Source organism: Vibrio sp. R12-SW3-ISO1 (assembly GCF_059834005.1).
In genome coordinates, this window is sequence record NZ_JCBDGK010000040.1 from 1 (window position 1) to 57,671 (window position 57,671).

At 47.4% G+C, this 57,671-nt stretch carries 53 protein-coding genes, 1 tRNA gene and 1 pseudogene (1 of these 55 running past the window's edge); 27 read left to right on the plus strand and 28 right to left on the minus strand.

Annotation, left to right across the window (positions count from 1 at the left end):
• Window positions 1-159 precede the first annotated feature (159 nt).
• Together AC6R0R_RS10780 and AC6R0R_RS10785 are read right to left on the minus strand one after the other, a co-directional pair.
• Window positions 160-233 (minus strand) — tRNA-Cys (locus AC6R0R_RS10780).
• A gap of 184 nt (window positions 234-417) precedes the next feature.
• Window positions 418-765, minus strand: a complete 348-nt coding sequence (locus AC6R0R_RS10785; protein ID WP_500626662.1) for a HopJ type III effector protein — start codon at window positions 763-765, stop codon at window positions 418-420.
• A 336-nt stretch (window positions 766-1,101) separates the two neighbouring features.
• On the opposite strand from AC6R0R_RS10785, the gene AC6R0R_RS10790 reads away from it, so the two are divergent.
• Together AC6R0R_RS10790 and AC6R0R_RS10795 are read left to right on the plus strand one after the other, a co-directional pair.
• Window positions 1,102-2,082, plus strand: a complete 981-nt coding sequence (locus tag AC6R0R_RS10790) for a response regulator (RefSeq protein ID WP_500626663.1) — start codon at window positions 1,102-1,104, stop codon at window positions 2,080-2,082.
• An 11-nt stretch (window positions 2,083-2,093) separates the two neighbouring features.
• On the plus strand, window positions 2,094-3,044 hold the full coding sequence (locus AC6R0R_RS10795; protein ID WP_500626807.1) for a sensor domain-containing diguanylate cyclase: 951 nt from the start codon (window positions 2,094-2,096) through the stop codon (window positions 3,042-3,044).
• Window positions 3,045-3,073: 29 nt separating this feature from the next.
• On the opposite strand, the gene AC6R0R_RS10800 is transcribed toward AC6R0R_RS10795, so the two are convergent.
• The 4 genes from AC6R0R_RS10800 to AC6R0R_RS10815 form a co-directional block, all read right to left on the minus strand.
• Entirely contained in the window at window positions 3,074-4,186 is a 1,113-nt protein-coding gene (locus AC6R0R_RS10800) for a GGDEF domain-containing protein (protein WP_500626664.1), read from the minus strand.
• Between the two features lie 131 nt (window positions 4,187-4,317).
• Window positions 4,318-6,372: an EAL domain-containing protein gene (locus AC6R0R_RS10805; protein ID WP_500626665.1), complete on the minus strand. Its 2,055-nt coding sequence runs from the start codon at window positions 6,370-6,372 to the stop codon at window positions 4,318-4,320.
• Between the two features lie 303 nt (window positions 6,373-6,675).
• A complete protein-coding gene (viaA, locus tag AC6R0R_RS10810) occupies window positions 6,676-8,121 on the minus strand; it encodes an ATPase RavA stimulator ViaA (RefSeq protein ID WP_500626666.1) in 1,446 nt (481 codons plus the stop codon).
• An 11-nt stretch (window positions 8,122-8,132) separates the two neighbouring features.
• The gene (locus AC6R0R_RS10815; RefSeq protein WP_500626667.1) at window positions 8,133-9,794 is read right to left on the minus strand and encodes an ATPase RavA domain-containing protein; all 1,662 of its coding nucleotides are present in this window, start codon (window positions 9,792-9,794) and stop codon (window positions 8,133-8,135) included.
• Between the two features lie 272 nt (window positions 9,795-10,066).
• Here AC6R0R_RS10815 and AC6R0R_RS10820 point away from each other — a divergent pair, with 272 nt between their 5' ends.
• From AC6R0R_RS10820 to AC6R0R_RS10870, 11 genes are all read left to right on the plus strand, one after another.
• The gene (locus AC6R0R_RS10820) at window positions 10,067-10,591 is read left to right on the plus strand and encodes an NUDIX hydrolase (protein WP_500626668.1); all 525 of its coding nucleotides are present in this window, start codon (window positions 10,067-10,069) and stop codon (window positions 10,589-10,591) included.
• 32 nt (window positions 10,592-10,623) lie between these two features.
• On the plus strand, window positions 10,624-11,628 hold the full coding sequence (gene ltaE, locus AC6R0R_RS10825; RefSeq protein WP_500626669.1) for a low-specificity L-threonine aldolase: 1,005 nt from the start codon (window positions 10,624-10,626) through the stop codon (window positions 11,626-11,628).
• Between the two features lie 71 nt (window positions 11,629-11,699).
• Complete coding sequence (locus AC6R0R_RS10830) at window positions 11,700-12,035, plus strand: c-type cytochrome (RefSeq protein WP_500626670.1); 336 nt, start codon at window positions 11,700-11,702, stop codon at window positions 12,033-12,035.
• A gap of 235 nt (window positions 12,036-12,270) precedes the next feature.
• The gene (gene proV / locus AC6R0R_RS10835; protein WP_500626671.1) at window positions 12,271-13,458 is read left to right on the plus strand and encodes a glycine betaine/L-proline ABC transporter ATP-binding protein ProV; all 1,188 of its coding nucleotides are present in this window, start codon (window positions 12,271-12,273) and stop codon (window positions 13,456-13,458) included.
• 4 nt (window positions 13,459-13,462) lie between these two features.
• The gene (gene proW / locus AC6R0R_RS10840) at window positions 13,463-14,569 is read left to right on the plus strand and encodes a glycine betaine/L-proline ABC transporter permease ProW (protein WP_500626672.1); all 1,107 of its coding nucleotides are present in this window, start codon (window positions 13,463-13,465) and stop codon (window positions 14,567-14,569) included.
• Window positions 14,566-15,573, plus strand: coding sequence for a glycine betaine/L-proline ABC transporter substrate-binding protein ProX (gene proX / locus AC6R0R_RS10845; RefSeq protein WP_500626673.1), 1,008 nt, complete (start codon window positions 14,566-14,568; stop codon window positions 15,571-15,573). The genes proW and proX overlap by 4 nt, the downstream gene beginning before the upstream one ends.
• Before the next feature lie 171 nt (window positions 15,574-15,744).
• The gene (locus AC6R0R_RS10850; protein ID WP_500626674.1) at window positions 15,745-16,779 is read left to right on the plus strand and encodes a polyamine ABC transporter substrate-binding protein; all 1,035 of its coding nucleotides are present in this window, start codon (window positions 15,745-15,747) and stop codon (window positions 16,777-16,779) included.
• A gap of 58 nt (window positions 16,780-16,837) precedes the next feature.
• Window positions 16,838-19,195 carry a putative bifunctional diguanylate cyclase/phosphodiesterase gene (locus AC6R0R_RS10855; protein ID WP_500626675.1) on the plus strand — a complete coding sequence of 786 codons (2,358 nt, stop codon included), beginning with the start codon at window positions 16,838-16,840 and terminating at the stop codon, window positions 19,193-19,195.
• A gap of 142 nt (window positions 19,196-19,337) precedes the next feature.
• Window positions 19,338-19,970, plus strand: a complete 633-nt coding sequence (locus AC6R0R_RS10860; RefSeq protein ID WP_500626676.1) for an esterase/lipase family protein — start codon at window positions 19,338-19,340, stop codon at window positions 19,968-19,970.
• A 160-nt stretch (window positions 19,971-20,130) separates the two neighbouring features.
• Window positions 20,131-20,640: a magnesium transporter gene (locus tag AC6R0R_RS10865; RefSeq protein WP_334552032.1), complete on the plus strand. Its 510-nt coding sequence runs from the start codon at window positions 20,131-20,133 to the stop codon at window positions 20,638-20,640.
• Window positions 20,641-20,643: 3 nt separating this feature from the next.
• A complete protein-coding gene (locus AC6R0R_RS10870) occupies window positions 20,644-21,675 on the plus strand; it encodes an HlyD family secretion protein (protein WP_500626677.1) in 1,032 nt (343 codons plus the stop codon).
• Window positions 21,676-21,748: 73 nt separating this feature from the next.
• Here the strand turns inward: AC6R0R_RS10870 and AC6R0R_RS10875 are convergent, their stop codons facing one another.
• Window positions 21,749-22,558, minus strand: coding sequence for a LysR family transcriptional regulator (locus tag AC6R0R_RS10875; protein WP_334552034.1), 810 nt, complete (start codon window positions 22,556-22,558; stop codon window positions 21,749-21,751).
• Between the two features lie 295 nt (window positions 22,559-22,853).
• Between AC6R0R_RS10875 and AC6R0R_RS10880 the strand changes: the two genes are divergently transcribed.
• Window positions 22,854-23,447 carry a TetR/AcrR family transcriptional regulator gene (locus AC6R0R_RS10880; RefSeq protein ID WP_500626678.1) on the plus strand — a complete coding sequence of 198 codons (594 nt, stop codon included), beginning with the start codon at window positions 22,854-22,856 and terminating at the stop codon, window positions 23,445-23,447.
• 91 nt (window positions 23,448-23,538) lie between these two features.
• Here AC6R0R_RS10880 and AC6R0R_RS10885 read toward each other — a convergent pair whose 3' ends face one another.
• The 3 genes from AC6R0R_RS10885 to AC6R0R_RS10895 all read right to left on the minus strand — a co-directional run bounded on the left by AC6R0R_RS10885 (window position 23,539) and on the right by AC6R0R_RS10895 (window position 26,915).
• On the minus strand, window positions 23,539-24,222 hold the full coding sequence (locus AC6R0R_RS10885; RefSeq protein ID WP_500626679.1) for a glutathione S-transferase family protein: 684 nt from the start codon (window positions 24,220-24,222) through the stop codon (window positions 23,539-23,541).
• Window positions 24,223-24,286: 64 nt separating this feature from the next.
• Window positions 24,287-24,826, minus strand: coding sequence for a hypothetical protein (locus tag AC6R0R_RS10890; RefSeq protein ID WP_500626680.1), 540 nt, complete (start codon window positions 24,824-24,826; stop codon window positions 24,287-24,289).
• Between the two features lie 112 nt (window positions 24,827-24,938).
• Window positions 24,939-26,915: an alkyl sulfatase dimerization domain-containing protein gene (locus AC6R0R_RS10895; RefSeq protein WP_487902287.1), complete on the minus strand. Its 1,977-nt coding sequence runs from the start codon at window positions 26,913-26,915 to the stop codon at window positions 24,939-24,941.
• A gap of 157 nt (window positions 26,916-27,072) precedes the next feature.
• On the opposite strand from AC6R0R_RS10895, the gene AC6R0R_RS10900 reads away from it, so the two are divergent.
• The gene (locus AC6R0R_RS10900; protein ID WP_500626681.1) at window positions 27,073-28,017 is read left to right on the plus strand and encodes a LysR family transcriptional regulator; all 945 of its coding nucleotides are present in this window, start codon (window positions 27,073-27,075) and stop codon (window positions 28,015-28,017) included.
• Here AC6R0R_RS10900 and AC6R0R_RS10905 read toward each other — a convergent pair.
• Both AC6R0R_RS10905 and ppiC read right to left on the minus strand, forming a co-directional pair.
• Complete coding sequence (locus AC6R0R_RS10905) at window positions 28,010-28,693, minus strand: hypothetical protein (RefSeq protein ID WP_500626682.1); 684 nt, start codon at window positions 28,691-28,693, stop codon at window positions 28,010-28,012. The two genes, AC6R0R_RS10900 and AC6R0R_RS10905, sit on opposite strands and share 8 nt — an antisense overlap.
• 227 nt (window positions 28,694-28,920) lie before the next feature.
• Window positions 28,921-29,199: a peptidylprolyl isomerase PpiC gene (gene ppiC, locus AC6R0R_RS10910; protein ID WP_334552043.1), complete on the minus strand. Its 279-nt coding sequence runs from the start codon at window positions 29,197-29,199 to the stop codon at window positions 28,921-28,923.
• Window positions 29,200-29,405: 206 nt separating this feature from the next.
• Here ppiC and AC6R0R_RS10915 point away from each other — a divergent pair, with 206 nt between their 5' ends.
• Both AC6R0R_RS10915 and AC6R0R_RS10920 read left to right on the plus strand, forming a co-directional pair.
• Entirely contained in the window at window positions 29,406-30,341 is a 936-nt protein-coding gene (locus AC6R0R_RS10915; protein ID WP_500626683.1) for a chemotaxis protein, read from the plus strand.
• A 201-nt stretch (window positions 30,342-30,542) separates the two neighbouring features.
• Window positions 30,543-31,559, plus strand: a complete 1,017-nt coding sequence (locus tag AC6R0R_RS10920) for a GGDEF domain-containing protein (RefSeq protein ID WP_500626684.1) — start codon at window positions 30,543-30,545, stop codon at window positions 31,557-31,559.
• A 148-nt stretch (window positions 31,560-31,707) separates the two neighbouring features.
• Here AC6R0R_RS10920 and AC6R0R_RS10925 read toward each other — a convergent pair whose 3' ends face one another.
• A complete protein-coding gene (locus tag AC6R0R_RS10925; protein ID WP_334552046.1) occupies window positions 31,708-32,640 on the minus strand; it encodes an exopolyphosphatase in 933 nt (310 codons plus the stop codon).
• A 198-nt stretch (window positions 32,641-32,838) separates the two neighbouring features.
• On the opposite strand from AC6R0R_RS10925, the gene AC6R0R_RS10930 reads away from it, so the two are divergent.
• On the plus strand, window positions 32,839-33,096 hold the full coding sequence (locus AC6R0R_RS10930) for a putative hemolysin (RefSeq protein WP_500626685.1): 258 nt from the start codon (window positions 32,839-32,841) through the stop codon (window positions 33,094-33,096).
• A 45-nt stretch (window positions 33,097-33,141) separates the two neighbouring features.
• Here AC6R0R_RS10930 and AC6R0R_RS10935 read toward each other — a convergent pair.
• Both AC6R0R_RS10935 and AC6R0R_RS10940 read right to left on the minus strand, forming a co-directional pair.
• Window positions 33,142-33,327 (minus strand): annotated as a pseudogene (locus tag AC6R0R_RS10935) (phosphonate utilization transcriptional regulator PhnR); the annotation flags it as partial.
• A gap of 103 nt (window positions 33,328-33,430) precedes the next feature.
• Window positions 33,431-34,303: a YdcF family protein gene (locus tag AC6R0R_RS10940; protein ID WP_500626686.1), complete on the minus strand. Its 873-nt coding sequence runs from the start codon at window positions 34,301-34,303 to the stop codon at window positions 33,431-33,433.
• 220 nt (window positions 34,304-34,523) lie between these two features.
• Here AC6R0R_RS10940 and AC6R0R_RS10945 point away from each other — a divergent pair, with 220 nt between their 5' ends.
• Entirely contained in the window at window positions 34,524-35,891 is a 1,368-nt protein-coding gene (locus AC6R0R_RS10945; protein WP_500626687.1) for an L-serine ammonia-lyase, read from the plus strand.
• 33 nt (window positions 35,892-35,924) lie between these two features.
• Here the strand turns inward: AC6R0R_RS10945 and yjjG are convergent, their stop codons facing one another.
• The 8 genes from yjjG to AC6R0R_RS10985 all read right to left on the minus strand — a co-directional run bounded on the left by yjjG (window position 35,925) and on the right by AC6R0R_RS10985 (window position 45,440).
• Window positions 35,925-36,599 carry a pyrimidine 5'-nucleotidase gene (gene yjjG / locus AC6R0R_RS10950; protein ID WP_500626688.1) on the minus strand — a complete coding sequence of 225 codons (675 nt, stop codon included), beginning with the start codon at window positions 36,597-36,599 and terminating at the stop codon, window positions 35,925-35,927.
• 333 nt (window positions 36,600-36,932) lie between these two features.
• On the minus strand, window positions 36,933-38,501 hold the full coding sequence (locus AC6R0R_RS10955; protein ID WP_500626689.1) for an ATP-binding cassette domain-containing protein: 1,569 nt from the start codon (window positions 38,499-38,501) through the stop codon (window positions 36,933-36,935).
• A gap of 365 nt (window positions 38,502-38,866) precedes the next feature.
• On the minus strand, window positions 38,867-39,565 hold the full coding sequence (locus AC6R0R_RS10960) for an HAD family hydrolase (protein WP_500626690.1): 699 nt from the start codon (window positions 39,563-39,565) through the stop codon (window positions 38,867-38,869).
• Between the two features lie 16 nt (window positions 39,566-39,581).
• A complete protein-coding gene (locus AC6R0R_RS10965) occupies window positions 39,582-40,484 on the minus strand; it encodes an EamA family transporter (protein WP_500626691.1) in 903 nt (300 codons plus the stop codon).
• A 66-nt stretch (window positions 40,485-40,550) separates the two neighbouring features.
• On the minus strand, window positions 40,551-41,255 hold the full coding sequence (phnR, locus tag AC6R0R_RS10970; RefSeq protein WP_005442366.1) for a phosphonate utilization transcriptional regulator PhnR: 705 nt from the start codon (window positions 41,253-41,255) through the stop codon (window positions 40,551-40,553).
• 9 nt (window positions 41,256-41,264) lie between these two features.
• Window positions 41,265-42,989 (minus strand): putative 2-aminoethylphosphonate ABC transporter permease subunit, encoded by a 1,725-nt coding sequence (locus AC6R0R_RS10975; RefSeq protein ID WP_500626692.1) that lies wholly within the window; start codon window positions 42,987-42,989, stop codon window positions 41,265-41,267.
• A gap of 8 nt (window positions 42,990-42,997) precedes the next feature.
• Complete coding sequence (locus AC6R0R_RS10980) at window positions 42,998-44,104, minus strand: putative 2-aminoethylphosphonate ABC transporter ATP-binding protein (RefSeq protein ID WP_500626693.1); 1,107 nt, start codon at window positions 44,102-44,104, stop codon at window positions 42,998-43,000.
• 325 nt (window positions 44,105-44,429) lie between these two features.
• Window positions 44,430-45,440, minus strand: coding sequence for a putative 2-aminoethylphosphonate ABC transporter substrate-binding protein (locus tag AC6R0R_RS10985; protein WP_138955325.1), 1,011 nt, complete (start codon window positions 45,438-45,440; stop codon window positions 44,430-44,432).
• Between the two features lie 266 nt (window positions 45,441-45,706).
• On the opposite strand from AC6R0R_RS10985, the gene phnW reads away from it, so the two are divergent.
• The 4 genes from phnW to AC6R0R_RS11005 all read left to right on the plus strand — a co-directional run bounded on the left by phnW (window position 45,707) and on the right by AC6R0R_RS11005 (window position 50,140).
• Window positions 45,707-46,810, plus strand: coding sequence for a 2-aminoethylphosphonate--pyruvate transaminase (phnW, locus tag AC6R0R_RS10990; protein ID WP_500626694.1), 1,104 nt, complete (start codon window positions 45,707-45,709; stop codon window positions 46,808-46,810).
• 26 nt (window positions 46,811-46,836) lie between these two features.
• Entirely contained in the window at window positions 46,837-48,216 is a 1,380-nt protein-coding gene (locus AC6R0R_RS10995; RefSeq protein ID WP_500626695.1) for an aspartate aminotransferase family protein, read from the plus strand.
• A 79-nt stretch (window positions 48,217-48,295) separates the two neighbouring features.
• Window positions 48,296-49,111 carry a phosphonoacetaldehyde hydrolase gene (gene phnX, locus AC6R0R_RS11000; protein WP_500626696.1) on the plus strand — a complete coding sequence of 272 codons (816 nt, stop codon included), beginning with the start codon at window positions 48,296-48,298 and terminating at the stop codon, window positions 49,109-49,111.
• A 558-nt stretch (window positions 49,112-49,669) separates the two neighbouring features.
• Complete coding sequence (locus AC6R0R_RS11005) at window positions 49,670-50,140, plus strand: arsenate reductase/protein-tyrosine-phosphatase family protein (protein WP_500626697.1); 471 nt, start codon at window positions 49,670-49,672, stop codon at window positions 50,138-50,140.
• Window positions 50,141-50,274: 134 nt separating this feature from the next.
• Here AC6R0R_RS11005 and arsJ read toward each other — a convergent pair whose 3' ends face one another.
• The 5 genes from arsJ to AC6R0R_RS11030 all read right to left on the minus strand — a co-directional run bounded on the left by arsJ (window position 50,275) and on the right by AC6R0R_RS11030 (window position 53,864).
• On the minus strand, window positions 50,275-51,501 hold the full coding sequence (arsJ, locus tag AC6R0R_RS11010; RefSeq protein WP_500626698.1) for an organoarsenical effux MFS transporter ArsJ: 1,227 nt from the start codon (window positions 51,499-51,501) through the stop codon (window positions 50,275-50,277).
• A gap of 50 nt (window positions 51,502-51,551) precedes the next feature.
• Window positions 51,552-52,049: a cyclin-dependent kinase inhibitor 3 family protein gene (locus AC6R0R_RS11015; RefSeq protein ID WP_085342759.1), complete on the minus strand. Its 498-nt coding sequence runs from the start codon at window positions 52,047-52,049 to the stop codon at window positions 51,552-51,554.
• A gap of 12 nt (window positions 52,050-52,061) precedes the next feature.
• Window positions 52,062-53,063 carry an ArsJ-associated glyceraldehyde-3-phosphate dehydrogenase gene (locus AC6R0R_RS11020; RefSeq protein ID WP_500626699.1) on the minus strand — a complete coding sequence of 334 codons (1,002 nt, stop codon included), beginning with the start codon at window positions 53,061-53,063 and terminating at the stop codon, window positions 52,062-52,064.
• An 11-nt stretch (window positions 53,064-53,074) separates the two neighbouring features.
• On the minus strand, window positions 53,075-53,416 hold the full coding sequence (locus tag AC6R0R_RS11025) for a metalloregulator ArsR/SmtB family transcription factor (protein WP_500626700.1): 342 nt from the start codon (window positions 53,414-53,416) through the stop codon (window positions 53,075-53,077).
• 76 nt (window positions 53,417-53,492) lie between these two features.
• Window positions 53,493-53,864: a hypothetical protein gene (locus tag AC6R0R_RS11030; protein WP_500626701.1), complete on the minus strand. Its 372-nt coding sequence runs from the start codon at window positions 53,862-53,864 to the stop codon at window positions 53,493-53,495.
• Between the two features lie 172 nt (window positions 53,865-54,036).
• Here AC6R0R_RS11030 and AC6R0R_RS11035 point away from each other — a divergent pair, with 172 nt between their 5' ends.
• From AC6R0R_RS11035 to pstB, 4 genes are all read left to right on the plus strand, one after another.
• On the plus strand, window positions 54,037-55,029 hold the full coding sequence (locus AC6R0R_RS11035; protein ID WP_500626702.1) for a PstS family phosphate ABC transporter substrate-binding protein: 993 nt from the start codon (window positions 54,037-54,039) through the stop codon (window positions 55,027-55,029).
• 70 nt (window positions 55,030-55,099) lie between these two features.
• A complete protein-coding gene (gene pstC / locus AC6R0R_RS11040; RefSeq protein ID WP_202599909.1) occupies window positions 55,100-56,032 on the plus strand; it encodes a phosphate ABC transporter permease subunit PstC in 933 nt (310 codons plus the stop codon).
• Entirely contained in the window at window positions 56,032-56,952 is a 921-nt protein-coding gene (gene pstA, locus AC6R0R_RS11045; protein WP_500626703.1) for a phosphate ABC transporter permease PstA, read from the plus strand. The genes pstC and pstA overlap by 1 nt, the downstream gene beginning before the upstream one ends.
• Window positions 56,953-56,966: 14 nt before the next feature.
• Window positions 56,967-57,671: the 5' portion of a phosphate ABC transporter ATP-binding protein PstB gene (gene pstB / locus AC6R0R_RS11050; RefSeq protein ID WP_085342764.1), read on the plus strand. It continues 156 nt past the right edge of the window; the window shows 705 of its 861 coding nt (coding positions 1-705); it begins with the start codon at window positions 56,967-56,969; the stop codon falls past the right edge of the window.

Consider the following 57,671-nt stretch of genomic DNA (forward strand, 5'->3'; position numbering starts at 1 on the left):
ATGGTGACAAAGCCCATGTTAAGCACGCCATTGAATCACTGGTGGAACGGACTGGCGCCGATGAGATTATGGTCAACGCAATGGTATATGATCAGAGCGAAAAACTGCGTTCTTATCAGCTACTGTCTGAGTTGATGGAATAACAAGATAGAAAAAGAATGGAGGCGCGTCCCGGAGTCGAACCGAGGTCCACGGATTTGCAATCCGCTGCATAGCCACTCTGCCAACGCGCCTTTTTTAGAACAGCACTGAGTCTCAGTGCTGTGTTCGGCGCTTACTTTACGTATTCAGCACGAGGAGTCAAACAAAAATCCCTATTTTAGGCGTGTTCGCTGACAAATGCGCCAATTAGAGCAGACATTGTACGAAGTGGTCGTTCAATATAGTCGTCCACCTCTCGCCTGTCTTTGACGACGCTTACCCCTTATCTGCTAATGCTTGACCTTCAAAATTCACACCTTGCCAACCGGTTTGCATAAAATTGCGGATGTTCACGTGATCATCCCCTGCCGGATGGTTGAGGACATCTTCACGATAATAACGCCCAAAGCAAGCGAGGGTTTGTGACTCTGACAGTTGATTCTTTTGGCCAAACGCAAAAATCTTGCAAGACCCATTGTTCTGATTCACCTCATTAAAGGTGTCACCATTGGTGAACGCGGTAGGCGTAAACGTGTAGTAACGCTCAATGATTGCCATGGTCTGATCAAACTCTATCGTCTCCGGAGAGTGTTCGAGGGTGTGGATGAAGGTGGTGAGTTCCATTTGGTTAAGCTCCTTATGTCATAAAGGGCCAAGTCTACGGGATCGTCCTCGATGGCAAAAGGAGAAGATGAACCAATCACTCAGTATTTCAATGTAGACACGATTCATGTGGCACATCAAACACACAAAAACCATAACCAACCAAACACTTATGCAAGTGTAATATGTGCGTAAAGTCTAATTTCTTTTACTGATAGAAAAAAATAACTCGAAAAATCAATAGCAAAAGGGTTTACTAACCCGCAGCAATTTTGAAGCAATGTCTCATTATTGATACCAATGCAAGCCGAGAGGGTTTGATTTTATGGCAACGACGACTGGGTCAACCATCATCTTATGAAGATTCTGGTTTGTGATGACTCTAAAATCGCGCGCAAAGCGATTTTATCGAACATTGATACACAGGCAATCACTCTTTACCAAGCAGAAAATGGAAAGAGCGCTTTAGAGCGCCTTGCATCTGAGCCTATCGACGTCCTGTTCCTCGATTTGACCATGCCTGTCATGGATGGTTTCGAAGTGCTTGCCTCGCTACCTGTCCATGCGTACCCGACCCAGGTTATCGTGGTATCAGGGGATATTCAAAATCAGGCAAAACAGCGCTGCCGGGAGCTCGGCGCCCACGACTTCATTGAGAAGCCGTTCAGCGCGATGGATCTTCACGCGGTATTTGAACGCTATGGGATCCCACTGTGCCCTTCGGTGCACACACAGCCCACACGGCAGCTCTCCGCTCACGAGCTACTCAATAACATCAAAGAGATCAGCAATATCGCTCTCGGTGCTAGTGCCTCACTCATCGCAGAACAAACCGGGCGATTTATTGAAATGCCTTTGCCTAACGTTGCCTCCTTGCATCAATCAGAACTCAAAATGACGATTCAAGACATCGTCAACAATGCAGAATATCGCGCCGTGTCACAGCGCTTTGTTGGCAATGGCATCAATGGTGAGGCGCTCGTCTGCTTACACGGGCAAGGCATTGATCAATTTTCGGCTGTTACGGTTGACAACTTTCATGCCGAAACCAACGAAGCGATCCTGGATATTGCTAACTTATTAGTCTCCTCGTTTTTGGTGTCATTTAGCAAGCAGCTCGACATTGCTATCTCTTTGCGCCAGCCCATCGTGCTGGAAAAAGAGCCGCTACAACGAGCGCTAAGCTGCTCTCAGTTTTTAAACGGCTACGAGCAAGAGATTTTTACCATTGAGTTTGTTTATCACGCCGAAAATCTCGATGTCGCCTGTGACGTGATTTTCCTTATGGACAATGACTCAATGAAGTCCATCGAATCCGTATTGGAGTGTGTAATGTGATCAAGCATGATATGGGGGATTTTCACTGGGCGATGCAGATCATCGGCGAGCTGGATGCAGGGCTTATCGTCTTGGATAAGCACTACCGAGTCTTGGCGTGGAATTCGTTTATGCAATCGTACAGTGGCATTCGCGCCGAAGCGATCATTGGCAAAGTGTTGTTTGACGTTATGCAAGACTTACCTGAAACTTGGCTGCGTAATAAAGTCGACACCTCGTTTCGTTTGAACAGCCGCGGGTTCTCTTGCTGGGAAGACCGCCCTTACCTGTTCAAATTCAAAAACTTCAGCCCAATCTCCAACGGCTTACCGGAGATGCGCCAAAACATCACCTTCTCCCCTTTAACGTCAGTGAACGGCGAAGTCTCTCATGTCAGTCTTATCATCAATGACGTCACGGACGTAGCGAAAAACAAAACCCACCTCATCGATTCCAATCAAAAACTGTCGGATCTCAGTCGCACAGACGGCTTAACTCAACTCTACAATCGTGCCTACTGGGAAAGTTGTCTTCAGCAAGAGTTTGATCACGCTAAAGTGACCGGGAAACCAGCGTCACTGGTTATTTTCGATATTGATCACTTCAAGCGAGTTAATGATAACTATGGTCATACTGTCGGGGACATGGTGATCCGCCACACGGCAAAAGAGCTCATCAAAGCCTCTCGTGGCAGTGATATTTGTGGCCGCTACGGCGGTGAAGAGTTTACGGTTATCTTACCGGGTACGTGCTCTGAGCAAGCGCTCTATTTTACCGAGCGCCTTAGAAAACGTATCGAACAGTCGATTGTCGAATGCGAAGGGTACTCTGTTCGCTACACCATCAGCCTCGGGGTGTGCGAGTTGACCGAACAACAACCCAACCACCTAACCTGGTTACAACATGCAGACAAAGCGCTCTACTATTCCAAAGAATCCGGACGAAACCGATCAACCGAGTTTGATATGTCGTTTGTGAAATAGCGCGACTCGCCATTCAGTGAACGCCTCTGTTATGTTGACTTTTGCTTACTGACAATACTGGTGATGACCTGCGATTTGGCTGCCTCACTGTGATTTTTTTTATCACGATACATCTGTTGATCGGCGAGTCTGACCGCGTCTCGCATCGACACTGGGTGCTTCGCCGTTGATTCAGAGACACCAATACTGATCGAGACGTCATCACGGATGTCCGCCAGACGTTCAATCAGACGTGGCACATAGGTCTTCTGCGCATCTTGCTTTTTACAGCTTGGCATCAACACAACGAACTCATCGCCGCCAAAGCGAAAGCTTTTGTCAATGCCCCTAGAAATCCCTCGAATGGCATCCGCCACCGCGATCAAAACGTTATCCCCCTCCTCATGACCAAAGTTATCGTTAAACGCCTTGAAACTGTCAATATCCATATAGAGCACCGTAATACTGTCACCGTGTGCATGACACTCTGTGAAGAGCTTTTCTGCCACTTCTTCAAATGCGCGTTTATTGTATAAATTGGTGAGAGGATCTTGGCTTGCCATCAGTTCAATATGCTTGGTCCTTTCCCTGACCATCTCCTCCAATTCATTGACGTATTGGTAGGATTTATTCCGCTCCATCTCGATTTCATTCATCATGCTTTTTATGTAAGTATCAAAGACATAAGAGACATCAAAATCCATCAAACGGCTTAAAATTTCGCATTGATAATTGGCTATGGTGGTATCAGAAATATTCGAGCGGATCGTCGATGAAAGCACTTCTTTGAGGTAACTGACGGCAGACAAATAGAGTTTTGGGTCAACGCCAATTCGTTTGTGTACCAACCCGATTCTCAACCTATGCTCCACGTAGTCGAGATCGACTTCTTTAGAAAACAAATCAATCACATACTGACGCAGAGCGCTCATGAGGCGTTGCAAAGTACCAGCATCACCAATTAAAGTCTCTACATCAGGGGTGTTCGTCTGATGCTCATAAAAACCTGCAACGATTGAATCAAGCTGGCGAACTATCACGCCTTTCAGTGAACGTAGCTCCACTAGCTCACTCGACGTTAGGCGAAATAACTGAAGCCGTTGTTTGAGCTCCGATTCTGAGATCTGTTGTTGCTCAACCAAGGATTTATCTGTAATTCTCATTGCTTTGCTTCCATAGCCAACTCATGCTTTAGTTTAGACTATAAAACCCAATGCATAGTAGTTTTTTCATTTGTTAATTCAATGAATTACATAGCCATTAACCATGCGAGAAAAGTGGATATAGACCATTTTTAAGAAGTGAGGTGAACAGGTTTATCTACAAAACAACATAGCGCATCAATCGAGATCGGCTTCGAGAACCAGTAACCTTGATAGTAACGACATCCCATGCCTCGAAGTTCAGTAAATTGTTTCTGTGTTTCAATACCTTCCGCAACCGCATCATATTTGAACGAGTCTGCTATCTTTATCATGGATTCGATAATGGCCTTACCTTGGACAGTGTCCATTTGATTGACAAAACTACGATCAATTTTAATTTCATCAACTGGGATATTGACCAGATGGTTGTAAGAGGTATAACCGGTACCAAAATCATCCAGAGAAACATGACAGCCAAGTTCACGCAGGATCTCAATACTTTTGAGATGGAAATCTTTCATCTGAACAAAGAAGGTTTCCGTGATTTCCAAACAAACTAAATGCTCTGGTACACGATACTGGCGAAGCAGGCGTTTAAAATCGTTGATAAATTGTTTATCAAGAAGTTCTCGTGATGAAATGTTGATCGACAATCGAAAATCATTCGGCAATTTATCACGATAGGTTTGATATTTTTTAAAGCACGCTTCAACAACCCAAAGATCAATGTCGCGAATCAATCCATATTGTTCTGCGACCGTAATATACACCTCAGGTGAGAGTTGACTTAAACTCTCTGAATGGCACCTCAACAGTGCTTCTGCGCCAACAATTTGCTCTCTCTCTGCATCGTACACAGGCATAAACAGCAAGTAGAACTGCTCACCTTGTAACGCCTTACGCACACTGTCTGCAATTTGATACTCTTCTTCATGAGCCATCATAGTGTCGAAGTTGAATTCAGCGGATCGCTGCTCATTTCGCTTGGCAATATTGACAGCAAATCGCGCTCGCTCTAATGCTTTGACGCCCGTTTCAGGTAAAAAGTCACTGGATACGTAGCCAATGACGATTTCCAGCATTAGATGACCAATCCCATCAAGATTGACACCTAAATCATTCAAATCAAGTAAATACTGAGACTGCTGAGAAGTTAAATTCTCACCCACACACTCGATCAACAATTCATCTTCTGTCACCCGATAAATCGTCAGCTTATGATTAGGTAATTCTCGCACCATTTTTTGCCACATTCGTTCCATAACTTTGATGACCGCAGGATTACCAAAATGGTGGTTTAAGGCGTGATAGTTACTGATCTTGACCAAGTACATTTTCACGGGTTCATTGTATTGGGCTAGAGCTGAATAATTTTTGACAAAGTGCTCTACCGTGTAAAAGCCTGTTTTCTTGTCTCTATAAACATTATCCTTGGCAAGGAGCAGGAGTGACTTAGTATAAAAAAGGTAATGTGCCAAACAGCCCACGAGAAGAAGCGGCCAATAAAAAAACATCACTTTAACAAACGTTGATTCATTGAGGATTTGCCAACTAAACGAGAGGCTGTTAATCGTCATCCCCCACTCTCCGTCCGCTTTGACAGGAACACCTCCAGTGTAGAACTCAAGCGCAACGAGTCGGCTAAAATCTAAATCGGCTTGCTCATAAGGGATATCAAACAGCTCCTCCCACCACGTTTCGACCCGAAATCGACTCAAAGGGATAGACTGGGTGCTTTTAGGTTCAAACCGTACAGCTTGATATTTGGTATCTTTGACAGCGTAATGCTCGGATTTCTCATTGGTTAATAAGGATTTAGCAAAGATCGTGACCCCCGGCTGCTCTGTGCTACCCGACCAAAGCGACTCAACCTCCACATTCAGTGTTGCTTTTGTGCTGAGGGACAAAAAATGGCCATTTTGTACGTCATGAGGTAATGGGAATACGATGCCGCACATGTCAAGCTCTGCTTGAGGTGCATCACTACAACGTATCGACACACCTCGTTCAGAGACATTGAGTAACTTAATGCCCGCGTCATTGTTTCCTGCGGTAAGCGGCGCAATATTTGCGTGGCCTAGTACCTGGAAAGAAGCTTGATTTAGCGGTGAGCGAATGATGGCAAAAGTCACAAGCGCAAACGATAAACTGGCTAAAAAGAAGAACAGGTAATGTCTAACTACTTTTTTTTCTTTACTGTCCATGTGAAAAACCACGCAAGGAAAATACGTCAAACGTTCTGAGTGGTCTCATTTCACCTTGGCAGCATAAAAAGGCAAAGAAATGTGACATTCAGAGAATAATTATCTGATAAATATACAAACTTATCATTGCCTTGGCGAGAAGTAGTCCGCTAAATTGCACACAAATTGATTTATATCACAAATGGATCGCCGCGCGGAATTTGCCATACACATATGAATTAGCAAGTCATAAAACGACAATGCCCCGCGAAAGCGAGGCATTGTTCAGTCAACTTGGATAATGATTTGGGGCAGACTATGGCATCACCATTTCTTCATCAGTCTACCGACTAGATTTGGATGGTAAGACCAACAATGATCAAACATGCTCATCAGCTCTGGGTTTCCATACTTTGAGACGCTCAAGGCATGGAAGCGGTTTTTGTTCTCTTTTAAGCCCGCGACCTTATCCTGTACTTCTTGTGACTGTTTCGGGGCAATAAAGTCCGAAATCACCACCATATCGGCGTTTTTGTACTTTTCGCTGCTCATCAAATCAATCGATTTAAGAATCACGGGCTCGAGATCCGTGCCGCCGTGAAAGCTGTACGACAAGAAATCACTCGCTTCACGCAAACCGTCTTGACGTGTCAGCTCGTAGGTAATCTGCTCCGTAGAAAACAGAATAACAAAGCAATCGCGATCGTCCGCCAGTGCGATTTGCATTAAGGCGTAGGCCATCGCTTTGGCACATTGCTCTGGCGCCCCTTTCATAGAGCCAGAGGCATCCACACAGACGATAAAAGGTCCTTTTTCAATCTCAATACTTTTACTGTCAGGCTGTTGAGCCGTCACTTTTCGCAACGTGCGATTTTTCCCTTGCACGCGATAATTCATCAAACGCTTATCCGCTAGGTGCTTGTAAAAAACCACCTCAAGCTCTGGGTATGCCAAAAACATCGTCTCGTTGGGCAGTAGCTTGTTGAGATCATCACTTTCGTGTATACCGACAATGTCGTCTGTCGCTTCGTCGGTTTTCTCTTCCACGACTTCAATCGCTTCCACTGGCGCTTGGTATAAATCAGGATCATTGACTTGCCCCGCCATGCGGCCGAGTTGCTCAGCAATTTTTTGTAGCCCGCTGTTCTTTTTCAAAAACTCCGCGTGTTTTTTCATGGTGCCAAGATCGGTTTTGCTCAGCTTCGCCGCAGCCATATCCCACAGACGCCCGACACTCGCTTCGTCTCCCTCTTTCGCGACGTTATCCATGTTTTTCATGGTTTCCATGCGTTGATAGAGATCTTTGAGGGCTTTTTCTTTGCTCGCTTCTAGCTCACTCAACTGGGCAGTTTTTATCGCATCTACCAAGCTTTTGTACCATTGATCGCAGAAATAGTGGGCGAACATTGGGTTCTTAACCCCTTTATTCTTCTCTACAAGACGCCTCGCCTGCATGTAAAACGCTGAGTGCCATTCCAACTTTCTAATGACCTCAGGCAATTGAGCGTGAAACTTGGCTTCATCCCAATAAATGACTTCTTGATAAAGCGCGAGCTCTTGTTGAAAACGTTCCGTTTCACACACCTTAGTGATGCGTTTTTTGACACTGCCGCGCCATTTCAGCAGATGATTTTTCACCGAGGATTTCATTCCTCGGTTCTCAGCCATGATCATCACTTGTGAGCGCGCAACAATATCGTTCATCGCGCTTTCAACGATGCCCGAATCGGCGATCATTAATGCTAAATTAAGTCCATCAGCACCCAGCACAACGTTTCCCCTTACTCAAAAACCGGTGGCAAAGTTTGCAATCGATAAAGCGCTTTTTCGCTCTCTGATTTGGCCGCTTCCAATGCCTGGGTTAAGCCTTGTAGCCCAGCTTCCATCTCACGAGGGATCGCCTCGTCGATAAAGTTGTGTGGCAGTGCGGCGTGGAAACTGGAGCGCGCTTTACGCAAGCGGTGCTCTGCTTCTTCTAACGATTTCAACGCCTGCTCTGAACGCGTTAACCAAGTTTGGAAGCGGTCGTGGTCTAGCCCTTCACTCGTGACAGGGGTCAACAATACTGCGCGATTCGCAATGTCTTTAATGACTAAATTATTGGCTGCATCCACATCAAAACGAAGACGACAAATCGCCGTAGATTGATTGACATAACCACTCACTTCGCCGTGGCCATCACGAACCAGTTTTTCGAGATCGGGTTTACTGACGAACACACAGCGACTGTCACCTTTTTCGGATTCAGACACCGACATATTGGCCTGAAGCAGGACCAACTTGATAAGACCCGGAGTCACACCCACTTTATACAAACGTGCATCGGAGAAATCGTACGACTGAACTTGTTTCTTCAGTAATCCCGTTGAAGATTCAAGAGAGAGCTGAATAGCAAACGTCTCTTCGAGTTCTTCTTGAACGTCTTGCAGCGTTTCACGGCAGAGGGTAATTTGTTGCTCTACCTCTTGCTGATCAAACGCGTAATTGAGCGCAAACTGACGAATGACGCGGCGCACCACATCACGAGATTCAGGGCTGTTCCATAAGCAATCTTGTAGCAGCAACAGATCCAATGCGTTGATCGCATCGCGGCCATTAAAGTAGGCGCTGGCTTTCAACAGCTTAACGGCTTTTTTCCAGCGTCTATCAGACACATACATGTCCTTATCCACACTCGAGCCGGGCACTTCGCCAGTCTCTTTCTCAAGTAAGCTTTTGAGTTCAAACAGCTTCTCAAACACATCATCACTCAACTCAAGGGTATCGAGATCTTGCTGCCAGAGGTGGTATTCTTCATCGGTAATCGCCAGGCCTTCTGGAATTTTGGCTTCTTGCGTCGTGCCAACGGTGAGCATGGATTTGAAGTTTTGCTTATTTTGAATTCGATTAACAAACAAACGCACCAGCATGCGGTCATAGAGTGCCTCTAGACCACTGTCCTCATCGGGCAATTCGTTTGATGCCGACACTAAAAGACGCATGGGCACTTTCTCAATATCACTGCCATTTTTAAATGTTTTCTCGTTCACCACGGTCAAGAGTGTATTGAGAATGGCGGGGCCGGCTTTCCATATCTCATCGAGAAAGACGACTTGCGCGGTAGGTAAATATCCATTGGTCAAACGTACGTAGCGGCCATTGTCTTTCAGCTCTTGTATGCTTAGCGGGCCAAACACCTCTTCTGGTGTAGAAAAACGTGTCATCAAATATTCAAAATAGGACGAGTTATCAAACGCTTGAATCAAGCGCTTAGCAATCAAACTTTTTGCTATGCCTGGAGGGCCCAGTAGAAAAACGCTTTCACCGGCCAGGGCCGCAAGTAAACACATTTTGATGGTATCTTCACGTTCGTAGACACCGTCAGATAGGGCGTGAGCCAACTTATTGATTCGTTCCGACAGTAACGCTTTTTGCGAGTGGGGGACTCTATTTTGACTGAACATTATTGGGCGATCCTCGGGGCGCTAAGCGAGCGTAATGTATAACGTGCTTTATACATTTGTTATTACTTTGTTACAAGTATAGTTTATTATAATCAGCCCTTTGTTATATCAGATTCGCTTTTTACTTAATTTTCTGTAATCAATGTTTGCATATTTGCGCGATTCATCACACCGAGTTATTAATCCATTCCAACGCATAGCTCTTCATTACTTTTCATCGGGTGCCGAAATGGGTAAGGTAGGGTCAACATGCTAGGGACACCACATACCCAATGGACAAACAAACCACGATTCACACCTGGAAACGGATTGCTCTTATTGAAGAACCCGTGATCTTACCCAATGGTCAACAGATTACCCATACCACGATTTCTCACCCGGGCGCGGCGGTCATGCTGCCTATCGATGACAATGGTGATATCGTCTTGCTGAACCAATATCGGCCGTCTCTTAAAAAGTGGCTACTTGAACTCCCAGCGGGCACGCTAGAAGCGAACGAAGCCATTGTCGACTGCGCTTCACGTGAATTGGAAGAAGAAACGGGCTATCGCGCCTCAGAGTGGATTTCTTTAGGGCAAGTCACACCGCTCGCAGGTTTTTGTGATGAGATTCAATATCTTTTTGTGGCCAAAGGTCTCACAGCTTCTAAACGCTTAACGTGCGATGATGATGAAGTGATTGAGGTACTGACTTTATCGCTGCGCGACATCGAACAACGCATCATTTCAGGTGAGATCACCGACGCCAAAACCATCGCATGCATCAGCAAAGCGAAACTGTGCGGCTATCTCTCTTGAGTTTCGTTTTCCCTCATTAATAAGGATAGGTTATGGATTTTCGCTCTGACACCGTGACTCAACCCACTCTAGCCATGCGTGAAGCGATGGCCCACGCCGCTGTTGGCGATGATGTGTACGGCGATGACCCGACCGTCAACGAACTTGAGTCTTTCGCGGCCAAGCGTCATGGGTTTGAGGCTGCACTTTTTACCACATCTGGCACGCAAGCCAACTTACTGGCGTTGATGGCACACTGTGAACGTGGCGACGAGTACTTATGTGGGCAACAAGCGCACAACTATCGCTATGAGGCAGGTGGCGCTGCGGTGCTTGGCTCAATTCAGCCTCAGCCGATTGAAAACAACCCGGATGGCACGCTCGATTTCGACAAACTTCGAGCCGCCATCAAGCCCGATGATTGTCACTTTGCTAAAACCCGTTTACTCAGCTTGGAAAACACCATTAATGGTAAAGTTCTGCCACTCGATTACCTGGCACAAGCGCGAGAATTTGTCGATCGACACGGCTTAAGCCTGCATTTAGATGGGGCTCGCGTATACAACGCCGCCGTCGCGTTGGATGTTGATGTCACTGAGATCGCACGTCACTTCGACTCCATGACCGTATGTCTTTCTAAAGGTCTTGCAGCGCCTGTGGGCTCATTGCTGCTCGGCAGTCACGCCTACATTGACAAAGCACGACGCATCCGAAAAATGCTCGGTGGCGGCATGCGTCAAGCCGGCATATTGGCCGCTGCAGGTAAATTAGCGCTGACTGAGCAGGTAGCTCAGCTTTCTATTGACCACGCCAACGCCAAACAGCTCGCGCATACCCTAAATACATTGCCCGGTTTTTCCGTCAATCCAGAATTCGTGCAAACCAATATCGTCTTTGCCAAACTAGAGAAACACCTTGATATAGAGGCCATAGCAGAAGCGTTGGCCAAAGAGAATATTCTCATCACACCATCCAATCCCATCCGCTTTGTTACTCACAAAGATGTGACCCAAGACGACATTTCCACACTCTGCGCGCACATTCATCGCGCGCTTTGATCTCACCCATTGAGCTTCCCCCTAGGGGAAGCTTTATTCTCAGTCCACACACACCGACATTGAGAGTACAAATGAATCGATGGATACGCCACGTATGCCTGTTGGCCACTAGCACCGCGTTAACACTCGCTAGCGGGGCACATGCGAAACCTTTCGGCGACGCGCAGCTTGGACAAGTCAAATCACCCAGTTGCGTTTTTTGTCACGGCAGCACCGGCCAAAGCGCCAATCCCAATTACCCTCATCTCAACGGTCAAGATGCCACTTACCTGTTCAACGCGATGCGTGCCTATCAACGAGATGAGCGAACTGGCCCACTCGCGCAGATGATGAAAGCGCAACTTTCCAAACTCAACGAACAAGACTTGCGCGATATTGCTGCGTTTTACGCTGCCCAAGAAGATTAATTACACCTCAAATAAAAACCGCTTCTCAAGGGTTGTACGTCGCTATTCAACACTGGCGTACGGCCCTATTCACAACCTATCAATCATCACAAAAAAGTAAAAAAAACCGACATATAGTGACAAAAAACTCATTAACAGACCGATTTGGTTATGTGATTTTTATCACCTCCGATTTGAAATTCCATTAAATATTGTTTAGTGTACTAACGTTTTTGAGCAAAAAAGGAAATCTTTGATGGATCCCATACTGGAAGTAAAGGGACTGTACAAAGTGTTTGGTGATGAACCCAATCACGCATTCGACCTGTTGGAAAAAGGGTTGGATAAAGACACTATCTTCGACAAAACTGGCCTTACTGTCGGGGTCAATGATGTCTCACTCACGATTAATGAAGGCGAAATCTTCGTCATCATGGGCTTATCGGGCTCTGGCAAGTCCACCTTGGTGCGACTGCTCAATCGATTGATTGAGCCAACACGCGGCAGTGTTCTATTCAAAGGCAATGACATTGCTTCGATTTCAGAGCAGGCACTGCGAGAAGTCCGTCGCCACAACATCTCCATGGTGTTTCAAAACTTCGCCCTAATGCCCCACATGACCGTGGTTGAGAACGCCGCTTTTGGCCTAGAACTCGCCGGTATTGATTTGGAAGAGCGAAATCGCTGTGCCCTATCGGCACTAGAGCGCGTCGGCTTAGAAAGCCATGCTGATTCCTTCCCCGTTGAGCTTTCTGGCGGTATGCAGCAGCGTGTCGGACTGGCTCGAGCGCTAGCTTGTGACCCTGATATTCTGTTGATGGACGAAGCCTTCTCAGCCCTTGATCCGCTGATCCGTAGCGAAATGCAGGACGAACTGATTCGTCTTCAAAACGATGATAAACGCACCATCGTATTTATATCGCACGATCTTGATGAAGCGATGCGAATTGGAGATCGCATTGCCATCATGCAAGACGGACAAGTGGTCCAAGTCGGCACACCCGATGATATTCTCAACAACCCTGCCAATGACTACGTTGAAGCCTTCTTCAAAGGCGTCAATGTGGCCAGTGTTCTCACAGCGAAAGACATCGCCCGAAAACAGCCGACCGCAGTGTTTAAAAAATCTGAGCACGATGGTCCCGGCTCAGCGCTGCAAATGCTGATGAATCACGACCGCGAATTTGGCATTGTGGTCGATCGTGCCAGCCGCTACTCCGGCATCGTCTCTCTCGAATCGCTGCGCCAAGCGCACAAAGAGAAGCGCTCTTTAACCAGTGCTCAAATCGATGATGAGGTGACATTGTCACCCGAGCAATCCATCAATGACATTCTTGGCATCGTTGCCGATGCGCCGTATGCCGTTCCAGTGATTGGTGAAGACGGCCACTACTACGGAGTCATCACCAAATCTCGCCTACTACAGACGCTAGATAAGGAGTAACGCGGTGTCAGAAGAAACTTCTCAAACGGACCCGTGGTCGCAAACCACGGCAGATAACACAACACCATCGGATCCTTGGGCAACGGCGACATCCGACGAGGGCGCAGACTGGCTTACATCCGAAGTGACGCAAACTCAAGCGCTCGATTTAATGCACCCATTCAATGAGGCGCTCTTGCCCGTCGATGCTTGGGTTGAGACTGGCCTAAACTGGCTGGTCGAACACGGTCGCCCGCTTTTCCAGGCGATCCGCGTTCCCATCGACCTGATCCTGAGTTCATTCGAACTGGCGCTTGTCTCCACTCCAGCCCCATTCATGATACTCGCCTTGTTTCTTTTGGCATGGCAGTTTTCAAATTGGCGTCTGGGCGTAGCGACCTTGGTTTCGCTGCTCACTATCGGTCTGATTGGTGCGTGGAGCCAAGCGATGACCACCTTGGCCTTGGTACTCACTTCAGTCTTTTTCTGTTTGCTCATAGGGTTACCTTTAGGCATCGCATTGGCTCGTAACCCAACTGCCGCGAAAGTCGTCAGGCCACTGCTCGACGCGATGCAAACCACCCCAGCCTTTGTCTACTTGGTGCCGATTGTCATGCTCTTTGGTATCGGTAATGTGCCCGGCGTTGTGGTGACGATCATATTCGCGCTGCCACCTGTGGTCAGGCTCACCATACTCGGCATCGTTCAAGTGCCCAAAGACTTGATTGAAGCAGGGCACGCCTTTGGTGCCAACAAGAAGCAAATGCTGTATCGCATCCAACTGCCGCTAGCGCTGCCTACGATTATGGCCGGCGTAAACCAAACCTTAATGCTGTCACTCTCTATGGTGGTGATTGCATCGATGATCGCGGTCGGTGGTCTGGGTCAAATGGTGCTGCGCGGCATTGGTCGCTTAGATATGGGCTTAGCCGCCGTAGGCGGATTGGGCATCGTCATTCTTGCCATACTGCTTGATCGCATTACCCAAGCACTGGGCGAAAACGCAGGCAATACCAAGCGCCGTTGGTATCACACTGGTCCTGCTGGCGCAGTAATCAAGCTTGCTCGAGGCAGTCACTCAGCCCACGCAGTCAACAAACAAGGAACTTCACTTAGGGAGAAACAACAATGAATAATCTATGGAAACAGACATTCAAACTGACATCGGCCTCGGCCTTGGTGTTATCAGGCACAGCTTTTGCCTCATCGCTACCGGGCGAAGGGATCGCAGTGCAACCGGTGCAATCCACCGTCGCCGAAGAGACCTTTCAAACACTTGTCGTCAGCCGTGCCCTCGAAGAGCTTGGCTACGACGTGGCTGAGCCAAAAGAGGTGGATTACAACGTCGCTTACACCTCAGTAGCGAAAGGCGATGCCACATTTCTTGCCGTCGGTTGGTTCCCTCTACATGCCGATAAATACACCATGGCGGGCGGCGATGACGTGTTCTACCGTCAAGGCGAATACGTCAGTGGTGCGGCTCAAGGCTATTTGATTGATAAAAAGACCGCGGAACAGTTCAATATCTCCAACATCGGCCAACTGCAAGATCCGAAAATCGCTAAGCTGTTTGATGCTAATGGTGACGGCAAGGCTGATCTCACTGGCTGTAACCCAGGTTGGGGCTGTGAAATGGTGGTCGAAGCGCAACTCGACGCCTATAAACTGCGTGATACGGTGACGCACAACCAAGGTAACTACGCTGCCATTATTGCCGACACCATCTCACGCTATAACAAAGGTGAGCCAATCCTATATTACACTTGGACACCGTATTGGGTGAGTGGCGTTCTGGTCCCAGGCAAAGATGTCGTTTGGCTTGAAGTCCCTTTCTCTGCCTTATCCGGCGAGCGCAAAGACGTCGACACCTCACTGCCGAATGGCAAAAACTACGGGTTCGAGATGAACTCGATGAAAATCGTCGCCAACAAGACGTTCGCCAGTCAAAATCCTGCTGCGGCCAAGCTGTTTGAAATCATGAAACTCGATATCAATCATATCAGTGCACAAAATATGATGATGAGCAAAGGTAAAAACAGCTCAGCGGACATAGAGGCCCACGTTGAAGGTTGGATAAAAGCCAACCGCTCGCTGTTTGACTCTTGGGTTGAGCAAGCTAAAAAAGCCGCCAAATAACCGCTTCCGCCCCTTGCTTCGCAAGGGGCTTTTTGATTTTAGTGTCTAAATCTTGACGAGCGTCATGCACAAATTTCTACTTTCGGGCTCTGCCTACCGTCACTTATGCGAGTCATGTCTTATAATTTAGTTGATGACTCACCTAGACCCTACGATTGAGTGACGCTGCCGATGAAAAAACACGTACTGATCTCTTACTCCACACTCCTTACTGCCCTGCTCTCGCCACTCTCTCTAGCGGAAACCGTGCATTTCTACAATTGGGGAGGCTACATCGATGAGGAGGTACTGGCCGAGTTTGAGCAAAAATCCGGCCACCGAATTCAACAAGACTATTTTGAAACCGAAGCGATCCGTGATGAAGTGATCAATAGTGGCCGATCTGCCGGTTTTGATGTGATCATCATGGACAGTTGGAGTTTGCACATCATGGCGGACAAGGGATTGTTCCACAATGTCGCCGCTTTGAATGAGGAGTTGGGTGACGCCTTTTTCCCACAAACGGCCAAAGCATGCGGAGACTTCGGTATCCCTTATGCTTGGGGTACGATGGGCCTGCTCTATCGCGCCTCCGTGTCTAACACCCCCATAAACTCTTGGAAGCAATTGTTCTCACCGCCGCCCGAGCATCAAGGAAGCGTGGTGATGTACACCGATGTGATCGACGGTACCGCCAGTGCATTGTTAGCGCTCGAGTACTCTCCGTGGACGTCTGACATCGGGCAACTCAAAGAGGCCTATTCGCTACTACTAGCCCAAAAGCCTCACGTGATTGAATACGCCTACAGTGATTCCTATGCGCTAAGGACATTGACCGACTCCAAAATGACCTTGGGCCTTGGCTATGCTGGCGATGAATATTCTATGGCGGAATCCACTGAGCAAGAGGATTGGCAGTACGTGGTACCGCAAGAAGGAACCATCATATGGGTAGAATGCTTGGCTTTTCCTACCGCCAAACCATTGAATAATGTCGCTCTTGATTTTGTACGCTATCTCAATAAACCGGACATTGCCGCTCGTAATGCACAAAGTATCTGGATAGCGACGCCCAATCAGCACGCCTTTGAACTAGCAGAAACAGAGTATCAACAAGATGAAACCCTGTTTCCTCAAGAGTCAGTCTTAGAGCGTAGTTACCTTTATGAACCGGTTGATGCCGATGGTCAACGTATCCGACTAAAAATGATGCAGTCTCTTTACTAACCGAGGATTTGCCATCAATGAGAAAACCACTTAGCGCAAGATTTTTCCGAGGCTCACGATGCGACTAGTGAAACGTGTCGATTTCACACTATTGCCTTTCATCATCCTAGTGTTTTCTCTGGGGGGCTACTTTGTCTACGACTTAGTCAAAAATCGCACTTATGAGCTTTACCAAGTTATCATAGAACGGGACTTAAAATCCTTGGACAAAGAGGTCGGCCTCGAGATACGCACCTACGAATCTCTGCAGTCTGAAGTGATCAATAGCTCAGAATTCATCCGATTTACCAACGAGCATGACCCACACTATCAAGCTTTTTCACTCAATGCGGCACTCTTTAACTTATTGGAAAGAAAACTGGCGGATAGCCCAATAACCAGCCTGCATGTGCTCGACTATAACGGCAATATTATGGTTGAATACGTCGATAACGCCGACCCATTTCGCGAGCCTACTCTCCCGACATTACCCAACGATTTTATACATAACGCCATCATTGAGCTCAAAGCACACAATCAATTTTCAAAAATAGCTATCGTCTATCAAAATAGAACTAGCGATTACCTGTTCGCCTTTGGGCAGTCTTTCTCCAATCGTCTACTCCCTTATGACAAAATCTCCAATCTGAGCAAAGACTATCTGATCGCATTTACCGTGGCGAAATTGGACTCTTTTTCCCATTTCCAGCAGCTGTTCAGTCAGGTTCTCGACGATACCATTCCGTTTACCCTAGAAGCGACACCGAAACGCAAGGTGTTGCCGTCCTCAAATGTCGATGTAATAAGGGATGACGGCGATATCAGCGCCGAGCTCACATCCGACTATTTTCGTTACTCCGCCACCATACCCGAAGAGACGATTCTCAACTCATTCTCGGCGCAGACGAGCTTAATCGTCAGCGTAGTCATCTCGATCTCTTTTGTCTGCTTTCTGTTTTTGCGTTGGCTTATCTTTATTCAAGTGGTTCGCCCTATCAATGAACTTGCGGCCAAAGTGATCGCGACCCACGATCTCGCCTCCACCAAACTGGAAAAACTCGATAGCGAAGACGAAGTTTCAGAGCTAAACAACGCGTATCTTCACCTGTTAGAAGAAGTGCAGCATCTCGCGTCATTCGATACCTTAACGGGTCTTGCCAACCGACGCTGCTTTGAGCATTGGCTGGAATCTCACGTCAAAGCGCCGCACCAAATCAATGATAAAACCGCGCTACTGTTTATCGACCTCGACAACTTTAAAAACGTCAATGACCAATTTGGTCACGCGACGGGAGATGCCTTGCTGCGTGAGTTCGGCACTCAGCTCAAACAAGTGATTCGCGCCTCAGACACTAGCTTGCCCGTGCATGAAGCCAATACGGCTCGACTGGCCGGTGATGAGTTTGCCGTCGTGTTGGCGGATATCGACAGCCTAGACAGCGCCATTTCTGTCGCGAAGCGGATTCTGCGCATCTTTGATGACGGCATTATCGTTGATGAAGTGAGCCATGAAGTCAAAGCCAGTATCGGTATCGCGCTGATGCCCGATCATGGCAGCGATGCCAACAGTCTATTGCGCCATGCGGATGCCGCAATGTATCAAGCCAAAGCCAACGGCCGAAACCGCTATGAAGTCTTCAATCAGACCATCGCGCAGAAGATCACCAAGCGGGATCTGATCGAAGCGGAACTCAAACAGGCACTTGCGTCCAATCAGCTTGAACTGGTGTACATGCCCACCTACGATCTTCGCAATGAGGCGATTATTGGCTATGAAACGCTGTTGCGCTGCTCATCTTTGCAATCACAAGGTATTGGACCCGATGAGTTTATCCCCATTTCAGAAGCGTCTGGGCTCATTAAGCAAATTGACATGTGGGTGCTAGAGAATGCCTTGCACCGTTACAAAGATCTGACTCTAAAAGGCTTTAACGGTTACGTGTCAGTCAACATCTCTGCAGTGGAGCTAAAAAACGACTATTTCGTACTGTTTGTCCATCAATGCCTGGAACGCTACGCCATTGATGCCAGCCAGTTACATTTGGAGATCACTGAAACCCGCTTGGTCGATCCTGATGACGCCGCCATCGAGACACTGCGGCAGTTGCGCGATCTCGGCGTTTACTTAGTGCTGGATGATTTTGGCACCGGTTACACTGCCTTCAATCAGTTGCTGCTTTACCCAGTGCAAGCGATCAAAATTGACCGCAGCTTTGTCAGCCACATGGACGAACATGGTCACAAATCCTTGGTCGATACCTTCCTCGCCATTGGCAAAATTTATCAGCTCGATGTGGTGGCAGAAGGCGTTGAAACCGATGAGCAGATGGCGTTCTTGCGCGCCCATGGCTGCCACTACGGGCAAGGGTACTATTTATCCAAACCCATCAGTGAAGACGCCTTTATCGATATGACCATCAAGCAAACCACTCGCTAATTAATCACTCAACACACATTCATTGCCGCTCACTCTTGTCTCTGACGGCCGGGCGCGTCATCATAGTCCTTGGCCATCATTTTGTTTTCCGCCCACTTTTTACTCTTCATTTTATTTCGCGGATTTCTCTTGGGAGGCAGTTGTGAACATCGTGATATTACATGGACTCTATATGCATGGCCTGGCAATGCTGCCACTCAGTCAGCGGTTACGAGACCTTGGCTATGACACAAAGACGGTCAGCTACAACAGTGTGGCAATCAATGAGCAAGTTGTGTTTTCTGACATTAGTTCAGCGCTCAGCCGCCATCAACCCAATGTATTGGTCGGTCACAGCTTAGGAGGATTGATTGTCAAACACTACCTAGAATCGACCCAACCGAGCACAGATGAGATCTCACACGTTGTCGCCATTGGCTCGCCGCTTCAAGGCGCCTCTATCGCAACGCGAATACAGAAGCTCGGTATCGGCGCCATTTTAGGCAACGCACCTGAATTTGGGCTCACTCAACATGAGGAGAGTGTCTGGCGAGTACCACAAAAACTAGGCAGCATCGCCGGTACCTTGCCCGTTGGCGCACGCCCCCTGTTGATGATGGACAATAGCGTCGCCTCCGATGGTACGGTGACGCTCGAAGAGACCAAAATCGATGGTATGACTGATCATATTGCCAAAGATTACAGTCACACCAGTTTAATATTCAGCCGCTTTGTGACCCAGCAAATCGATCATTTCATTCGCCATGACCATTTTGACCATACTGCTGTGCGCTAAAACATAACCAATAGAGATGTATTTCATAAATATCGCTGTGTATGTGAGGTGAAAACAATGTGTTATTCTGTGATATAGATTCAGAATATCCGTTATTCCGAATCGCACATAAGATTCTTGTATTATCGCTGATGGAATAATTACCAAGGCAATATAGCTCATGAATCCATCAAAAAGCGAAGCATCCAATCAAGGAGCGGGTGCAAAATTCATTAGGATCGTCAAGTACATAGCTTTGTTCATTATCAAAGCTGTGGTCGCCATTTCCGTCCTTGTTGGCTCCTCGCTTGCTCTCTCAAAGCTGGGTCGCATTCACGGTAAATCACTCCCTGAAGAGTACTTTTCTGGCGGTTATCCCACCATTTTGCGCCTGTTAGATTCTGAAATCTTCATGGGCTTCGTTTTCTTTGTTACCGTCGCGTTGATCGTCTATGTCGCCTACCTACTTTGGCAACTTCACGAAGTCGCGGTTCACAAAGCGGCGGAGATGTCGAGCGCGCACACTCAAATCGTTTTTGCATTGTCTCTTTGTGGCCTGTTCATCGACAAAACATGGTGGGTTCTTGCCATCATCATCGCATTCGCTCGTTGGGACGTGTTAGCCAACGAAATCTCTAACATTATTCGCAATGGCCGCAAGCCTGAAAGCCAAGCACGCGTCGAGGACTAATCCATGAAAGAAATTATGCTACCTTACGTTCTGATCTGTTGGATCTTGGTGAAGGCGGGTGTGGTGCAATGGACACTACGCAACGCAGCTATCATGATCGGGACAGGCTTTTTCATCGCGATAGCGCTGTTTACCGCTCACCGCTTTTGGTCGCCTGCGGACCTGACTGACAGTACCACAGTTAAAGCGCCGCACGCGGTACTTAGCCCACTGCTTGGTCAAGAGATCGATCAAGTGTATGTCACGCACAACCAACACGTGAAAAAAGGCGACTTGATTTACACGCTGAGAACAGAAGATACCGTGTCTCAAATGAAAAGCCTAAACGCGCAAAAATCAGCGGCGGAAGCGGAAATTCTCGCACTGGTGCGCCAGATGGACAACGATCGTAAAACGCTCGACCGTCTCAATAAACTGAAAGATTTTGCTAACGAAGCGCAGCGAGACGACACCCGTACTCGCATTGAGACCACGGAAGCGAAGATCGCCTCGGTGAATGCACAAATCCTTAATATTGAAGCACAGATCGCCACCGCTGATTGGCAAAACGATCGCCGTGAAATCCGCGCGCCGTTTGATGGTCAGCTAGGCATCACCAACATCGTTCAAGGTACACGCATTGGCAACATGCACCTGTACGATACTAGCAAAAAGTTTGTTGAAATGCGTATCGCCGATCAAACATACAGCGGCATCGAAATTGGTCAGTTTGCTGAGTTTTACGTCGATGCTTACCCAGGTGAAATCTTCCGTGGCCGCGTACACAGCATCACAACCGGTACCGGTGAAGCGCAAGTGTCTGTCTTCAACGGCTCACAACATGTTCGTCAGCACGTCGGTAACAATATGGGCTCACACGGCCGTACCGTTGTCATCGAATTTGTAGAACCAGAAGGTTACAACATCCCAATCGGTGCAACCGGTTCAGGTTGGGTATCGGCGAAAAAGCCGCACCAGATGCTCGGTTTCATGGACATCATTGGTGGTGCAACCGTACGTTTGAAAGCATACAAAGCTTACCTCTCTGCTTTGTAATGATTTCTTGACGTAAAAAAGCGCGCTGTGAATCACAGCGCGCTTTTTTATTGCTTTCTATTTGATTGCCACGTTACTGCTGCCAGTTCAACGCTTGATTAAGAATGATGGGCTCAATGATGTTCATCAACCATTTGGTTTTAGCCGAATTGCGACGTGATGATTTGGTGATCAACGCCGCTTCCAACGTCACTTTGGCGTGGCCGTCATCAGGTCTTACAGGTCGATAACGAACCGTGTAGCAGCGATCCATCAATTGATTCATTAAATCATAGTTGTCGACAAAAATGCTCGCTTCGATGCTTGGGTCAAGGCGCTGAAAGTAGTTGTGGTAGTCATTGATGCCAGAGACCAAAAACTTGACGTATTCGCCAGCGACATTGCCTGAAAATTCGCCCGTCACACTCTGAATACGCTTTTGATAGAACACTTGGGGTTTGTCATTGAGCATGTGCAGACCAATATCGACTTCGCCTTCTTCGATCATAGATTCGCTGAGTTTATTCCAAACGCGTAATTCGATGATGGCGTCGGTTTGTTCTCGAATCGCCATAATGATCTCTTTGCCCGCTTGCACCACATAAGGCTCCACCATGTGGATGACCACTTTCTGCACGTTTTTGGGATCAAACTCTTCTGGGTTGAGTGCCTGCTTAACTTGCGCAAAGGCGTTGCGCAATTTGGGCTCAATGCTCATCGCATAGGAAGTGGGTGTTAGGCCGTCTGCACTGCGAATAAACAGAGGGTCATCGAGGTCTTCACGCAGCTGCGCCAACACTTTCGACACATAGGATTGAGAACGTCCAAGTTTACGCGCCGCCGATTGGGTGGAATGTGTCTGCATCAACACGAGAAAAACTTGGAGTGAGTTGTAGTCTCTCATTAAAAATGACCCATCTGGTTTTAACTGTAACGAAAGATAAACAGTATCCTAGCCTATGTCTAGTGTGCGCTTCGCATTATCGCCACATGTTTCTGTTGTTTATCAGCAAGTTGAAGAAAGTTATAAACAAATTGTAGCTCATATATGACTAACCTAACACAAACCGCCTGATTGATTCAGTAAACCAAGGAAAGATTCTGCACGGCGACATGGCGCATAATCACTCAAGTTGAACGATCGTTACTCCCTTCGCTATACTAAAGCAAACTCGCATTCCTCAACATCAAGGATCCCTATGCCAAGCCGAGCCAAATTCAATCGTGATGATGTCATTGACAAAGCCAAAGACCTCTATTGGGAAAAGGGTTATCACGGCACCTCCATGCGTGCGCTGCAAGAAGCCATTGATATGCGCCCGGGGAGCATCTACGCCACATTTGGCAGCAAAGACAAGCTCTTTAGCGAAGCGTTGCACCGCTATGCAGAGTTGGGTCGTGAACGGCTGCAGCGCTGTGTTGCGCAAAGCGATACTCCTCTTGCGGGGCTAAAACAATTTGTGCGCGCCCTAATCATTGATAGCCGAGACAGCGCGCCAAGCGCGATGTGTATGATCGTAAAATCTGTCGCTGAATTGACCGAGTCCGATAATCCTGAGCTGCTCGCTGAAGCGAAAACGCTGCTTCGACGGGTAGAAAGTGCGATTGAGCAGGTGCTCATTGACGCCAAAGCGCAAGGTGAACTGAGCGAGGCGCAAGATCCAGCGGAACTGGCTCGCTATCTACAAGTGCAAATCATTGGCCTGCGCACTTACGCGCGCGCCTGTGACGACCGCTTGTTGATAGAACACATGATTGACGCGGTATTTAGCCAGTCACCGATACGAACGTAAGCCACCATTGACCCAAAACTAAAAAACACGTGCTCCAAACTAAAAAACACGGCGCTCGATGCCGTGTTTTTCATTACACGCCTAAAGCGAATTAGTCCTCTTTAGGAAAGTTGGACGGAAATAGCGCTCGGCGCGCCACATCGTCCACCTCAGTTTTAAACTCACACGCTTTTGCCATCGCGCGTGCCTTCTCTACCGCCGGTCTGGCATTGATCGCGTTGAACCAGTGCTTCAGATTCGGGTATGCATCCAAGGCAGCGTCGTCACCTAACACAATCGACGCTTTATCAATCCAACCCCACGCCGCCATATCAACGATGGTGTAGCTATCGCCGACAATGAACTCACGCCCCTCAAGGTGTGAATCCAACACTTGATAATGACGCTGCGCTTCGCGGTGATAACGGTTTGCCGCGTAGTCGTTGCCTGCTGGTGCGGCGCGTTTAAAGTGCACCGACTGACCCGAGAACGGACCAAGACCAGAGGCGATAAACATCAGCCAAGAGAGCAGTTCCGCGCGATCGTTCGCTTCACCGCCAAATTGACCGGTTTTCTCCGACAGATAGAGCAAAATCGCGTTGGAATCAAACACACGTTGGCCATCGTCTTGCAACGCTGGGGTCTTGCCATTGGGGTTAATGAGACGAAACTCTGGAGTGTGTTGTTCGCCTTTGAGGGTATCAACGGGCGCCAGTTCAAAATCTAGCCCCGCTTCTTGCAGAAATAGCGCCACCTTCATCGGGTTTGGCGTGTGGTGAAAATAGAATGTCAGCATGACTCGCTCTCCTTGTTTGAACACTTATTCAAGCACAATAAGAACGATCGTTCAACTTAATCCATCAATTTGTTTTTTGACCCTTAAAGAGAGCAGTAAACCAATCATCTAACTGCTTCACCTCTGCCGGCTGTCCATTGATGACGACCCAACCCTGGGATTTGGCTTGCGGCCAATCGATCACGCCTGTTGCTAACGCATCCAGCACATCCAGCTCGGTCACCAACAAAAGGTCATCTTCGCTTGGTAGCGTATCACGGCCTTTCATTGACACTTTTTCGCCCAACACGACCTCACTGTAGTGGCCTTTGACCGCTTCAAAGAGGGAGAATGGGATTGGTGTGTCCGCCGATTTCGATAACGCTTGAGTAAACGCAAACAGGTAAAACTGCTCCGGTTTCGCTTGATTGGCGAACTGGTTGGATTGGCGTGCGGTGATCACCTTATCAAACACTCCAAGCGAGCCTGGCTCTGAGACAAAGTTAAACCCCGCCGCTTGGTGCAAACCGCACGCCAGTAGCGTCGGTGACAGCATCAATAACACCAGACTAAAACCGCGTTTTGCGAGCGTGGTGCAGTAAAGCGTGAACGTCTTGGTACGCATAAGATTCCTCATTAAACCATTACTCTATTAACAAAAAGGGACCGTGAAGGTCCCTTTGTCGTCAATGATGTCCTTGAGTAGAGTGATGAATGAACTCTACGTTATGTACGACTTAGCGAACAATCAGCATCAAGTCTTGCGGCGCTGTTGGCTTATCAAAGTAGCTCATGAACTGACCAAAGCCTTGAATATCACCCGCTGCGAAGGCAAATTTACCAGCTTGCAGATTTTTACCAATCGCTTGTTGTGCATTTGGTCCCGCAAGAAGAATCTCATTCAATACAGCACGAGTGGTATCAATCTGCACGTCCGCGTTATCAAGCGCTGTAGTGTGCAACTGAGCAATACCGTTGCGGATTTCGATGGTGAACGCTTCGTTGGTATCGCTAAAGCGGTACGTCATCGCCATGTTCACATCAAGCGTGTTTTCCGCAATCAGTGTCGCCGTCATCATGTCAAAGATTTGCTTGCTTGGTAGCGCCGTCAATACGTCAACGGATGCAAAGCTGATCATGTTAGAGAAGTCGCGTGTACCCTCAAGTTCAGCCGCCGCGTTTAGCGCCCAGTTACGCCAGTTGATGTTGACCTGCTCAGCAGCCCACGCTTTGTAAGCGGTCGCTTTGAGTTCACGCGCACCCATGTCGTCTTTGTTGACGGTGATTGGGTAAGACAAAATTTCTGCTGCGAAGGTGTGGTTACCTGCATCGATAGCCGCTTGCGCTGTGTGCATGATGTTGTCTCGGCCACCCATGATTTCAACAAACGCTTTCGCGCGTTGCTCGTACGCCATTGGCTCTAGCTGCCACGGGTCACCTTCGAAGAAGCCGTTGTAACCCACGTAAATCTGACGAACTGAGTGTGCAACGGTACCGTAGTGTTCACCAAGCCAAGGGTGTCCAGCCAAGTGTGCTGGCAATTTCACTGCTTCAACAAGCTCATCAGGTGTTAGACCTTTGTTCATGTTGCGGATGGTTTGGTCGTGCACGTATTGAATCGCATCGCGGTAAGCCGTCAAGACATTCGATACCGCTTCTTTGCCTTCTACAGGACGACCGTGAGAGTTAATCATGACTTCAGTGTCGAACTGACGCATGATGTCGATGCCTTTGAACCATACCGATGGGTCACGGAATTTGGTACCACGAATCGTATGCAGGTTAGGGAAGTTTTCACCTTGCAATACTTCTGCTGCGTGCAGTACTTTTTGCTCTGGTAGGTAAACGACCAGCTCATCCGCCGTTTCAGATGGTACGTGAACGATTTCAAGCTTCACGCCCGCAATCGTGATGTCTAGACGATCTTTAAACTCAAGGTTTGGCTCGATGAATGAGATGTCGCCTTGCATAAAGCGTGGACCTAGGCCGTCATTAACAGTACCGAACTCACCTTCAGGAACGTGTTTTGCGCCAGTGTAAGATGTGCGGTGACCAAACAGTGGACCTAGGTTTGATGACCAGTTTGCCACTGCCGCAGTCAAGGTTTCTTGTGCGATGATTTTTACTTCGCCAGACGCCACTTGCTCGTCGGTTACCCAAGCGCGAACGCCGGCAATATGGTCAATGTGGTTGTGTGTGTAGATGATCGCTTTCACTGGCTTATCTGTGATAGCTTCAAATTGCTCTTTCACTGATTGTGCCATTTGTACCGATTCGCCTGGATCGATCACGATGATGCCGTCATCACCTTCAATCATCACTGGTGTATCAAGACCAAAGCCGTAACCTAGGTAGATGTTGTGATCCACTTGGATAATGGCTTGGTCCATTTTCAGGCCGTGCTTAGTTAGGCTTGGGTGAACATGGTCAGACTCTTGGGTAAACGCCAGAGATTCACCGGTTTTTGACAACACTTGAATACGCTCACCTGGCCCCCAGAACATGTTCGACTCGTGTTCAAAAAGTACATCGCTGCTGTAGCGAGCCAGTAAGTCAATATTTTGGTATTGAGCCGCTTGAGAAGTGCGAAGCTCACTACCAACCGTTGACGTTGCTTCAACGGTAGGCGTGTTAGATTCCGTCGCACAGCCCGTTGCGAAGAGCGCACTTGCGATAGCCAGTGGGAGCGCGAGTTTTTTCAGTGTCATTGCCATTTTCACGACCTTAATCTTGTGAGGAAACATTTAATCTTTCGCAGTGATTGTATGACTTGATACCCATCGCAAACACAGAGCAATACGATTTCAACCCATCGTAATTACGATATATAATTAGAACTAGAATCCGTGCATGCGATAGGTGAGAGAACTCATGAAAAACAACGACATCCCTAATTTCAACCTGCTTGCTGTGTTCGCCACTGTGATAGAGCATGGCTCACTGAGCCGAGCAGCGGATCATTTAAGCACTAACCAATCTACTATCAGTACGGCGATTGCAAGACTTAAACAAGAACTCGGCCAAGAGCTGTTTATCCGTCAAGGTCGAGGGGTGGTGCCGACTACTTATGCGTTAAGCCTCTACGAGCAAGTACGAGACCCCATCCAGCAACTCGGTGGGGTGTTTAATGCGCTCGAACAGTTTAATCCACGCACCTCACAGCGTAAATTTGTCTTGGCCGCGCCAGAGCACTTGCAGTGGGTTTTGCTTGATGGTTTCTCTAAGTTGAGCGACACACAAGTGACCCTTGAGATCTACGATCAACCGGATAATGACGATAAGAGTTATGAAGGGTTAGTGACGCAAAAGTTTGATGCGATGATCGACATCTTAGTTTCTGAGTCACCCAGTATTGAAAGCGCCCACCTTTTCGATGGGCGCTTTGTGATTGTTTGCCGCGAGCAGCATCCGCGAATTCAAGGCTGCATGACTCAAGAACAATATTTTGGAGAGAGCCACGCCGTCTTAGAGCGCACGCGTAATCAAACCTACAGCTTAGGCCACTACACCAACATCGACATTTCTCGACGCAAGGTGGTCTATCACGGTCGCTCGTTGTTTAACAATATGATGCTGTGCAGCCAGTCAGACATCATCACCATCGTCCCGCTGTCGGTCGCTTTGCAGTTTAAAGCGCGTTTGCAACTGCAAGTGATCAACCCGCCCTTCTCCCACACTCAGATGTCGAACTATCTGATATGGAATAAGAAACACAGTAAAGATCCGGCGCATCAATGGTTTCGCCAACAAGTAATGCAAAGCTTAGACAACACCAAGCAGCTGATTAACCCGAATATGGGCTCGGGCGTTATTTAAACTCGTAGGTGTAAGACGCGCCGAGTTTGTTAGTTTTACCAAAATCATCGTCTGCGATGATGCCGAAGATATTAAACGACTGCGCTTCAGAGATTTTATAGCTCGCGCCCGCACCGCCCCAATAGCCCGAGTAACTGTCCGAACCTCGTGATGCACCGCCAAACGTCATCATCGACCATTTCTGAGTCAACGGCTTGAGGGCAAACGCACCGATGTAGCCACCATGGCTCGAAGCTGGCATTAAGACATAGTCGTTCTCAATGTCGCTCTCATCACGCACGGCAAATTCACCGTCGTTGTAGCTATAACCCGCCATTGGGAATATCTGCCAGCCCATTGGTTCGATATCAAAATAGCTCAAAGGAACAAACGTGCCGATACTGTAGTTGTTTTTGTACGCATCATCATCAAATTCGGTACGGCTAAAGTTGAAGTTGAGAATACCCATCGGCAACAACCAAGAGCCCCCGAGGCGCCATTCATCGCCATCCGCGTTGATACGCCCATTGATCATGCGCGCATCATCAAGGCCAATCGAACCTGAGAACTTCAGCCCTTCACTGAAGGCAAAACCGGCTTTAGTGACAATTTTGGTCGGGTCTTCATGGTGCTTCTCTTGAGCAGAAAGCCCAGTTGAAAGAAGAACAGAAGCGAATAAAAACGAAAACTTGCGCATAAACATCTCATGTAAGTTGCTAGAACTGATAATGAGCAACTCAAAGTCCGTTTCATGCCAACACTCATTACAATATTTAGAAATTTAGACCATTTAGTCTAATTCTCATCTGAGCGTTAATGGGAATAACCGATATTCCAATCCCACTCAGACAACTTGTGTACAAAGCGCTCTAAAGTTCTCAGCTTACGGACAGCGGTGGTATGAAAATAGCGATTAGTAAAGTATTAGGTGCGGTATAGAACCTTTACCACATGCCAACCAAATTTGGTTTTCACTAGGTGCGGGACCAGTGTCTCACCCTGAAAACAGACTTTGTCAAACTGAGGCACCATCTGACCGCGGCGGAATTCACCGAGATCACCGCCGCGTTTGCCAGATGGACAGGTGGAGTACTTCTTTGCCAGCGTCTGGAATTTCGCGCCTTTTTTCAACTGTTTAATGATGTCTTCGGCTTGCTCTTTGTGCTTAACCAGAATGTGGAGTGCGGCGGCAGTGTTGGCCATAGTCCAAACCTCAATGTTAGGTAGATTTCAACGGAGCGTGATTGTAACCAAACAAAATGAGATCTTCACCCCATGTTTGAACCTTGAGTGTCATTAATGCTGCGAATGCCATTCAAGTAAGACTAAATTTGCCCGATATCATTGAACCTACCTCAAGATCCATTACCCTTTAATATAGATAGAGACCCAACGAGAGTATGAAGTAAATGGCGAAAACTCCGAGTAAAGCAAATCAGTCACAAGGCATGTTGATGTTCACGTTGACCAGCAACAAACAACTGTTTGCGATCGGCACACTGAAGGTACGCGAGATCGTCCCTTTTCAGCCAACCACTCAAATACCCCACTCGCATCATCATGTGATTGGCACTGTGACCATTCGCAACAAGACCATACCTGTGATTAATATGCCGGCCGCGATTGGCTTTCGTCCTATTCAGCCGGAGGAATACAACGATTGCTACCTGATCGTGACCGATTGTCTGCGTACTGTCGTGGCGTTTATGGTGCGCTCGATTGAAAAAATTATCGAATGTGACTGGAAGGCAATCGAATCGGCACCCAAAAGTGCCGGCAACAATGTGTTTGTCACGGGGATCACACGCTATCAAGACAAAATTGTGCAGATGTTGGATGTTGAGCTGCTGCTCGCCAAGATTTACCCGCAGTACGAATCAACCAAAATTCCTATGCTCACAGACATTGAGCGCGAGCGCCTGAAAGCGCTCAATATTTTGTTGGTGGATGACTCTTCCATTGCACGTAAGCAACTGGGGGATGCGCTCGACAGCATAAATATCCCTTACAAGATTTGTAACAATGGACTTGATGCATTGCAGTTGATGCGTGAAGAGGCCGCGCGCGGCAAACCAATTGAACTCTTGGTGAGCGACATTGAAATGCCGGGCCTAGATGGCTACGAACTGGCGTTTGAAACTCAAAGCGAACAGCAGCTTAGCCGAGTGTATATCATTTTACATACCTCTTTATCGAGCGAAATTTGTGTCGACAGAGCGCATCAAGTCGGCGCCCATGAAGCGTTAGAGAAGTTCAATGCCGCAGACCTGATTAAGGCGATGCTGCGCGGGGCGGCCAAACTGGAAGAAGGAAACGTGCGCAACGCCGATGCGGTTAGCATTTAGGCGCGGCCGGCATCTAGGCAAAGTGATGATTTAAGCGCCAAGCGCTCAATTCGGCTGATATTTTTACACGATATACATCACGCATTTGCATGAATGGCCTAAATAAAAACTCGTTAATTTTAATAAATTTAGGCATCATTCATTAATATCCACTAATCTTATTTTAAGACTCCTGTTACGGCTAAGAATTATACAACAACGATGACAGACGAAGATTTCAAAAAGTCGACGGCGAATTTGAAAAAAGCGGTGCCCCTGATGATGAAACATCATGTTGCGGCCACGCCCTCAAACTATGCGCTTTGGTACACTTATGTAGATAATGCAATTCCCAGATTGAATCGTGAACTCGATGCCGTGCTAGAAAACTATGGCATCTGCCCACCCGCTACCTGCGAGCAACTCTACAAAACCCATGTGGCAGGCCAAGTCGAAACCGATATGAGCAACCTGCGAGCCAATATCGAAATATTGGTCAATGAGGTAGCGAGCTCAGTCAGCGATACGCTCACCGACACCTCTCAGTTTTCGCAAATGATAGACAAAAGCTTTGAGAGCTTAGAGCGAGTCGATGGTAACTCGATGACCATCGACGAAGTGATGAAAGTGGTGCGCCAATTGGTGTCGGACTCCCATGAAATTCGTCATTCAACCCGTTTTTTAAACAGCCAACTTGAGACAGCGACCGCTGAAATCAATTTGCTCAAAGCGCAACTGGCCGAAGTGCAGCAAGACGCCCTGTTTGACTCGCTCACGAGCCTCTACAATCGCCGCGCTTTTGACAATGACCTTCGTACCCTTATTCGCTCGGAGCAGAGTATGTGCCTAATTCTGGCCGATATTGACCATTTTAAAGGCTATAACGACACCTACGGCCACTTGTTTGGTGACACGGTCATCAAAGGCATCGCAAAGCGCATCCAATTAAGCTGCCGCGAAGGAATCCATGCCTATCGCTTTGGCGGTGAAGAGTTCGCCTTGATCGTACCCAATAAGTCACTGAGGATCGCCAGACAGTTCGCCGATAGCCTACGCCGCGCGGTAGAAAAGCTCTCTATCCGTGACAAGCGCTCTAACAAACCGGTGGGCAACATTACCATGTCACTCGGCGTTGCAGAGTTTGAAGTGGGTGAAAGTGCTGAATCGTTAATTGGCCGAGCCGACAGCCTGCTCTACGAAGCCAAACAGCTCGGACGCAACCGTGTGATGCCGCTTTAAGCGCTGGATGATGAGCAAGTGTGCACCTTGTCCTGAACACTGTTCATCTTTTTAGCAACGGATTCTCGATAACACGCACGCCTAATGACAAGCCCCGCTCAACTGAGCGGGGCTTGTATCATTTATCTATTGTGATCAACGTTTTAGCCTAACCGTCTGCAGTGATCGCCGCGATCAGTGCTTGTTCGACTTGGTCGGCTTTGTCGTTATCGATTTGGCAAGTCCCGGCCGCTTTATGACCACCACCGCCGTACTTCAGCATCAACTCACCAACGTTGGTTTTAGAGCTGCGATCAAATATGGATTTTCCCGTCGCGAAGACGGTGTTTTGTTTTTTGAATCCCCACATCTTGTGAATCGAGATGTTGCATTGTGGGAATAGCGCATAAATCATAAAGCGGTTGCCCGCATAGATGGTCTCTTCATTGGTGAGGTCAAGCAGCACTAAGTTGTCGTACACCGTGGCGCAGCGCATGATCTGCTCTTTGAACAGGGCTTCGTGCTCGCGATACAAATCAATACGCTCTTTGACATCTGGCAGTGCCAGAATGTCTTCGATAGTGTGATTTTTACAGTATTCGATAAGATCCATCATCAGGTTGTAATTGGAAATACGAAACTCGCGGAAACGACCTAAGCCCGTGCGGGCATCCATGAGGAAGTTGAGCAAGTTCCATCCGGTCGAATCTAACACCTCATCTCGATTGAATTGAGCGGAATCACCCTTATCGACGGCTTCCATCATATCTGTCCAGTGTGATGGGAAGACCGCCTCCCCACCGTAGTAATCCCAAACCACACGCGCGGCAGAAGGCGCATTAGGGTCAATAATGTGATTGGGGCGCTCGCCCGCGTTGCGAATCGTCTCGGACAAGTGGTGGTCAAAAATCAAATGAGCGTCTGCCACATAGGGCAAGTTCGTCACAATATCGTTTGGAGTTATGTCAACAAGACCATCTTGCATGTCTTTAGGGTGTACGAACTTGATATCATCAATCAAATTAAGCTGCTTCAATAACACCGCGCATACTAGACCATCAAAATCACTGCGAGTAACAAGTCGATATGTTTGTTCGGACATCTTGGTTTCCTTTGCCTACTGTCTAAATGGGAAGACCTTCCCTGCTGCTTCTTAAACTTTAGTACCAACAGAGCAAGGTTGAAAACCGTTAACTCAATAAAATTTGGAGTAAAACATACTTTTGGCAAAGTTAAGACACGTTTCTTTAGGTAATCTTCTATACTCGATATTCATCTAATTGAAATTTGGAGATATTACATGAGAAATGCCGCTTTGCTTTTGACATTGCTTGGCGCCGCTGTGCTCACCGGTTGCGCCAATGAACCCGACGAATATGAAGTGAAAGAGTACACATCCATCGCAAATCCAGCCGCTGTCTACTGTGTTCAGCAGCAAGGTGAACTAGATACCGTGAGCGAAAACGACAAACGCGTTACCTACTGTGTGTTGCCAGATGGCAGTCGACAAGAGCAATGGGAATACTATCGAGAGAGTCAGCAACAGCAAAGCCAGTAAACGCCTCCTTAGGAGAAGAGCGCTAGATTAGGCGCTCTTTTTATTTTAATAGGGCAAGCTAGACTCAATCGCAATCGCATCATGACGCCAATACTCGAGATCAGTGAAAACCGGCTCCCCTGCACTATTCAGATAAACCTTCTCTAACACCAACGCGGACGTACCAACCGTTGCGCGTAGGGCTTGAGCTATCTCACCATGCAACGCGCTCATACGAATGGCGTAGCTTTCTCTGCCTGCTGGACAATCGCCTGCTTAATGGTTGCGTACTGCACTTTCTCTCCCTTCTCCCTCTTCTCTCCCTCTTCCTCTCCCTCTTCGTTTCACTGTCAGTTTACGCGCCCTTGTCCGGGAAAGAAAGCTCGCTAAAGTCATGTGATTGTTCTGGATCCCAATGGCGATTGAGCGCTTTAAGGGACTTGTCAAAGCAATTTAACGCACCGTTAATCTTCAAAATAGAGGTCGCCTCTCTCGTGACGCGCAGCGTCTCCTCTAACTGAGATAACAGCGCCGCCCCAACTCTGTCTCGAGTCAACGATTGGAGCTGTTCGAGCACTTGATGCGCCTGATGCTCACAATATTGGCGCCTTGGAGATGGATGAAAATCAATCTTGCCTGCCACTACCCCTTCTAAGTAAACACGGTAGGTCGTCAACGCATCACAGAGCAAAAAACCGATCCCTTGTGTAGGGTATGGGTAAGGTGCCAAGACATGAGCGTCCGCTTGCGGGCAAATAGTGATGCTTAGTCCTTGCCGAGCACACTCTCGCGTCATCATGCCTAGCAGACCCTGCTCAGGGAGCCAGTGTTCAATCTCAAAAATACGCTTGAGGTGATAATCGGTGGAGACAAATAAAATGTTGAGAGGAGTACTTCCCCCTACTAAGCCACTTTTCACCAAGGTGTTCGCGGCATTGGCAACATTTTCGATGGTATTGGTGGATGTATCCTCAACCAAGAGCCGATCTTTTGGCAGGCTGGCCCAAAACGAATCGGGCGCACGCTGACCGAGTGCCTCGCACATCGCGCTTGCCTCTGAGACCGTTTGCCCTGACGTTCGACCGCCACAGAGAACCACGACACTCTGCGCAAGCTTTAGTCGTTCTGCCTGATGGATCAACGCATCGATTCTTGATTGCCCTTCGAGCGTCAACTGATTGTTGACCAAGCGTTTTCCCAACACAATGACGGCATGAGATATATTCATCAATCGTTAACTTCTCAACTTTTTATTCTAGATATTAATAATCTCTGTACAAAGTTTCGCTCAGTACGTAGCGTAAAGCAGACTATTCTAAAAGCAGCTAGAATAAGTAAAGATCAGTGATACTCGTACAGCTTACTCACGGCGCACCGCTGGAGAACCTGGTACAACGAGTACAACAATAAGAGAGCCTGAAACCACAGGTCAATAGGAAGTGATGAACATGCTGTCAATTTTCGACATATTTAAAATCGGCGTGGGCCCATCGAGCTCACACACCAACGGACCTATGCTCGCGGGGTATCAATTTACCCAAGCGTTAGACGAGCAGCTCAACCACACCTCTCGGGTGCAAGTGGACTTATATGGCTCACTCTCACTGACGGGTAAAGGCCACCACACGGATAAGGCCGTCATTCTCGGCTTACTGGGTAACCGCCCCGACACCATAAAAATGACCAGCGCCAAAGCCTTGTTGCAACAAGCGATGGACGAGCAGCAGCTATTACTTGCGGGTCGCCAAACCATCGCGTTTCAATACCAAGGAGATATTCTGTTCCACGATGACAGCCTGCCTTTGCATGAAAATGGCATGACCATCTCTGCTTTCGATGAAACGGGCGCCATACTGCTTAAAGAGACTTACTACTCGATAGGCGGTGGCTTTATCGCAACGGAAGATGAACTGACCAACGGCAGCAAAATAACCCCCGTTACCGTGCCGTTTCCTTTTAAGAGCGCCGATCAAATGCTCCAGATGGCGGAGCAACATGGATTGAGCCTTGGTGGAATGGTGCTGCAAAATGAATTGTGCTTCTTCTCTGGCCAAGAGATTGACGAAAAAGCCGAGCAAATTTGGAAAGTGATGACACTGTGCATGCAACGAGGCTTTGATACCGAAGGCATCCTTGAAGGTGGCCTGAACGTAACGAGACGCGCGCCAAACTTGCTTAAAAAGCTGGAAGCCAACGCCGCCGTGGAAAATGACCCAATGGAAATCATGGATTGGATCAACTTGTTTGCCTTCGCTGTCAGTGAAGAAAACGCCGCCGGTGGCCAAGTGGTGACATCGCCAACTAACGGCGCAGCAGGCGTCATTCCCGCCGTACTCATGTACTACCACCGTTTTATCAAGGAATTAAACCTCAAACAGATCAAAGACTTCTTGGCCGTGTCCGGCGCTATCGGCATTTTGTATAAAACCAATGCGTCCATTTCAGGTGCAGAAGTGGGCTGCCAAGGTGAAGTCGGCGTATCGTCGTCCATGGCGGCGGCGGGCTTAACCGCGCTTCGAGGAGGCAGCAATGAACAGATTTGCATTGCGGCCGAAATCGCGATGGAACACTCCTTGGGTATGACCTGCGACCCGATTGGCGGTTTGGTGCAAGTCCCATGTATCGAGCGCAACGCCATGGGCGCAATGAAGGCCATTAACGCCTCTAGAATGGCGCTCAAACGAACCAGCAAATGCCTGATTTCTCTGGATAAGGTGATTGCGACCATGTATCAAACCGGCAAAGACATGAATCGTAAATATCGCGAAACCTCACTCGGTGGTTTGGCTGTGATTCACATGGCGCCGTGTGAATAACCCTAAGGCAGAGTCACCACTCTGAACGCCCTATTACGCCAACAGTATCGCTTTGAGATCAAACAGAGACTCTACGGTATAGTTTGGCGTAATGCCTTCTACGTTTGGCAAACGATGTGTGTTGAGCCAACAAGTCTCAATACCAAAATTGATTCCGCCCAAGATGTCTGAATGGGGGTTATCGCCCACCATAAGGACTTTACTTTTACACGGCTGCGCCATTTTTTCATGGGCGTGCGCAAAGATCGCCAGATCAGGTTTGGCTACACCGACTTCTTCCGAGATGATCACGTGTTCAAAGTATTCACTCATGCCAGTGCGCTCAAGGCGAATCGCTTGCAACTCGGTAAAACCGTTGGTGATGATGCCAAGCTTTGCGCGCCCATTCAGCGCTTCCATCAGCTCTTTTGCGCCGGGAAGTAATGTGCAGATATCTGCCATCGCTTCAAGAAACGCACGGTTAAGCTCTGCGGTAGTGGTGTTCAGTTTTTGCGCCCACTCAACAAATCGTGTGTGTTTCAGCTCATCAGCGTTAATTTGCCCCTCTTGGTACTTGACCCAAAGCGGCTTATTGATGGCTTGGTAGTGGTCATAATCCTGCTCGGTAAACACCACACCCTTGCGCGAAAACATCAACTGCATGCCTTTGAAGGCATCAAAATGGAACAGGGTGTCATCGGCATCAAACAAGATCCAATCGTATTTCATTCTTCTCTCCTCACTCGTTGGCCGCTAGTGTAGATTGTTTTGGCATAAATGCAGCAGCTAAATTGACTTCTATGACTTAGCTCAATACCCCGCCCTTCAGTGTGGTGAACACTCGAACTATCCTTTTATAAAAATGAGCAGCTAGTATGAAACACTTTCTCCCATCCAGTGTTATGCTTACTCCGTTTGTTGTTAAATACTATGAACCACAAGAAGAGGAGGATCAAAACCTTGCCCCTCTGGAGAACACAAACCAAGAAGAACGAAAAGAGGAAAGCGCCTAACGCTCATCCCTCTCTATGTTAAGTTGATGCAGCTCTCTGACTTGGCGCACTACTCACCAATCTGCCATTCAACCCCTGCGTCCGAAGCAAAATCGTCATCGTGAGTCACCAATAAAAATCCCCCGGGATACTCATTGAGTGCACGCGATAAGTCTTGTTTCGAGTCGAGATCAAGATGGTTATCTGGTTCATCAAGCAGAAGAAAGGGCTGATCGAGTTGGTGACTGACAATTAACATCGCCAGCTTCATTTTCTCGCCGCCGCTTAATACATCCGCCAATCGAAAGACACTATCACGCCGAAAGCCGACACCAGCCAACAGAGTGCGCGCCTTCATTTCCGTCATACCCTGGCACTGTGTTAATAGGTTATCAAGCATAGAGCGATCGTCTTTTAACGCCGCAAAGTGCTGGTCTAGATAATAGAATTCAGTATTGATTCTAAGCTGCCCTTCACGCAGTGCGTACTCACCGAGTAGGGTTTTGAGCAAGGTTGATTTGCCGCTGCCATTGTCGCCAACTAGCCGTACCTTATCGTTGGCGGTTAAGCGCAGTGTCATCGGCTCTGAGCGACCATACACTAAGACGCCATTTTCCATCATCACGACCGATTTATCGCGAACCTTTCTCTCGGTGAGATAAAATGTCTGCGCTCGGTTTTCCTCATACCTTGAAGTTAGCGCTTGCTGCGTCTCATTGAGATAGGTTTGTCGCTGCTGCTCATTTTTATTACGGTTTGAGGCACGAGCCGTCGCTTTGTCCTTTTTACCATCGAGCAAAATCTTAGGCTGACTGCCATTGCGGCGAAGTCGGTTGCCTTGTGCGGCTCTTTGCTCCGCTTTCTCCCGGTTACGTTGCGCCTCCTCCTTGAGCTGTTTTTGCTGCTTTTTGAGATGGGATAATTGCCGCTCAACCGCACTTTGTTCAACGCGTTGCTGCTCGGCATAGTGATCGTAATTACCACCATAGATATTCATCCCTAGGCTCGATAACGCCCAAATTTCCTCCATCTCCCGCAATAGCGATCGGTCATGACTGATGACTAACACCGCCCCTGAATACTGCCTGATTTGCTCTATTAGCCATCGCTTCGCCTTGATATCGAGGTGATTTGAGGGCTCATCGAGGATCACTAACTCCGCTTGTAATTCAAAAAGTTGCCAAAGCTGAAGACGAGCCAATTGACCACCACTAAGCTGGGCACATAGCATCTGTGGCTTAGGTGGCAAGCCCAATAGAACCAGTTGCTCAGATAGGCGCTGTGGCAAGTCCCACTCCTCACCGACTTGTTCAAACCACTGCGTGTCGCACTCGCCATTTTCAATCCGCTCAAGCGCCTCGAAAATGGCGTGCTTACCCAAAAATTGGGCAATGGTAAGCTCCCCGCTCACTAGCCCGCCCGCGTGTTGGCGATAGATTGCTGTCTTTTGTGGAGACATCACATGGCCAGAGGTAGGCGCTACCTCACCTAACAGAATTGAGGCTAACATGGATTTTCCGACCCCATTACGCCCGACAAGACCAACGCGGGATTTGGTCATCGAAAAAGTTAAAGAATCAAACAGTCGCTCACCATTGTCAAATTGGTAACTTACTGAACTTGCTTGTAAAAATGGCATAACAATGCCTCCTGTTGTAACAGGGGCCTTCGCCGCAGCAATAGATAACCGAATGTGTGCAATAAGCGAATTCGTTCTTTGAGGATAGAAATCCTAAACGACACGAACAGCAAATAGTTGATAGTGAGCTACGCCGACTAACCCTGTGAATCCAAAAAACCGATGTGATATGGAAGCAGGTTTAGTTGTTCATCGCGGCGCAATCTCCGATAGAAGTGACGTGGGAAGAGTAGCCCAATGACCAAAGTTGGGTCAAGCCTTGTGAATGAGCCAATGGAAGAGTCGTGAGCCACCACTGAGAATAAGCGAGCAATAGGTTCGCTTTTCTCCATTCGATGAGCGGCATGCTTACAGCCGCTCATCGATTATTTGGCAACCACACCATAAGTATTACGCCCATATTGGGTCCCCCAACACAATATGGGCCAATTGCGCTCTGCCCCTATGATTCTTAGTTTAGGGCATGGGTTAACAAGGTAGGTGTAGTCTGCATACTCACACAATGGCAAGTCATTTATAGAGTCTGTAAAAAAGTGAATCTCCGAAAAAGACTGTTTCGTTTCCTTCAGCCACTGCTCTAGTCGAGCGACCTTACCCTCGCGATACGTCGCTATGCCGTTTATTTGTGCACTGTAGCAAGCTTGCTGCTCTACCAAATCAATACCCAGAGCAGTTTTAATACCTAAGTAACGCGCTATAACTTCGACTAGAAAAGTGACACTAGCTGAAATAATGATCAACTCTGCGTGTTCGCGTACTAGTTTTTCAATTAGTACCTTAGATTGCGTAAACTGCTTGGGAAGAATATAGCGTTGTACACACTCTTCAACCCAATCACTAACTTGCGCTTTTGGAATAGCCGTAAGCGGTGCTAAAGAAAAATCTAAGTAACACTGCATATCTAACTCTCCTTTCGCATATAGATTCATTAAACGCTTGTCTTCGTCAATAAAGTTATGATCCGTTACAATACCTTTCTCGACTAAAAACTCGTTCCAAATCATAGAGCAGTCGGCATTGATGAGAGTTTCATCCAAATCAAATACATACAAAGGTTTAGACATTTCTTTCTCCAATTAGTCATTTCAGAGCATGAATCAAACCTGTTATCACTAGGACGATTCCTACAGAACGAGTTCGATACCACCTCTCTCCCAAGATATAGATCCCCATAAACAGTCCAAACACAATGCTGATTTGCCTCAGTGCCACCACTAAACTCACATTGTCTGTCATGGTCACCGCATACAACACCAAGCCGTAGGTGGATGCCATCATTACCCCTGCCATGCTGGCTGTTTTTCGGATCTGCCACGCTGTCTTAATCTCATCTGGCTTGCCTGTAACCAAGCACCACACAAGGGCAGGAATACCTATCGCCCAAAACTGCACGCCTAAGTAAAAGATCGCACTGTACTGATCATTCAAAATCTCTGATGCTTGTTCTGTGAGTAAACTCAGCGCTTCTTTGTCGACCACCGAGTAACCCGTTGTGCCTATTGCGGCAATCAATGCCCAGAACACACCAACGTTCAAATAAGAGCCCAGCGTCATTTGGCGAAAGTTTGTCAGTGGTACCAGCATACAACCAAAGGTAATCAGCAAGAATCCGAGCCACTGCTGACTGGATAATTCATGCCCCAATGCCACACTGATTGCGCCAACCATCATCACAGGCAGTGCCCGAGCAATCGGATAAACCACACCCACGTCTGCGTGCTTATAAGCGACAATCAAACCGACCAGATAGACCATTTGTGAAATGCCGCTAATGAACAGCAATCCCCAAAATTCACTCGGTAATGATGTCCAGCCAATGGTCGCCAAATACCAAATCAGATAAGGGGTAAGAATGGCACAGGCAGAAAAGCTGGCCGCCATCGTAAACGCAAGTCCAGAGCCTGAGTTACTTTTACCAAGGATATTCCAGCCCGCATGGAGAACAGCAGAAAAAACGACGAGAACAATCGCCAACAAATCCATTTCAATGTTCCTGTCTGAATAAAATAAAGGCCCCGAGATGGAGCCTTAGATAATGAGAAAATCCACTTAACGATTGAGTTCCGCCAGAGATTCAATGCTGATGGCATCGTGTCGCCAATACTCGATATCGCAATCAATCAACTCACCGTGCTGGTTATAGTTGATGCGCTCCACCACCATCGCTGGCGTGCCGGCTGTCGCGCGCAATGCTTGAGCCATTTCCCCCAACAAAGTGCTGGTTGAAATGCGGTAGCGAATCTTTTGATACGTCACGCCATAATGATCGCGATAAATGTCCGTCAGCGAATTTGATAAATCGTAGTCCAACAGGTTCGGAAACAGCTCTGGGCGAATGTAGTTTGTTACGAACACCACAGGTCTGTCTTCAAGGTATCGCACACGGTCGACTCGATACACGTCCGAGAAAGGTTGCAAGTCCAGCAAGCGCGCGGCTTGTTTGTTTGCCAAGGTTCCTTTTGCTGCGACCAACTCCGTTTTTGGCACGCGATTTTGCGCTTTCGCCATGTTCGGGAAATTTAGCGTTTGAGTTGGATCGTAACGCAATGGCTCAGGTGAGATAAACCAACCTCGGCGATCTTCGCGATAGATTCGACCTTCCGCTTCTAGCAATGATAAAGCTTCACGCAGAGTGACGCGTGTAGTATCGAACGACTCCGCCAACTTACGCTCTGCTGGCAGTTTTTGACGCGGCGATAGCATGCCCGCTTCAATCTGTTCAACAATCGAATCTTTAATTTTTACGTATTGCACGAAGTGTCCTTATCTTTTGCGCCAAGCTTGTGTGCGATTCTCTAGCAATTTACCCAAAGTCATCTGAACAATCTTCGCAATTGCGGCAGCCATCATGATCATCACTGCCATTGCCGCTGCAGCGCCAGTTTGACCTGCATCGTCCATATTCAGAATCGAGACCGAAGCCGGAATCGTATCGGTTGAGTAAAGGAATACTACCGCAGAAGTGGTGGTCAATGCATTAACAAACAAGTAAGTCGCAATGTCCAAAATCGCAGGTAAACACACAGGTAATGTCACTTTAAAGAACAACTTGTATTGAGGAAGCTTCACCGATGCCGCCGTGGCCTCAATCTCCGATGGCAACTGCTTTAGCGCTGTCAGTGCAGTCATGTGACCCACTGTGTAGTAATGCACTACCGTGTTAATCACCAAGAATGCCATAGTGCCATAAAGCACGTTCAAAGGATTGTTCGCGTCATTGAAGTAAAAGATGTAGCCCAAGCCAAGCACCATACCCGGAACTGCCATTGGCACCACGCTAAGCATTTGCATCACCTGACGAATTGGACCAAACGCACGCCCTTTCTCAATGCAGTAAGCACCGACAAAGATGATAGCTGTACCGATCACTGCCGTCCAACCTGCCAGCGTTAGCGAGTTGAAGAATGGGCTCCAACCGTAAGTGCTCATTTCAGCAAAGTTGTAGTTGTTTAGCGTCAGCGCTTTGTTCCAAGGCCAGAACGTAACTAACGAGCCATACACTGCCATGCCAAGCACAGCCAACACTGAGATAGAAATGATGCTGCAGTAAACCAAACAAATGCTGTCGCGCGCTTTGTTGGGTTCTGGCTGATAAGGCACTGAACGTGTGTCGAATAAGCTCTTTTGTTTTTTCTGAACCCAGCGGTCTGCGCCGAATGCCATTACCGCAGGAAATAGCAGCATAATGCTGGTCACCGCACCCATAGCAAAGTTTTGCTGTCCCACAACTTGCTTGAAGATGTCAGTCGCCAGAACGTTGTAGCTGCCCCCAATCACTTTCGGCACACCAAAGTCCGTGATAACCAGCGTAAAGACGACGATAAGCGTACTGATCAAACCGAATTTCGCCGCAGGTAACGTCACCATAAAGAAGGTTTTGATGGGTGAGGTTTTAAGTGCGCGGGCTGCTTCATACAAACGGGCATCTGAAGTGCGCAGCGAAGTGGTTAAGATCATCAATGCATGAGGGAAGGTCCAGAAAATCAAACCCGTCGAGATACCAATCACGCCGTAAACTGAGTTTCCTAACAACATCTCTTTGGCAATGCCTTGATTACCGAAAAGGAAGATCAAACTGATCGCCGGCAACAACGAAGGCGCAAGAATTGGCGCAGTGCCTAGGATTTGAAACAAACCTTTAAACGGCATGCATGAGCGAGTCAGCGCGTAGGCATAGCCAAACGCAAGCACACCCACTACCGAGGTCACAATCACGCCTAAAGTGAAGGTGTTACCCACCGACACCCACAAGCTTGAAGAGGAAAAGTACGTCGCAAAGTTTGCCAACCCGACAAATTCGCCATTGGTATTTTGCACACTCTTGGTCAACATTGCCCAAAGCGGCATTAAGATGAACAGCACCATCATGGTCGACAAACCAGCGAGCAAACCGAACAACACAAGGTTGTCGCGGCTAACACGTCCGAGTAAGGATTTTGCTTTGTCTTGTGTGGTCAGGCTATTCATCGTCATTGTCTTCGCATCCATGTTTACACCTACGCTGCTAGCGCTTTATCAACCGAGGGCACGGCGTAACCATGCAGCCCTTCTTCAGCAAACTGGATGTAACGTACATCGCCTGCCTTGATATGGAGCTTTTGAACCGTTTCCACAGGCACATCCACGACGATGGTTTTCGTTGAGCTGTCGTTTTGCAATACGCAATCAATGCGGAAAAACGCCCCCAAAAACTCGGTTGCGGTAACTCGCACAGGTAAAGAGTTGGTGTAGTTTTCAACGAACTTGATACTTTCAGGACGCACCGCAAGGTCAAAGCGGTCACCGCGTTGGATCTTACGATTAGTCAAGCTTGGCGCTGGTATCAGGGTTTCAGCAATGCGCACTTGGGAGTCGGTTGCGGCTGAGGTTTCAATAAAGTTCATGCTGCCGACAAACTCAGCGACAAAGCGCGTTGCTGGTTGTTGGTAGATCTCTTGAGGTGTGCCAACTTGCTCAATCACGCCATGGTTCATCACCACAATGCGATCCGCCATCGACAACGCTTCATCCTGATCGTGCGTAACCATGATGGTGGTGATGCCCAGCTTGCGTTGCAACTTACAAATCTCGTCACGTAAGTGAACACGTACTTTTGCATCCAGCGCTGACAGCGGCTCGTCAAGTAACAGTAGACCCGGTGACAGCGCCAACGCCCGAGCCAAAGCGACACGCTGCTGCTGACCACCAGAAAGTTGGTTAGGGAATTTCTCGCCAGAGGTTGGAAGACCAATGGTTTCTAACCAGTAATCCACCTTCTCTAACGCTTCTTTGGTCGACATGCCTTGGTTCTTCAAACCCACTGCAATGTTCTCTTGCACAGTTAGGTTCGGAAACAGCGCGTAAGATTGGAATACGATGCCGAAATCGCGCTTCTCTGGTGGTAGGAATGTGGTCTCTTGACCGTTTTGAAAGATTGCACCAGATGTTGGTAGGTCTAAGCCTGCAATGGCACGTAATAGAGTGGTTTTACCGCAGCCAGAAGGACCAAGAAAACAAACGAACTCGCCCTTTTCGATCGCTAGCGAGATTTTCTTTAATGCAGTGAACTGTCCGAACTGCTTCACTACATTTTCAATATTTAGGTAATGTTGGTTAGTTGACATAACGCACGCTCCAAATGGTATATACCAACCTTAGTTTTGGAGTGTTACGTTCCAATGACAAATTTATAGCCAGAAGATGACAAATAGATGAAGGGCGATGAAGATTGTTTAAGTGACAATTAGAGATTCCCGACTCACTCCTTCGTCACTCTCGAGAATGACGTGGTGAGTGTGGATAGAAGATCCCAACTTTCTTGAGTCCGTCATTCCAGCGAACCTAGGTGAGACTAGGAATCTACTTGCAGCAAACTCTGAAATAACAGAGAAAACAAAAAATCCACCTCAACCAAGGTGGATTTCAGCATTCAACTCAAAGCAAATTCAATTAAGACTTTGGCTCTGATTTCGCGTCGAACTTTTCAGACCAAGCCGCTAGAATCTCTGCACGCTTGCTGCCCATTTGCGCGAAGTCCATCTTCGCCATGTTCTCTTGAACATTAGGGAAATTAGACACAGTCGCTTTAACTTCTTTATGTGCAACCACTGGGTACATTTCTACGTAAAGCTCGTTTGCTACTTTAGAGATTGACCAGTCGACAACGCGCTTCGCTGCATCAGACTCTTTTACTAGACCAACGGCTTCTGATTCCCAGCCGATGCCTTTTGGTGTGATAACCGCTAGTGGTGCGCCTTGTGTTTTTAGCTTCGCGCCGCGGCTCGCCATCGAAATACCGATAGCCACTTCACCCATACCCGCTTGAACACATGGCTTAGAGCCAGAGTGCGTGTAGTGTGCAATATTCTTGTCTAAGTCACGCATGTAGTTCCATGCCTGATCTTCACCCATGTTTTGTAGCCAAGCAGAAACCTGCATGTAGCCAGTGCCAGAAGAAGCTGGGTTCGGCATTGCAATGTGACCTTTGTAAACCGGCTTTGTTAGGTCTTCCCAAGACGTTGGCTTAGGCAGGTTAAGTTGTTTCGCTACCGCTTCGTTGAAACAAACTGCGTTAAAGAACGCATCGTTACCAAACCAAGCTTGGTTTGATTGAGGGTCGTTTAGGTTCGCGTGGAGCTCTTCCAAACCTTTTGGTGTGTAAGGCTTAAGAAGACCTTCATCTTTAAGCAGTGCCATTGACGAGCCAGCCAGACCCCAAACCACTTCCGCTTGAGGGTTGTTCTTTTCTGCCAGCAATTTCGCCGTCATGATACCGGTTGAATCGCGAACCCACTTAATCTTGATATCTGGGTTATCTTTCTCAAACGCAGACTTGTATTTAGCAAGAATGTCAGTTTCGAAAGCGGTGTAAACCGTGACTTCCTGTGCTGCCATTGCATTCGTAGCTAGCAGAGAGACAAGTGCAGCCAGCGATCCTTTCATCAAACGGTTTTTCATCATTTTCTCCAGTTAATTTGGCTAAGTTTTCATTTGGTCTGTACCAGTTGACAATAACCACCCTACTGAGCCTTTGTGACGAATTCATGACCATTAAATGGCAGTTTTACGAAAATTTGCGATGAATAATCGTTCAATTGATCCGGCATTTTCTGGATATTAAAGTTTTATGAAATTGGAGATTCGCCTATTTACTGCCCTTTTCTTCCTCGCTAGAGTGAACTTGAAATTTGGTGTAGACCAACTAGCCTATTCTGATGGAAATCGAGATGAAAAACGAATACCTACTACTGACTCCAGGTCCTCTATCTACTTCTGAAACGGTACGTGAAGCCATGCTTAAAGACTGGTGTACTTGGGATGATGAATACAACAAAGACATTGTAGAAGTGATCCGCACTAAGCTTGTAAAACTGGCGACGGAGCAAGACGGCTACACCAGCGTACTAATGCAAGGTAGTGGCACCGCATCAGTCGAAGCAACGATTGGCAGTGCCATTGGCAAAGATGGAAAGTTGTTGGTTGTCGACAACGGTGCTTACGGTGCGCGTATCGCTGAGATCGCTGAATACCTAAATATTCCATGCCATGTCGTTTCCCCTGGCGAAACATCACAGCCACACTTGAACGAGGTGGAAACTGCATTAGCATCGGATCCTGCGATCACACACGTGGCAATTGTTCACTGTGAGACAACGACTGGCATGCTGAACCCAATTGAAGCATTTGCTTCTGCGGCAAAAGCACACGGTAAAGTAGTGATTCTCGATGCCATGTCGAGCTTTGGTGGCATTCCTATCGATATCGCAGAGCTAGGCATCGATTTTATGATCAGCTCTGCAAACAAATGTATTCAAGGCGTACCGGGTTTTGGCTTTGTGATTGCAAAACAAACTGAGCTCGAAAAGTGCCAAGGTCAGGCACGTTCTTTAAGCCTTGATCTTTACGACCAGTGGCATTGCATGGAAGTAAACCATGGCAAATGGCGTTTCACGTCTCCAACGCACACGGTTCGCGCTTTCTACCAAGCATTACTAGAGCTGGAACAAGAAGGCGGCATTGAGGCTCGTCATCACCGTTACCAAACTAACCAGAAAACACTGGTTGCAGGTATGCGTTCTCTGGGTTTCGAACCACTACTGCGTGATGATCTGCACTCGCCAATTATCACTTCTTTCTACTCTCCGACGCACAGTGATTACCAATTCAAAGCGTTCTACACGCGTTTGAAAGAGCAAGGTTTTGTGATTTATCCGGGTAAGGTATCGAACGCAGATTGCTTCCGTATCGGCAACATTGGCGAAGTTTACCCAGCAGATATCGAGCGCTTAATCGGTGCGATTGAAAAAGCAATGTACTGGCAAGTTGCGTAAAGCAGCGTTCTGATTGAGAGAGCGTTATGACTCAGAATATCAAATCGACTCATTTTCGTAGTGAAGGCGATGTCAACACAACACCAGCGCGCCAAGCTTGGAACGCATCGATGGACGACGAACGCACGCAAGCATTATTGACGCGTGATTCGGAAGTCTTTCTTCATCAAGCCATGTCAACGCCTTGCTTAGATACATTGGAAGCAGCAGAAGGCATCTACATCCAAGATGCTACCGGCAAAAAGTACATGGATTTCCATGGCAATAACGTCCATCAACTGGGCTACGGTCATCCGCATGTGATTAAACGCGTGCAAGAGCAAATTGCCAAACTGCCGTTTTCACCACGTCGTTTTACCAACGAGACCGCGATTGAATGTGCCGAAAAACTCACCCAAATCTGTGGCGGCGAATTGAACCGCGTGTTGTTTGCTCCGGGTGGCACATCTGCGGTTGGCATGGCACTTAAACTAGCGCGCCACATCACGGGCAACTACAAGGTGGTCTCTCTGTGGGACTCCTTCCACGGCGCATCATTGGATGCCATCTCAGTAGGTGGCGAAGCGTGTTTCCGCCAAGGCATGGGTCCATTAATGGCAGGTGTTGAGCGCATTCCACCAGCGGTGTCATACCGTGGTGCTTTCCCAGTTGCGGACGGCAGCGACGTGCATTACGCCGACTACCTTGAATACGTGATTGAGAAAGAAGGCGGCGTGGGCGCGTTTATCGCAGAAGCGGTTCGAAACACGGATGTTCAAGTGCCAAGTAAAGCCTACTGGAAACGCATCCGTGAAATCTGTGACAAACACAATGTCATGCTGATCATCGACGACATCCCTAACGGCATGGGTCGCAGCGGTGAATGGTTTACCTACCAAGCCTACGACATCGAGCCAGATATGCTCTGCATCGGTAAAGGTTTGGGCGGAGGCTTAGTGCCTATCGCAGCCATGGTAACCAAAGACAAATACAACACCGCCGAGCAAATCTCCATGGGTCATTACACTCATGAGAAAAGCCCTATCGGTTGTGCTGCAGCACTGGCAACCATGGAAGCCATTGAACAAGACGGCTTGCTAAATAAAGCCAAAGCCGACAGCCAGTTCATGCGTGAAAAGCTGCTAGAGATGAAAGCCAAGTACCCAGTGATTGGTGATGTGCGTGGCATCGGCATGTTGTGGGGCATTGAGCTGGTCACCGACCACGAAAGCAAAGCACGCGCGTATGACGAAGCGGAAGCTGTGCTTTACCAATGCCTCAACAATGGCGTGAGCTTCAAGGTATCGCAAGGCAATGTGATTCAACTCAGCCCACCGCTGATCATCACTCGCGAACAACTAACAGAAGCGTTGGCAATTTTCGAAGAAGCCATCGCCAAAGTGTGCAAAGACTTTAACTACTTCTAACCTCAAAACCAATTGATTCAGAGCGCAGTTCCGACGTGTAGGCAAGCGCTCTGGCAAGCAAAAAAAAAAAGGATTGAACATGAGCAACTCACCAATTCAAGCAGTGATCTTTGACTGGGCTGGCACTATCGTCGATTTCGGCTCTTTTGCGCCAACTAGCATCTTTGTGGAAGCATTCAAACAAGGCTTTGATTTTGAAATCGACCTTGAAGAAGCGCGCGAACCAATGGGTCTTGGTAAGTGGGATCACATCCAAGCTGTGGGTCGTATTCCTGCGGTTGATAAGCGCTGGAATGAGAAGTTTGGTCGCTCAATGACCAGCGAAGACATCGACGCTATCTACGCAGCATTTATGCCTCTGCAAAAAGCAAAAGTGGCTGACCATGCAGACCCAATCCTTAATGCGATTGAAGTTGTGAACGGTCTGAAAGACAAAGGCATCAAGATCGGTTCTTGTTCTGGTTACCCTCGCGAAGTGATGGACGTGCTGATTCCAGTGGCAGCGGATTACGGCTACAAGCCAGATTACGTAGTAGCAACGGATGACCTACCGCAAGGTGGTCGCCCTGCACCATTTATGGCACTGAAGAACGTGATTGAGCTGAATGTTACTGACGTTAATGCGTGTATCAAAGTGGATGACGCAGCACCGGGTATCGACGAAGGTCACAACGCCGGTATGTGGACCGTTGGCTTGCTGCTTTCTGGTAACGAAGCAGGTCTAACGTTTGAAGAATACCAAGCCGCGGACGAAGCAACGCTTAATGCTGCTCGTGAAAAAGCGCGAGCAAAATTGCTCAAGAGCTCGCCGCACTACCTCATCGATACGATCGCAGACCTCCCTAGTGTGATTAAAGATATCGAGAGACGTTTGTACGTTGGTGAACGCCCTTAGTGTGTATTGGTTCTGACTAGATCTGATACTTCAATTTCAAAAGAAGACAGTTACCCACTTTGACTGAAGGCGCTGCATCCGCAATCAAAGTGAGTAACTCTGATGCTTCATACTAATCACCAAACTACCACTATCTAAACTCAACCTTACTGCGATTTAAAGACATCAATAAAGCGAGTGATGAGTGCTCGCCATTAGCGGACTTTGCGATGGCTGATCCAACATTAAGAAACAAAAAAGCGAGCACCAAGCTCGCTTTTAACTATCTGTTTTTGTGATTAATTACAGCAATTCAACCGACTGCTGAGCAATCACAAATTCTTCGTTGGTTGGGTTTCTATTAGTATCGCACCTACTAACAGGGATTTGGACAGAAATGTTTTATATGGTTTACTAAGGTATGGAAAAATTTATTGTGCAATATTGATAGTGCAGACGACTCGCTTTCTCAGCGTATTTCCATGAGTTAGCTCATGCCTATTTTCAACCGTCAACAAACTGTAATGAAAGCATGATAAATGTCGAATTTAGTAATCCTAAACATCTGCAGGGCAATTGATGAAAATATTATTTGTGTGTAAACATAATGCAAGCAGAAGTATTTTGGCTGAAGCAATTGCAAAAAAATACCTGCCTGAAAATTTCCAAATCGCAAGTGGCGGTAGCCATCCTAAGGGTCAGATCAATCCTCGTATTGCACAATACCTTGATATGCTTGGTTTTGATGCCTCTGAGTTTCACAGCACGTCATGGGAAGAAAGGCTGAGCTTCCATCCAGATCTAATAATTACTGTGTGTGACACAATGCACAATGAAACTTGCCCAAACTGGTTATCTGCTGGTATTCGTGTTGCTTGGGATCTTGAGCCATTGCCTAATGATGAAGCTTCAGTCTCCGAATTTAACAAGCAGTGCGATAAAGTATACTCCTCTCTAAAACGAAGAATTGAAGCTCTTGCAAACATCGATTTTCAAAATCTCGAATCTGAAGAAATAAAACAGCATGTGCTCGATCTGAAATCAATGTAGATAAGTGTATACGTAACGAACTGATACTACTTCATTAACGTTTTTTGTAGCTCTCGCTTATTCGATGACTTGAGGCTAAAAAATAATGCCAGCAATCGTAGCTGGCATTGGTGAACAAATCTGCTTAGTTTTATTTATTGCTGAGCCAGTTTTTGATTTTCACCTGTCGGCAACCAAAACGAAATAATGGTCGTTAATGCTAAGAAGGCAAAGGATACCCACAGACAGGCTGAGAAGCCCCACATTTGGAACACCCATCCAGATAAAACCGTCCCTATCAAACGTCCCATTGCGTTTGCCATGTAGTAGAAACCGACATCCAGAGAAACACCATCGCCCTTGGCATAGCTGACTATTAGGTACGAGTGTAAAGATGAGTTAACCGCAAACACAGCGCCAAAGATCATCAGTCCAACGACAATCACCACTTCTGGGTGCCATTGTTGCTGAATACTATAAGCAATCACGCCAGTCACAACAGACAATATCAGCGCCCACACTATCGCGGCTTTACCATCAGGCGCATGCCCCGATTTACTGCCTGTGATCTTTGGTGCAATCCCTTGAATGATACCGTAACCGATAACCCAAATAGCCAAGAATCCACCTACGGCGCTATGATCCCATCCAAATACAGATCCCAAATAAATAGGCAGTGCAATCACAAACCAAACGTCACGCGCACCGAACAAAAACATACGAGCAGCAGATAGAATGTTCACGCTGCTCGATTTGGAAAAAATTTCAGAGAACTTAGGTTTATTTTTCGCTTTGCCAAGATCGGATTTAAGGCTAATCACACTGCCGATAAAGACCAGTAAAAGAACACCCGCCATCGAAGCTACCGCATATTGGAAGCCAATCATCGATAACAACGCACCACCTAAGAAAAATCCTGCACCTTTTAGCGCGTTTTTAGAGCCTGTAAGTATGGCAATCCACTTATACAATGCTCCTTGTGCATTCTCTGGTACCAAGGTTTTGATGGAGCTTTTCGCGCTCATCTTGTTTAGATCTTTGGCAATACCTGACAAGGCTTGTGCAGCCATGACCCATGGAATTGAGAGCCAACTTGCAGGAACGGCCAGCATTGAAAGAGCGATGATTTGCATTCCCAAGCCAATATTCATCGTTCGGTTCAAACCAAGACGAGCACCTAGCCAGCCACCGATAAGGTTGGTGACGACGCCAAAGAATTCATAAAAAAGAAACAGGGAGGCGATCTCTAAGGTTGAATACCCCAAGTCATAAAAATAGAGCACCACCAACATACGTAGTGCGCCATCGGTAACGGTGAAGTTCCAATAGTTAAATGTGACCAACATGTACTGGCGGACATTTTGGTTGAGCTTCGACAACATATTTACTCTCTTTAAAAAAAAGAGCCGCCTTAGGCAGCTCTTTAAGGCTTTTACTGATTAGCAAATTGGTGGATGTACTCAACTTGTACATCTTTGGTAAATGCGCCAGGTCTTAACGACTGGACATGGGTGATGATTTCTTGCAGCTCCCAACCTTTCTCTAGCAAAAGATGGGCAGCAAGCAAACCTGTCCGTCCCGATCCCCCCATGCAATGCATCGCTATCTTTTCGCCATGTTCTATAGCTTTGTGTAGCGAAGGGGATATATGTTTCCAGCGAGCCTGAAAATCTTCACCTGGAGCACAGTCATCTTCTATCGGTGTGTGAAACCATTGCAAACCTGCTTTTTCGACAATATTAGGCAGATCGCCAACGCCTTTTTCTTGCATCTCATGAGTGCTCAGTGCTGTAACAACGACAGTTACACCTTGAGATTTGAGTTGATCAATACTGTCACTTAGCGACGCTTCTTTAGTGCCAGGGCAAGGAGTTAGTACTAACGCTGCGTTATTGTCTTCAACAGGCAGTTCCCACGTAGGATGTGTCATTTGTTTGCTTCCTTATGCTAGGCCGACTTTACGAACAAGTTCTGCGGTACGTGTTGCGTAACCCATTTCGTTGTCATACCACGCATAGATTTTAACCATACGCTTGCCAACCACCATAGTTGAAAGCGCATCGACAATCGTTGAACGTTGGTCCCCTTTGTAATCAATAGAGACAAGAGGGCGTTCTTCGAAACCAAGTATGCCTTTCAGTTCATTCTGCGACGCTTCTTTAAGTAAGTCGTTAACCTCTTCAGCCGTAGTGTCACGCTTAACATCAAAAATAATGTCGGTTAAAGAGGCGTTAGCTAACGGCACGCGCACTGCATGACCATCAATTTTTCCTTTAAGTTCAGGGAAAATTTCGATAATCGCTTTAGCAGAACCTGTAGTTGTTGGGATCAAACTCATACCACAAGCACGCGCACGGCGCAGGTCTTTATGCGGAGCATCGAGAATAGTTTGGGTGTTAGTGAGGTCGTGGATCGTTGTAAATGACGACTGCTCAATACCGAGCTTCTCATGAATCACTTTCACCACAGGTGCAATGCAGTTTGTGGTACAAGAGGCAGCGGTCACAATCTGGTGTTTTTCTGGGTCAAAAATGTGGTCGTTAACACCAACAACAATGTTAGCAATCCCATGCTCTTTTACTGGGGCGGAAACCACCACACGTTTAACACCTTGTGCCAGATACAGATTTAAGTACTCAGATTTGCGGTGCTTACCCGTTGCTTCAATCACCACATCACAACCTGACCAATCTACCGCATCGATGGCTTTCTCTTGTGAGGTAGCAATGCTTTTACCGTTGATGATGATGGCGTTACCTTCACTCGTCACTTCGTGGTGCCAGCGTCCTTGCACTGAGTCAAACTCAAGCAGGTGAGCTAAGGTTGCCGCATCACCTGCCACATCGTTAATCTGAACGAACTCGATTTCAGGCCAATCAAACGACGCTCTCAGCGCTAAACGTCCAATACGACCGAATCCATTAATTCCTACTTTGATAGACATCTTATTTTCCTTTAAACACAACATTCTGGACGAGATTTCATCTCGGATAAGCGTTGAATATCTTGCTGGTATTCTGCTTTTAGGCAGTTAGAGTCAACTAGCCCTTGGATCTGTTTTCTCATCCAACCAGGAAGCTGATCCGATAAGCGGTAAAAAACCCATTGCCCCTGACGGGTATCAACCACCACACCACTTGAACGTAGCAATGCAAGGTGGCGAGAAATTTTGGGCTGGCTTTCGTTAAGGGCTTCTGTCAGTTCCCCGACACAGACCTTTTCTTCACGGGCAATCATTAACAAGCAACGAACCCGCGTTTCATCTGAAATTAATTTAAAAAACTGGTGAGGTAACATGCTCAGTCCTGCGGTATATGTATATGCGTATATATTATTTTATATATAAGGTCTGTCAACAAAGAATGCTGGAACGTTACAGGATGACATCGCAACGAGAGGAGAAATAGCTAATGTGATTCTGTAGTTCTTCCATTGCATTTTGATTACAAGTCACTTCCCAATAAAGGTTTTTTTGATATGCCTCTCTACGCCGTCCAACTCGATGCATCGCGTAGTTGATGTCAATGACATAGTCATAGCCAGGCTCTATCTCATCCGAGGCATCTAAAAAGAGATAACCAAAATATCCAAAGCAATCCAGCGTATCGCCGCAGTCTTCTTCGTTGGGCAACCTTTCATAGCTGATGTGATATCGATCACTAGAACGACTAAAAAGAAGCTGCGCAGCAATACAAGCTAGATCGGAGGTTGGGTAGCTAATGAAATGTACAGTTCTCTTATCCATGCAGGCATTCTCATTTGTAAGTACGATCCCACGGTCGTAAAAACATACAATACATTTTTAGATTCGTACATATGCATGAACGCATATTTAAATAAACAGACACAAAAGTGTAACAAATGAGTAGTAACGTAATCATCGAAGTTATCAATGACGCAAAACATGGAGATAAGTCATGAAACATACTTTGTCAGCAGCCTTAGTTGGCGCGACGTTACTCGCAGCTAGTCAAGGCGCATTCGCACGTGATCTGGTTAAAATTGATGGCTCTAGTACAGTTTTCCCTATTACAGAGGCGATGGCTGAAGAGTTTCAGATTGCAGAGAAAGGTAAAACCATGGTGACTGTTGGTATTTCTGGTACTGGCGGTGGTTTTAAAAAGTTCTGTCGTGGTGAAACGGATATTTCGAATGCCTCTAGACCAATTAAGGATTCTGAGCGCAAACTGTGTGCTGAAAACGGCATTGAGTTCATTGAACTTCCTGCGGCACTCGATGCACTGACTGTGGTTATCAACCCGAAAAATGATTGGGTTAAGCACCTGAACGTCGAAGATCTGAAAAAAGCTTGGGAACCAGCAGCTCAAGGTAAGGTCATGACATGGAAGCAAATGAATCCTGCGTTCCCTGATCGACCACTCAAACTTTTTGGTCCTGGTACTGACTCTGGTACTTATGATTACTTCCTTGAAGCGATTGTTGAAGGCAAGTCTAGCCGTGGCGATTTCACCGCCAGCGAAGACGACAACATCATCGTACAAGGGGTCTCTAATGACGTTGATGCACTGGGTTTCTTTGGTTTGGCTTACTATGAAGAAAACAAAGACAAACTAAAAGCCGCACCAATTAGTTGGAAAGGCAGTCAACCTGTAGAGCCAAGTGTTGAAAATGCGAAGAATGCAACTTACCAACCACTCTCTCGTCCAATTTTCATCTACGTGAATAAAAAATCAGCCGATGAAAAAGCGCACGTTGAGCGTTTCGTAGACTTCTATATGGATACTTCACATGCTCCTGAGCTGGTAAAAGAAGTTGGCTATGTCCCACTACCTGACAAAGCCTACCAGTTAGCGCAACAAAACTTTAAGCAACGTCGTACGGGTTCTGTTTTCCACGGAGCCGAAGTCGGTGTCGGTATTGAAGAGCTGTTAGCTCGTACTCCTAAGTAAGTCATTATTGTATTGATTCATGGAGGGAAGCTTTGCTGCCCTCCTTGTTCTCTTTACGCAGGCAATGAATATGAATACTACTCAATCCAGTTCTTCAAGCCTCTTGGTCTCTGAAGCCTTTTTAAAGCGACGTGCATTTTGGAATGTGGTGAGTCGTTACCTTCTTATGGCAGCAGCTCTGGCTTCCATTTTTGTCACTGTGGGTATTGTGTACGTGCTGGTTTCAGAATCATTACCCTTTTTCCAGCATGTATCAATTCTCGATTTTCTCACTGACACTCAGTGGACACCGATGTTTGCTAATGCGCACTTTGGTGTGATGACGTTAGTCTCAGCAACACTCACCGTGGCTGGTATCGCTCTTGGTGTCGCCATTCCTGCGGGGATTGGCCTTGCCATTTATCTGAGTGAGTACGCCAGCAACCGAGTACGAGAAGTGGTTAAACCTTTCTTGGAGCTTTTAGAAGGCGTACCAACGGTTGTTTATGGCTTCTTTGCGCTACTTTTTGTTACGCCGCTACTGCAAACTTTCATTCCAAGCCTGTCAGGTTTTAACTTGTTAGCGCCAGGTATTGTGATGGGGATAATGATCCTACCGTATACGGCCTCAGTGAGTGAGGATGCTATGCGCTCTGTGCCTATGCACTTAAGAGAGGCAGGCTATGCATTGGGCTATTCTCGCTTTCGTGTTGCAACACATATCGTGATACCTGCTGCCTTATCTGGCATTACTGCCGCTTGTATTCTAGGTATGTCACGTGCGGTTGGTGAAACTATGGTTGTCGCGATTGCAGCGGGTCAAAACCCACGATTTGGTTTTGACCCAACCGAAGGAGCCGCCACTATCACATCATTCATCGTACAGATGGCGATGGGGGACTTACCTCATGGCACGATTGCCTATCAGTCTGTCTTTGCGGCAGGCTTAGTACTTTTCATCATCACTCTGATTTTTAACATCCTCGGTTTCTACCTACGCCGTCGATTCAGAGAGGTTTACTAATGCAGAACACCACTTTAACTCTCGACCAAATCGTCCGTAAAAATAAACAAGCCGATCTCACCGTCGCAACGATTGGGATCATTATCCTACTTACTGCGATGTCACTGCTGGTCAGTGTTTTTGCCGAGCTGATTTATTCTGGTTTTCCTCGTCTTTTTGACGCTGACTTTTATACCAACTTCCCTTCACGACACCCAGAGCGTGCGGGTATTTTATCTGCATGGGTTGGCACCAGTCTTGTGATGTTGGTGACGGCTTGTATCGCCATCCCCTTTGGGGTCGCCGCAGGGTTGTATCTTGAAGAGTATGCGCCAAAGAACTGGCTGACTAATATCATTGAAATCAACGTCAGTAACTTAGCGGGCGTGCCTTCCATTATCTATGGCTTACTTGCTTTGGGCTTGTTTATTTATGGTTTTGGTTTAGGGGAAAGCATCATTACGGCGGGCTTAGTCCTCGCGCTACTGATCCTTCCTGTCATCATCGTATCGACACGAGAATCGATTCGCAGCATTCCTCAGGAGCTACGTGAAGCCGCTTATGGTCTGGGAGCTGACCAATGGCAAACTGTGCGCATGTACATATTGCCCGCTGCAAGACCTGGTATTTTAACTGGCACGATAGTTGGATTGGCTCGTGCTATTGGTGAAGCAGCACCTGTTATTACCATTGGTGCGCTAACCTTTATTGCCTTTTTGCCCAGTTCACCTTTCCAAAGTGAGTTCCCATTTATCAATTTTGAGTGGTTGTCCAGCCCGTTCACTTTGATGCCTATCCAGCTATTTAACTGGGTGTCCCGCCCCCAAGCGGAGTTCCACATTAACGCTGCTGCGACAGGTGTTGTGCTCATGGCGATGACAATATTGATGAATGGTATTGCCATTTATATCCGATACCGACTGCGTCGTAACCTGAAGTAAGAGAGAACCAAACAATGACGACACAAACCATTTCAACTTTCTCTAGCCAATCAGCGGCAACCGAGCAAGACAGCGTGAAACGCAGCTCAACGATATCGGCTGCTTCCTCAGTGAAAGAGACGCTTCGTGCAGAAGTCAAAAACCTCAATTTCTGGTACGGCGGTAAGGTTCATGCTTTGCACAATGTCAATTTACCGATTGCGGATAAAAAGATCACCGCATTGATTGGCCCATCTGGCTGCGGCAAGAGTACACTGTTGCGCAGCTTTAACCGAATGCATGACCTCTATCCAGGCAATCGCTATGAAGGAGAAATCCTGTTGCATCCTGGTGCTCACAATCTGATTGATATGGATCCTGGCTTAGTCCGTTTAACGGTCGGCATGGTGTTCCAAAAGCCCAACCCTTTCCCGAAAAGCATTTATGAAAATGTGGTGGCTGGGCTGCGTATTCGCGGTGTCAGTAACAAAGCCGAGCTTGATGCTCGTGCAGAAGAGTCGCTACGAGGTGCAGCGATTTGGGATGAAGTCAAAGACAGACTTCACACCTCTGCCTATGGGTTATCTGGAGGGCAACAACAACGCCTTTGTATCGCGCGAGCATTAGCGCCAAAACCAGATTTGTTGCTACTGGATGAGCCGACATCGGCATTAGACCCCATTGCAACTGCCAAGATTGAAGACCTACTGAGCGACTTGCACAAAGAGACTACGGTAGTC

Coding starts and splice junctions, on each gene's coding strand:
- AC6R0R_RS10915 (WP_500626683.1), top strand. CDS start 29,406: ATGGCGAAAACTCCGAGTAAAGCAAATCAGTCACAAGGCATGTTGATG.
- AC6R0R_RS10820 (WP_500626668.1), top strand. CDS start 10,067: ATGGACAAACAAACCACGATTCACACCTGGAAACGGATTGCTCTTATT.
- AC6R0R_RS10955 (WP_500626689.1), bottom strand. CDS start 38,501: ATGCCATTTTTACAAGCAAGTTCAGTAAGTTACCAATTTGACAATGGT.
- AC6R0R_RS10855 (WP_500626675.1), top strand. CDS start 16,838: ATGCGACTAGTGAAACGTGTCGATTTCACACTATTGCCTTTCATCATC.
- yjjG (WP_500626688.1), bottom strand. CDS start 36,599: ATGAAATACGATTGGATCTTGTTTGATGCCGATGACACCCTGTTCCAT.
- AC6R0R_RS10805 (WP_500626665.1), bottom strand. CDS start 6,372: ATGGACAGTAAAGAAAAAAAAGTAGTTAGACATTACCTGTTCTTCTTT.
- AC6R0R_RS10890 (WP_500626680.1), bottom strand. CDS start 24,826: ATGCGTACCAAGACGTTCACGCTTTACTGCACCACGCTCGCAAAACGC.
- AC6R0R_RS10880 (WP_500626678.1), top strand. CDS start 22,854: ATGCCAAGCCGAGCCAAATTCAATCGTGATGATGTCATTGACAAAGCC.
- phnW (WP_500626694.1), top strand. CDS start 45,707: ATGAAAAACGAATACCTACTACTGACTCCAGGTCCTCTATCTACTTCT.
- AC6R0R_RS11020 (WP_500626699.1), bottom strand. CDS start 53,063: ATGTCTATCAAAGTAGGAATTAATGGATTCGGTCGTATTGGACGTTTA.
- AC6R0R_RS10940 (WP_500626686.1), bottom strand. CDS start 34,303: ATGAATATATCTCATGCCGTCATTGTGTTGGGAAAACGCTTGGTCAAC.
- AC6R0R_RS11035 (WP_500626702.1), top strand. CDS start 54,037: ATGAAACATACTTTGTCAGCAGCCTTAGTTGGCGCGACGTTACTCGCA.
- AC6R0R_RS10795 (WP_500626807.1), top strand. CDS start 2,094: ATGGGGGATTTTCACTGGGCGATGCAGATCATCGGCGAGCTGGATGCA.
- AC6R0R_RS10885 (WP_500626679.1), bottom strand. CDS start 24,222: ATGCTGACATTCTATTTTCACCACACGCCAAACCCGATGAAGGTGGCG.
- AC6R0R_RS10865 (WP_334552032.1), top strand. CDS start 20,131: ATGAATCCATCAAAAAGCGAAGCATCCAATCAAGGAGCGGGTGCAAAA.
- ltaE (WP_500626669.1), top strand. CDS start 10,624: ATGGATTTTCGCTCTGACACCGTGACTCAACCCACTCTAGCCATGCGT.
- AC6R0R_RS10930 (WP_500626685.1), top strand. CDS start 32,839: ATGAGAAATGCCGCTTTGCTTTTGACATTGCTTGGCGCCGCTGTGCTC.
- AC6R0R_RS11025 (WP_500626700.1), bottom strand. CDS start 53,416: ATGTTACCTCACCAGTTTTTTAAATTAATTTCAGATGAAACGCGGGTT.
- AC6R0R_RS10925 (WP_334552046.1), bottom strand. CDS start 32,640: ATGTCCGAACAAACATATCGACTTGTTACTCGCAGTGATTTTGATGGT.
- AC6R0R_RS10870 (WP_500626677.1), top strand. CDS start 20,644: ATGAAAGAAATTATGCTACCTTACGTTCTGATCTGTTGGATCTTGGTG.
- AC6R0R_RS10875 (WP_334552034.1), bottom strand. CDS start 22,558: ATGAGAGACTACAACTCACTCCAAGTTTTTCTCGTGTTGATGCAGACA.
- AC6R0R_RS10830 (WP_500626670.1), top strand. CDS start 11,700: ATGAATCGATGGATACGCCACGTATGCCTGTTGGCCACTAGCACCGCG.
- AC6R0R_RS10850 (WP_500626674.1), top strand. CDS start 15,745: ATGAAAAAACACGTACTGATCTCTTACTCCACACTCCTTACTGCCCTG.
- AC6R0R_RS10895 (WP_487902287.1), bottom strand. CDS start 26,915: ATGGCAATGACACTGAAAAAACTCGCGCTCCCACTGGCTATCGCAAGT.
- AC6R0R_RS10815 (WP_500626667.1), bottom strand. CDS start 9,794: ATGTTCAGTCAAAATAGAGTCCCCCACTCGCAAAAAGCGTTACTGTCG.
- AC6R0R_RS11005 (WP_500626697.1), top strand. CDS start 49,670: ATGAAAATATTATTTGTGTGTAAACATAATGCAAGCAGAAGTATTTTG.
- pstA (WP_500626703.1), top strand. CDS start 56,032: ATGCAGAACACCACTTTAACTCTCGACCAAATCGTCCGTAAAAATAAA.
- AC6R0R_RS10900 (WP_500626681.1), top strand. CDS start 27,073: ATGAAAAACAACGACATCCCTAATTTCAACCTGCTTGCTGTGTTCGCC.
- AC6R0R_RS10785 (WP_500626662.1), bottom strand. CDS start 765: ATGGAACTCACCACCTTCATCCACACCCTCGAACACTCTCCGGAGACG.
- phnX (WP_500626696.1), top strand. CDS start 48,296: ATGAGCAACTCACCAATTCAAGCAGTGATCTTTGACTGGGCTGGCACT.
- arsJ (WP_500626698.1), bottom strand. CDS start 51,501: ATGTTGTCGAAGCTCAACCAAAATGTCCGCCAGTACATGTTGGTCACA.
- AC6R0R_RS10920 (WP_500626684.1), top strand. CDS start 30,543: ATGACAGACGAAGATTTCAAAAAGTCGACGGCGAATTTGAAAAAAGCG.
- AC6R0R_RS10975 (WP_500626692.1), bottom strand. CDS start 42,989: ATGGATGCGAAGACAATGACGATGAATAGCCTGACCACACAAGACAAA.
- AC6R0R_RS10945 (WP_500626687.1), top strand. CDS start 34,524: ATGCTGTCAATTTTCGACATATTTAAAATCGGCGTGGGCCCATCGAGC.
- AC6R0R_RS11015 (WP_085342759.1), bottom strand. CDS start 52,049: ATGACACATCCTACGTGGGAACTGCCTGTTGAAGACAATAACGCAGCG.
- AC6R0R_RS10965 (WP_500626691.1), bottom strand. CDS start 40,484: ATGGATTTGTTGGCGATTGTTCTCGTCGTTTTTTCTGCTGTTCTCCAT.
- proX (WP_500626673.1), top strand. CDS start 14,566: ATGAATAATCTATGGAAACAGACATTCAAACTGACATCGGCCTCGGCC.
- AC6R0R_RS10790 (WP_500626663.1), top strand. CDS start 1,102: ATGAAGATTCTGGTTTGTGATGACTCTAAAATCGCGCGCAAAGCGATT.
- AC6R0R_RS11030 (WP_500626701.1), bottom strand. CDS start 53,864: ATGGATAAGAGAACTGTACATTTCATTAGCTACCCAACCTCCGATCTA.
- AC6R0R_RS10800 (WP_500626664.1), bottom strand. CDS start 4,186: ATGAGAATTACAGATAAATCCTTGGTTGAGCAACAACAGATCTCAGAA.
- pstC (WP_202599909.1), top strand. CDS start 55,100: ATGAATACTACTCAATCCAGTTCTTCAAGCCTCTTGGTCTCTGAAGCC.
- AC6R0R_RS10960 (WP_500626690.1), bottom strand. CDS start 39,565: ATGTCTAAACCTTTGTATGTATTTGATTTGGATGAAACTCTCATCAAT.
- AC6R0R_RS10985 (WP_138955325.1), bottom strand. CDS start 45,440: ATGATGAAAAACCGTTTGATGAAAGGATCGCTGGCTGCACTTGTCTCT.
- AC6R0R_RS10995 (WP_500626695.1), top strand. CDS start 46,837: ATGACTCAGAATATCAAATCGACTCATTTTCGTAGTGAAGGCGATGTC.
- ppiC (WP_334552043.1), bottom strand. CDS start 29,199: ATGGCCAACACTGCCGCCGCACTCCACATTCTGGTTAAGCACAAAGAG.
- proV (WP_500626671.1), top strand. CDS start 12,271: ATGGATCCCATACTGGAAGTAAAGGGACTGTACAAAGTGTTTGGTGAT.
- AC6R0R_RS10905 (WP_500626682.1), bottom strand. CDS start 28,693: ATGCGCAAGTTTTCGTTTTTATTCGCTTCTGTTCTTCTTTCAACTGGG.
- AC6R0R_RS10980 (WP_500626693.1), bottom strand. CDS start 44,104: ATGTCAACTAACCAACATTACCTAAATATTGAAAATGTAGTGAAGCAG.